Annotated in this window: 58 protein-coding genes, 2 tRNA genes and 2 pseudogenes (1 of these 62 only partly in view); 29 read left to right on the top strand and 33 right to left on the bottom strand. The window is 58.9% G+C overall.

The window, feature by feature from the left end; genetic code table 11:
• A protein-coding gene (locus BOP96_RS19515; RefSeq protein ID WP_073453731.1) for an Arm DNA-binding domain-containing protein crosses the window boundary here: on the top strand, positions 1 to 516 show its end. Its footprint begins 702 nt before the window's first position; 516 of the gene's 1,218 nt are visible here — the last part of the coding sequence; its start codon lies off the left edge, out of view; it ends in the stop codon at positions 514 to 516.
• 41 nt (positions 517 to 557) lie between these two features.
• On the opposite strand, the gene BOP96_RS19510 is transcribed toward BOP96_RS19515, so the two are convergent.
• The 6 genes from BOP96_RS19510 to dapA form a co-directional block, all read right to left on the bottom strand.
• Positions 558 to 1,094, bottom strand: coding sequence for a YfbU family protein (locus BOP96_RS19510; RefSeq protein WP_175562998.1), 537 nt, complete (start codon positions 1,092 to 1,094; stop codon positions 558 to 560).
• Between the two features lie 266 nt (positions 1,095 to 1,360).
• Positions 1,361 to 1,450 (bottom strand) — tRNA-Ser (locus tag BOP96_RS19505).
• Between the two features lie 83 nt (positions 1,451 to 1,533).
• Positions 1,534 to 2,247, bottom strand: coding sequence for a phosphoribosylaminoimidazolesuccinocarboxamide synthase (gene purC / locus BOP96_RS19500; protein WP_073453728.1), 714 nt, complete (start codon positions 2,245 to 2,247; stop codon positions 1,534 to 1,536).
• A gap of 27 nt (positions 2,248 to 2,274) precedes the next feature.
• The gene (locus BOP96_RS19495; RefSeq protein WP_014717370.1) at positions 2,275 to 3,033 is read right to left on the bottom strand and encodes an MBL fold metallo-hydrolase; all 759 of its coding nucleotides are present in this window, start codon (positions 3,031 to 3,033) and stop codon (positions 2,275 to 2,277) included.
• Between the two features lie 4 nt (positions 3,034 to 3,037).
• Positions 3,038 to 4,153 (bottom strand): outer membrane protein assembly factor BamC, encoded by a 1,116-nt coding sequence (gene bamC, locus BOP96_RS19490; RefSeq protein WP_014717369.1) that lies wholly within the window; start codon positions 4,151 to 4,153, stop codon positions 3,038 to 3,040.
• Positions 4,154 to 4,170: 17 nt separating this feature from the next.
• Complete coding sequence (dapA, locus tag BOP96_RS19485) at positions 4,171 to 5,049, bottom strand: 4-hydroxy-tetrahydrodipicolinate synthase (RefSeq protein WP_073453726.1); 879 nt, start codon at positions 5,047 to 5,049, stop codon at positions 4,171 to 4,173.
• 262 nt (positions 5,050 to 5,311) lie between these two features.
• Between dapA and BOP96_RS19480 the strand changes: the two genes are divergently transcribed.
• On the top strand, positions 5,312 to 5,872 hold the full coding sequence (locus BOP96_RS19480) for a glycine cleavage system protein R (RefSeq protein ID WP_003189463.1): 561 nt from the start codon (positions 5,312 to 5,314) through the stop codon (positions 5,870 to 5,872).
• 14 nt (positions 5,873 to 5,886) lie between these two features.
• The gene (locus BOP96_RS19475; protein ID WP_014717367.1) at positions 5,887 to 6,360 is read left to right on the top strand and encodes a peroxiredoxin; all 474 of its coding nucleotides are present in this window, start codon (positions 5,887 to 5,889) and stop codon (positions 6,358 to 6,360) included.
• Between the two features lie 19 nt (positions 6,361 to 6,379).
• On the opposite strand, the gene BOP96_RS19470 is transcribed toward BOP96_RS19475, so the two are convergent.
• Positions 6,380 to 6,619 (bottom strand): sulfurtransferase TusA family protein, encoded by a 240-nt coding sequence (locus tag BOP96_RS19470; RefSeq protein WP_014717366.1) that lies wholly within the window; start codon positions 6,617 to 6,619, stop codon positions 6,380 to 6,382.
• Positions 6,620 to 6,714: 95 nt separating this feature from the next.
• Here BOP96_RS19470 and BOP96_RS19465 point away from each other — a divergent pair, with 95 nt between their 5' ends.
• Positions 6,715 to 8,148 carry a M48 family metalloprotease gene (locus BOP96_RS19465; protein ID WP_003189458.1) on the top strand — a complete coding sequence of 478 codons (1,434 nt, stop codon included), beginning with the start codon at positions 6,715 to 6,717 and terminating at the stop codon, positions 8,146 to 8,148.
• Positions 8,149 to 8,216: 68 nt separating this feature from the next.
• Here BOP96_RS19465 and BOP96_RS19460 read toward each other — a convergent pair whose 3' ends face one another.
• From BOP96_RS19460 to rpoE, 4 genes are all read right to left on the bottom strand, one after another.
• Positions 8,217 to 9,653 (bottom strand): DegQ family serine endoprotease, encoded by a 1,437-nt coding sequence (locus BOP96_RS19460; RefSeq protein WP_014717365.1) that lies wholly within the window; start codon positions 9,651 to 9,653, stop codon positions 8,217 to 8,219.
• A 233-nt stretch (positions 9,654 to 9,886) separates the two neighbouring features.
• Positions 9,887 to 10,846, bottom strand: a complete 960-nt coding sequence (locus BOP96_RS19455) for a MucB/RseB C-terminal domain-containing protein (RefSeq protein WP_014717364.1) — start codon at positions 10,844 to 10,846, stop codon at positions 9,887 to 9,889.
• A 16-nt stretch (positions 10,847 to 10,862) separates the two neighbouring features.
• Complete coding sequence (locus BOP96_RS19450) at positions 10,863 to 11,450, bottom strand: sigma-E factor negative regulatory protein (protein WP_003189451.1); 588 nt, start codon at positions 11,448 to 11,450, stop codon at positions 10,863 to 10,865.
• 32 nt (positions 11,451 to 11,482) lie between these two features.
• Positions 11,483 to 12,064, bottom strand: coding sequence for an RNA polymerase sigma factor RpoE (gene rpoE / locus BOP96_RS19445; RefSeq protein WP_003172477.1), 582 nt, complete (start codon positions 12,062 to 12,064; stop codon positions 11,483 to 11,485).
• A 460-nt stretch (positions 12,065 to 12,524) separates the two neighbouring features.
• Here rpoE and nadB point away from each other — a divergent pair, with 460 nt between their 5' ends.
• On the top strand, positions 12,525 to 14,132 hold the full coding sequence (gene nadB / locus BOP96_RS19440) for an L-aspartate oxidase (RefSeq protein WP_020301035.1): 1,608 nt from the start codon (positions 12,525 to 12,527) through the stop codon (positions 14,130 to 14,132).
• 614 nt (positions 14,133 to 14,746) lie between these two features.
• Here nadB and BOP96_RS19435 read toward each other — a convergent pair.
• The 6 genes from BOP96_RS19435 to BOP96_RS19410 form a co-directional block, all read right to left on the bottom strand.
• Entirely contained in the window at positions 14,747 to 15,802 is a 1,056-nt protein-coding gene (locus BOP96_RS19435; RefSeq protein WP_020301034.1) for a hypothetical protein, read from the bottom strand.
• A gap of 105 nt (positions 15,803 to 15,907) precedes the next feature.
• On the bottom strand, positions 15,908 to 16,324 hold the full coding sequence (locus tag BOP96_RS19430) for a hypothetical protein (protein WP_020301033.1): 417 nt from the start codon (positions 16,322 to 16,324) through the stop codon (positions 15,908 to 15,910).
• A gap of 187 nt (positions 16,325 to 16,511) precedes the next feature.
• On the bottom strand, positions 16,512 to 16,811 hold the full coding sequence (locus BOP96_RS19425; protein ID WP_020301032.1) for a hypothetical protein: 300 nt from the start codon (positions 16,809 to 16,811) through the stop codon (positions 16,512 to 16,514).
• Complete coding sequence (locus BOP96_RS19420) at positions 16,808 to 17,557, bottom strand: hypothetical protein (protein WP_020301031.1); 750 nt, start codon at positions 17,555 to 17,557, stop codon at positions 16,808 to 16,810. The genes BOP96_RS19425 and BOP96_RS19420 overlap by 4 nt, the downstream gene beginning before the upstream one ends.
• Positions 17,558 to 18,430: 873 nt before the next feature.
• Positions 18,431 to 18,880 carry a hypothetical protein gene (locus BOP96_RS19415; protein ID WP_131672185.1) on the bottom strand — a complete coding sequence of 150 codons (450 nt, stop codon included), beginning with the start codon at positions 18,878 to 18,880 and terminating at the stop codon, positions 18,431 to 18,433.
• A gap of 194 nt (positions 18,881 to 19,074) precedes the next feature.
• Positions 19,075 to 20,514: a tyrosine-type recombinase/integrase gene (locus BOP96_RS19410; protein ID WP_020301029.1), complete on the bottom strand. Its 1,440-nt coding sequence runs from the start codon at positions 20,512 to 20,514 to the stop codon at positions 19,075 to 19,077.
• A gap of 43 nt (positions 20,515 to 20,557) precedes the next feature.
• On the opposite strand from BOP96_RS19410, the pseudogene BOP96_RS19405 reads away from it, so the two are divergent.
• Positions 20,558 to 20,749, top strand: a pseudogene (locus BOP96_RS19405) (L-aspartate oxidase); the annotation flags it as partial.
• Here BOP96_RS19405 and BOP96_RS19400 read toward each other — a convergent pair.
• Entirely contained in the window at positions 20,718 to 21,164 is a 447-nt protein-coding gene (locus tag BOP96_RS19400; protein ID WP_003189446.1) for a protein YgfX, read from the bottom strand. The pseudogene BOP96_RS19405 and the gene BOP96_RS19400 overlap by 32 nt on opposite strands.
• A complete protein-coding gene (locus BOP96_RS19395; protein ID WP_014717362.1) occupies positions 21,148 to 21,402 on the bottom strand; it encodes an FAD assembly factor SdhE in 255 nt (84 codons plus the stop codon). Before BOP96_RS19395 ends, BOP96_RS19400 begins: the two co-directional genes overlap by 17 nt.
• A 139-nt stretch (positions 21,403 to 21,541) precedes the next feature.
• Here BOP96_RS19395 and ygfZ point away from each other — a divergent pair, with 139 nt between their 5' ends.
• Together ygfZ and BOP96_RS19385 are read left to right on the top strand one after the other, a co-directional pair.
• Complete coding sequence (ygfZ, locus tag BOP96_RS19390; RefSeq protein ID WP_014717361.1) at positions 21,542 to 22,483, top strand: CAF17-like 4Fe-4S cluster assembly/insertion protein YgfZ; 942 nt, start codon at positions 21,542 to 21,544, stop codon at positions 22,481 to 22,483.
• 36 nt (positions 22,484 to 22,519) lie between these two features.
• The gene (locus tag BOP96_RS19385) at positions 22,520 to 23,341 is read left to right on the top strand and encodes an HDOD domain-containing protein (protein ID WP_014717360.1); all 822 of its coding nucleotides are present in this window, start codon (positions 22,520 to 22,522) and stop codon (positions 23,339 to 23,341) included.
• On the opposite strand, the gene BOP96_RS19380 is transcribed toward BOP96_RS19385, so the two are convergent.
• Both BOP96_RS19380 and BOP96_RS19375 read right to left on the bottom strand, forming a co-directional pair.
• On the bottom strand, positions 23,342 to 24,727 hold the full coding sequence (locus BOP96_RS19380; RefSeq protein WP_014717359.1) for a sensor histidine kinase: 1,386 nt from the start codon (positions 24,725 to 24,727) through the stop codon (positions 23,342 to 23,344).
• Positions 24,720 to 25,391, bottom strand: a complete 672-nt coding sequence (locus tag BOP96_RS19375) for a response regulator (protein WP_014717358.1) — start codon at positions 25,389 to 25,391, stop codon at positions 24,720 to 24,722. The genes BOP96_RS19380 and BOP96_RS19375 overlap by 8 nt, the downstream gene beginning before the upstream one ends.
• 235 nt (positions 25,392 to 25,626) lie before the next feature.
• On the opposite strand from BOP96_RS19375, the gene BOP96_RS19370 reads away from it, so the two are divergent.
• From BOP96_RS19370 to BOP96_RS19350, 5 genes are all read left to right on the top strand, one after another.
• Positions 25,627 to 26,919, top strand: a complete 1,293-nt coding sequence (locus BOP96_RS19370; RefSeq protein ID WP_014717357.1) for an OprD family porin — start codon at positions 25,627 to 25,629, stop codon at positions 26,917 to 26,919.
• A 32-nt stretch (positions 26,920 to 26,951) separates the two neighbouring features.
• On the top strand, positions 26,952 to 27,935 hold the full coding sequence (locus BOP96_RS19365) for a Bug family tripartite tricarboxylate transporter substrate binding protein (RefSeq protein ID WP_014717356.1): 984 nt from the start codon (positions 26,952 to 26,954) through the stop codon (positions 27,933 to 27,935).
• 72 nt (positions 27,936 to 28,007) lie between these two features.
• Positions 28,008 to 28,466 carry a tripartite tricarboxylate transporter TctB family protein gene (locus tag BOP96_RS19360; RefSeq protein WP_003189430.1) on the top strand — a complete coding sequence of 153 codons (459 nt, stop codon included), beginning with the start codon at positions 28,008 to 28,010 and terminating at the stop codon, positions 28,464 to 28,466.
• A gap of 1 nt (position 28,467) precedes the next feature.
• A complete protein-coding gene (locus BOP96_RS19355) occupies positions 28,468 to 29,982 on the top strand; it encodes a tripartite tricarboxylate transporter permease (RefSeq protein ID WP_014717355.1) in 1,515 nt (504 codons plus the stop codon).
• Positions 29,975 to 31,012 carry an AbrB family transcriptional regulator gene (locus tag BOP96_RS19350; protein ID WP_019818491.1) on the top strand — a complete coding sequence of 346 codons (1,038 nt, stop codon included), beginning with the start codon at positions 29,975 to 29,977 and terminating at the stop codon, positions 31,010 to 31,012. Before BOP96_RS19355 ends, BOP96_RS19350 begins: the two co-directional genes overlap by 8 nt.
• A 29-nt stretch (positions 31,013 to 31,041) precedes the next feature.
• Here BOP96_RS19350 and ung read toward each other — a convergent pair whose 3' ends face one another.
• Positions 31,042 to 31,734: a uracil-DNA glycosylase gene (ung, locus tag BOP96_RS19345; protein ID WP_020301023.1), complete on the bottom strand. Its 693-nt coding sequence runs from the start codon at positions 31,732 to 31,734 to the stop codon at positions 31,042 to 31,044.
• 136 nt (positions 31,735 to 31,870) lie between these two features.
• On the opposite strand from ung, the gene BOP96_RS19340 reads away from it, so the two are divergent.
• A complete protein-coding gene (locus BOP96_RS19340; RefSeq protein WP_073453724.1) occupies positions 31,871 to 32,983 on the top strand; it encodes an enoyl-CoA hydratase/isomerase family protein in 1,113 nt (370 codons plus the stop codon).
• Here the strand turns inward: BOP96_RS19340 and BOP96_RS19335 are convergent.
• Together BOP96_RS19335 and BOP96_RS19330 are read right to left on the bottom strand one after the other, a co-directional pair.
• A complete protein-coding gene (locus tag BOP96_RS19335) occupies positions 32,969 to 33,424 on the bottom strand; it encodes a DUF3757 domain-containing protein (RefSeq protein WP_069868315.1) in 456 nt (151 codons plus the stop codon). The genes BOP96_RS19340 and BOP96_RS19335 overlap by 15 nt on opposite strands.
• 157 nt (positions 33,425 to 33,581) lie before the next feature.
• Complete coding sequence (locus BOP96_RS19330) at positions 33,582 to 33,941, bottom strand: hypothetical protein (protein ID WP_073453723.1); 360 nt, start codon at positions 33,939 to 33,941, stop codon at positions 33,582 to 33,584.
• 244 nt (positions 33,942 to 34,185) lie between these two features.
• Between BOP96_RS19330 and BOP96_RS19325 the strand changes: the two genes are divergently transcribed.
• The 6 genes from BOP96_RS19325 to BOP96_RS19300 all read left to right on the top strand — a co-directional run bounded on the left by BOP96_RS19325 (position 34,186) and on the right by BOP96_RS19300 (position 37,711).
• On the top strand, positions 34,186 to 34,398 hold the full coding sequence (locus tag BOP96_RS19325) for a cysteine-rich CWC family protein (RefSeq protein WP_019818502.1): 213 nt from the start codon (positions 34,186 to 34,188) through the stop codon (positions 34,396 to 34,398).
• Positions 34,388 to 35,080 (top strand): pseudouridine synthase, encoded by a 693-nt coding sequence (locus BOP96_RS19320; protein WP_014717350.1) that lies wholly within the window; start codon positions 34,388 to 34,390, stop codon positions 35,078 to 35,080. Before BOP96_RS19325 ends, BOP96_RS19320 begins: the two co-directional genes overlap by 11 nt.
• 304 nt (positions 35,081 to 35,384) lie before the next feature.
• Positions 35,385 to 36,269, top strand: a complete 885-nt coding sequence (locus BOP96_RS19315) for an alpha/beta fold hydrolase (RefSeq protein WP_019818504.1) — start codon at positions 35,385 to 35,387, stop codon at positions 36,267 to 36,269.
• 113 nt (positions 36,270 to 36,382) lie between these two features.
• A tRNA-Gly gene (locus BOP96_RS19310) sits at positions 36,383 to 36,456 on the top strand.
• Positions 36,457 to 36,772: 316 nt separating this feature from the next.
• Positions 36,773 to 37,111: a hypothetical protein gene (locus BOP96_RS19305; RefSeq protein WP_014717348.1), complete on the top strand. Its 339-nt coding sequence runs from the start codon at positions 36,773 to 36,775 to the stop codon at positions 37,109 to 37,111.
• 99 nt (positions 37,112 to 37,210) lie between these two features.
• Positions 37,211 to 37,711 carry a methylated-DNA--[protein]-cysteine S-methyltransferase gene (locus BOP96_RS19300; RefSeq protein ID WP_014717347.1) on the top strand — a complete coding sequence of 167 codons (501 nt, stop codon included), beginning with the start codon at positions 37,211 to 37,213 and terminating at the stop codon, positions 37,709 to 37,711.
• Here BOP96_RS19300 and BOP96_RS19295 read toward each other — a convergent pair whose 3' ends face one another.
• The 5 genes from BOP96_RS19295 to BOP96_RS19275 all read right to left on the bottom strand — a co-directional run bounded on the left by BOP96_RS19295 (position 37,712) and on the right by BOP96_RS19275 (position 41,338).
• Positions 37,712 to 38,494, bottom strand: coding sequence for a GNAT family N-acetyltransferase (locus tag BOP96_RS19295; protein ID WP_014717346.1), 783 nt, complete (start codon positions 38,492 to 38,494; stop codon positions 37,712 to 37,714).
• Positions 38,495 to 38,652: 158 nt separating this feature from the next.
• The gene (locus BOP96_RS19290; protein WP_073453721.1) at positions 38,653 to 39,180 is read right to left on the bottom strand and encodes a DUF4142 domain-containing protein; all 528 of its coding nucleotides are present in this window, start codon (positions 39,178 to 39,180) and stop codon (positions 38,653 to 38,655) included.
• A 119-nt stretch (positions 39,181 to 39,299) separates the two neighbouring features.
• On the bottom strand, positions 39,300 to 39,941 hold the full coding sequence (locus tag BOP96_RS19285) for a LysE family translocator (RefSeq protein WP_019818506.1): 642 nt from the start codon (positions 39,939 to 39,941) through the stop codon (positions 39,300 to 39,302).
• A gap of 47 nt (positions 39,942 to 39,988) precedes the next feature.
• On the bottom strand, positions 39,989 to 40,405 hold the full coding sequence (fos, locus tag BOP96_RS19280; RefSeq protein WP_019818507.1) for a fosfomycin resistance glutathione transferase: 417 nt from the start codon (positions 40,403 to 40,405) through the stop codon (positions 39,989 to 39,991).
• A gap of 15 nt (positions 40,406 to 40,420) precedes the next feature.
• Positions 40,421 to 41,338, bottom strand: coding sequence for a LysR family transcriptional regulator (locus BOP96_RS19275; RefSeq protein WP_374227211.1), 918 nt, complete (start codon positions 41,336 to 41,338; stop codon positions 40,421 to 40,423).
• Positions 41,339 to 41,415: 77 nt separating this feature from the next.
• Between BOP96_RS19275 and BOP96_RS19270 the strand changes: the two genes are divergently transcribed.
• Positions 41,416 to 41,892 (top strand): DMT family transporter, encoded by a 477-nt coding sequence (locus BOP96_RS19270; protein ID WP_014717341.1) that lies wholly within the window; start codon positions 41,416 to 41,418, stop codon positions 41,890 to 41,892.
• Here the strand turns inward: BOP96_RS19270 and BOP96_RS19265 are convergent.
• A complete protein-coding gene (locus tag BOP96_RS19265) occupies positions 41,864 to 42,538 on the bottom strand; it encodes an NAD(P)H-binding protein (protein WP_073453720.1) in 675 nt (224 codons plus the stop codon). The two genes, BOP96_RS19270 and BOP96_RS19265, sit on opposite strands and share 29 nt — an antisense overlap.
• A 327-nt stretch (positions 42,539 to 42,865) precedes the next feature.
• Between BOP96_RS19265 and BOP96_RS19260 the strand changes: the two are divergent.
• Both BOP96_RS19260 and BOP96_RS19255 read left to right on the top strand, forming a co-directional pair.
• Positions 42,866 to 43,778, top strand: a pseudogene (locus BOP96_RS19260) (aminotransferase class I/II-fold pyridoxal phosphate-dependent enzyme).
• A 104-nt stretch (positions 43,779 to 43,882) separates the two neighbouring features.
• Entirely contained in the window at positions 43,883 to 45,067 is a 1,185-nt protein-coding gene (locus tag BOP96_RS19255) for an MFS transporter (RefSeq protein ID WP_073453718.1), read from the top strand.
• Here the strand turns inward: BOP96_RS19255 and yiaY are convergent.
• A complete protein-coding gene (gene yiaY / locus BOP96_RS19250; RefSeq protein ID WP_073453716.1) occupies positions 45,034 to 46,182 on the bottom strand; it encodes an L-threonine dehydrogenase in 1,149 nt (382 codons plus the stop codon). The two genes, BOP96_RS19255 and yiaY, sit on opposite strands and share 34 nt — an antisense overlap.
• A gap of 123 nt (positions 46,183 to 46,305) precedes the next feature.
• On the opposite strand from yiaY, the gene BOP96_RS19245 reads away from it, so the two are divergent.
• Positions 46,306 to 47,322, top strand: a complete 1,017-nt coding sequence (locus BOP96_RS19245) for a DUF4917 family protein (protein WP_014717337.1) — start codon at positions 46,306 to 46,308, stop codon at positions 47,320 to 47,322.
• A 122-nt stretch (positions 47,323 to 47,444) separates the two neighbouring features.
• Here the strand turns inward: BOP96_RS19245 and BOP96_RS19240 are convergent, their stop codons facing one another.
• On the bottom strand, positions 47,445 to 47,972 hold the full coding sequence (locus BOP96_RS19240) for a helix-turn-helix domain-containing protein (protein ID WP_014717336.1): 528 nt from the start codon (positions 47,970 to 47,972) through the stop codon (positions 47,445 to 47,447).
• 160 nt (positions 47,973 to 48,132) lie between these two features.
• Between BOP96_RS19240 and BOP96_RS19235 the strand changes: the two genes are divergently transcribed.
• Positions 48,133 to 48,915 carry an aldolase gene (locus BOP96_RS19235; protein ID WP_014717335.1) on the top strand — a complete coding sequence of 261 codons (783 nt, stop codon included), beginning with the start codon at positions 48,133 to 48,135 and terminating at the stop codon, positions 48,913 to 48,915.
• 29 nt (positions 48,916 to 48,944) lie between these two features.
• Complete coding sequence (locus BOP96_RS19230) at positions 48,945 to 49,823, top strand: dihydrodipicolinate synthase family protein (protein ID WP_032903203.1); 879 nt, start codon at positions 48,945 to 48,947, stop codon at positions 49,821 to 49,823.
• 48 nt (positions 49,824 to 49,871) lie between these two features.
• Here the strand turns inward: BOP96_RS19230 and BOP96_RS19225 are convergent, their stop codons facing one another.
• Positions 49,872 to 50,204: a YegP family protein gene (locus tag BOP96_RS19225; protein ID WP_014717333.1), complete on the bottom strand. Its 333-nt coding sequence runs from the start codon at positions 50,202 to 50,204 to the stop codon at positions 49,872 to 49,874.
• A gap of 168 nt (positions 50,205 to 50,372) precedes the next feature.
• Between BOP96_RS19225 and BOP96_RS19220 the strand changes: the two genes are divergently transcribed.
• From BOP96_RS19220 to BOP96_RS19210, 3 genes are all read left to right on the top strand, one after another.
• Entirely contained in the window at positions 50,373 to 50,912 is a 540-nt protein-coding gene (locus BOP96_RS19220; RefSeq protein ID WP_019817813.1) for an RNA polymerase sigma factor, read from the top strand.
• Complete coding sequence (locus tag BOP96_RS19215; protein ID WP_073453714.1) at positions 50,909 to 51,877, top strand: FecR family protein; 969 nt, start codon at positions 50,909 to 50,911, stop codon at positions 51,875 to 51,877. The genes BOP96_RS19220 and BOP96_RS19215 overlap by 4 nt, the downstream gene beginning before the upstream one ends.
• A gap of 126 nt (positions 51,878 to 52,003) precedes the next feature.
• Positions 52,004 to 54,565 (top strand): TonB-dependent receptor, encoded by a 2,562-nt coding sequence (locus BOP96_RS19210; protein WP_038449398.1) that lies wholly within the window; start codon positions 52,004 to 52,006, stop codon positions 54,563 to 54,565.
• The last annotated feature ends 212 nt before the right edge of the window (positions 54,566 to 54,777 follow it).

The following is a 54,777-nucleotide window of genomic DNA, read 5'->3' as shown; positions in this document are numbered from 1 at the left end:
GCTGAAGATGTTGACCTGGATGCCGGCCTGGTGCACGTACGACGTGCATTGGTCGTGGGCGAGTTCAAAGTCCCCAAAGAGCGCTCCAGGGTTCGAGTCATCGAGCTTATAGATCCGGCCCTAGCACTGATGCGGGAGATAGTTGCCGCCGCCAAGGACGCGGTAGCCGAGGAAATCACCGTTATCCAGCGCGACAACATCACGTCCAAGAAGATGAAGGTCAGGTTCCTTTTCCGCAGCTCGACCAGTGGTTTACTCTGGAACGGCAAAACGCTGAGCAACTGGTTCACTGCCCATCTGAAAAAAGCAGAGGTTCGCCACCGAGGTGCCAACCAATGCCGCCACACGTTTGCCAGCCAAATGCTGTCGAGCTATGTTCCGGTCGAATGGGTGGCGAGGCAACTAGGGCACGCCGATACAACTATGGTGCGAAAGCATTACGGGAGGTGGATTCCAAAGGACACCAAGAGCATGGCTGGAATTGTGTCAAAGATGCTTGGATTTCGTGAAAACTAACGACATGCCCACGTAAAAGGTGGGCATGACGCTTTTCGTTTTCAGCGGTTACTTGGATGAACTGCAGCCTGTAATACGGCAACAATCTCATGCGGCCCCATTAGACGGTTTATGAGTTGCGCTCGTATTGGTTTAAACACTTCATACATCCGCGCATACATTTCGACTACTGGGCTGTGCGAGTTCAAAGTGGCGACATCTTTCATAGATTCGAAGCGATCCAGATCATTCACTAGGTAACGAACAGCCCGTCTGTATTCAAGTTCGTTATTGCCGTCATACCCCCGGAATTCAACCAGGGAAGACGCGTGAGGCACCTCACCTTCGACTGTTGCCTGGTCAGCGGGAGAAAGTCTCTCGAAGCTATCTCGTAGAAACGAATACATGTCCAGGGTATCAACGACTGCCGTAACATGAGGCGGGTTATGGCTTTGCTCGTCTTTAATATCGTATGCCCAATCGAGAACCCATAAGTCATTCGATGCAATGGCACTGCTTACGAGATCTGGATCAAAGCCGTCGATCCCGAGCTTCTTGTAGATCGCGCAAAGCATCTGCACTGTGAGCTGTTCAATCACTGTAGGTTGCATTTCCTTGCCTCTGAGAGTGGATGCGCTGGATCCAGCTCATTCGATCAATGAAAAGGGATCCGAAACAAGCATAGTGACAAACGGCCACCAATGCCGCCCCATATGCAGACGCAACCTCTAGGAGACGTAAAATGCGGGCCCTGAGCGGTATAACAGCTCCGTTTCTTGCCCTAAAAATGCCCTAACCCAAACGCCGTAAACGAAAAAGCCCCCGTGATCATAAATGATTACGGGGGCTTCATCTTGTTCAATAATGGCGGAGAGATAGGGATTCGAACCCTAGGTACCGGTGAAGGTACAACGGATTTCGAATCCGTCCCATTCGGCCACTCTGGCATCTCTCCAACGGCGCGCATCATAACAGTGTGTTTCGCGGAAGCAAACCCCAAAGGTGATTTTTTTCCGTTCTATCAGATGCTTGCGTCGATTACAGCGGTACGCCGAGACGATTGGCGACTTCTTCGTAAGCTTCGATCACGTCACCGAGGCCCTGGCGGAAGCGGTCTTTGTCCATCTTCTTCTTGGTGTCCTTGTCCCACAGGCGGCAGCCGTCCGGGCTGAATTCGTCGCCCAGGACGATGGAGCCGTCGTGGAATACGCCGAATTCGAGCTTGAAGTCCACCAGCAACAGGCCGGCGTCGTCGAACAGCTTGGTCAGCACGTCGTTGACCTTGAGGGACAACTCCTTCATGCGCGCCAGTTGCCCAGCTGTACCCCAGCCGAACGCCACGACGTGGGATTCGTTGATGAACGGGTCGCCCTTGGCGTCGTCCTTCAGGAACAGTTCGAACGTGTAAGGGTTGAGCTTGAGGCCCTCTTCCACGCCCAAGCGCTTGACCAGGCTGCCGGCGGCGTAGTTGCGCACGACGCATTCCACCGGGATCATGTCGAGCTTCTTGACCAGGCACTCGTTGTCGCCCAGCAGTTTGTCGAATTGGGTCGGGATACCGGCCGCTTCGAGCTTCTGCATGATGAAGGCGTTGAACTTGTTGTTCACCATGCCTTTGCGATCCAGTTGTTCGATGCGCTTGCCGTCGAACGCCGAGGTGTCGTTGCGAAACAGCAGGATCAGGCGGTTGGCGTCGTCGGTCTTGTACACCGACTTGGCTTTGCCGCGGTAGAGTTCTTCACGTTTTTCCATGATGGGCTCCGCTTTGAGTAAGGTGGGCTAGGCGATGTGTCGCCAGTCGAGCCCTGAATCTTGATCGGCCAGTTGCAGCCAGTCCGGGTCGCACCCTAGGGTGTCGACAAAACATTGCCGGGCAAGCGTCGGCAGGTTGTTCTTGCTGCTGAGGTGAGCCAGGACCAGATGTTGCAGGTCTTGCCAGCCCAACTCGTACACCAGGTATGCGGCCTGGTGGTTGTTCAAATGTCCCAGCTCGCCGCCCACCCGTTGCTTGAGAAAGTAAGGGTAATGACCGCGTGCCAGCAGGTCTCGGCAGTGGTTGGACTCGATCATCAAGGCATCGAGGTCCCGGTAACCCTCCAGCACCTTGGCGCAATAAGAACCCAGGTCGGTGAGCACACCGAAGCGCCGCTCACCGTCACTGAATACGTATTGCGTCGGCTCCTGGGCATCGTGGGCAACCGCGACGACATTGATGCTCAGGGCACCGATTTGCAGTTGCTCGCCACCAGCCAGAAAACCTGCCGGCTCGATGGGTTTGCGCATCCCGCGCAACGTGCCACGGCTCATGTACACCGGCAGATTGTAGCGCCGAGACAGTAAACCCACGCCATGCACGTGGTCGGCATGTTCGTGGGTCACTAGAATCGCGCTCAACTGCGCCGGGTGAACACCGAGGCGCAGCAGGCGTCGCTCGGTTTCTCTTAACGAGAAACCACAATCGACCAGCACATACGTGTCATCGTGGGCGACCAGCGTACCGTTCCCTTGGCTACCGCTGCCGAGAACGGCAAAACGCATCGGATCAGCCCAGGTTGTCTTGAATCACGCCCAACACTTTGCGCGCTGTTTCAGCTGGCGCGACGGTGTTGATGTTCTTCTCGACGGTGACTTGCACGCTTTCGCCCACCTTGCTCAAACGAACCTGGTAACGCTCGGCACGGGTTTCGATCTCTTCCTTGGTCGGCGCGCTGCCGAACAATTTGCCGAAGAAACCTGGCTCGTCGTCCTTCTTCTCAGCCTTTTCAGCCACGTTGATGTAGTACAGGCCCAGGCTGCGGTTGATGTCTTCAACGCGCCAAGGGCCCTGCTCCAACGCGCGGCCAACACTGGCCCAGGCACGGTCGAGGTCTTCACCCAGGTTCAGCACGACGTTGCCACTGCCGTCTTCGGTGAGGCTGACGCGGCTAGGGGTGTCGTAATCACGGGCGGCGAGCAAGGATACGGAACCGCCCTTCTCGGAAATACGGCTCATGCTGGCGAGCATTTCGTCGACCAGCGCGGCGTCAACACCCGTGTTGACCGAACGTGGAGTGAAATCGACGTTGGCTGTGCTGCCTGCAGGACGCTCGGCGCTGACCACATAGACTTCGCTGGTGTTGCGCTGCACGCCTGGCTCGATGCGCACACGCACACGAGCTTCGCTGTCGGCGGCAACACCGCCCGCCAGCAGGCGCTGGGCCATGTTGGCGGACAGCTCGCGACCTTGCTGCCACGCGGTGGTGAACTCACCGGTCTGCGGGCGTTGCTGGTCGATGCTAAAACCGTTGTCCTGGAAGAACTGCACCGCCACCGGCCAGACCTCGGCAGGCGGACGCTGAGCCACGATCCAACGATTGTCGCCGCTTTTTTGCAGGCTGTAGTCGCTGGCATCGGCCACGGACATAATCGGCTGTGGGCGTGGCACTACGTACTCACCCTTGACCGTGTCGTCGGCAACGTTGCGTGGAATCGGCAGCAGCGGGTCAAGGCGCTTGGCGACATTGACATCAGGCGGCAGTTGCATCGGTTTGGTTGCTTGCGCTTCCAGGTAATCGCTGCCGCGGTCACGGAAGTAGCCTTCCGGGCCCCATACCCAACCGCAGCCACTGGTGCTGGAGATAATCAAGGCAAGTGCGGAAAGTCCGGCCAATCGCTTCATGCGTAGTGCTTCCTCAATTAAACCAGGACGCCGGACTGGCGCAGGGCCTGTCGCAGCGGTTCGTGACAGGCTTCGCTGAGGCGGGTGAGCGGCAGACGGATACCGTCCGGCATCAGGCCCATCTCAAACAGCGCCCACTTCACGGGAATAGGATTGGATTCGATAAACAGTGTCTTGTTGAGCGGCATCAGCTTCTCGTGGATCGCACGCGCGGTGGCTGCATCGCCCGCGATGGCGGCGGCACACATATCGCTCATGGCGCGCGGGGCCACGTTGGCGGTCACGGAGATGTTGCCCTTGCCACCCAGCAGGATCAGCTCGACAGCGGTGGCGTCGTCACCGGAATACACCAGGAAGTCGCTGCTCACGCCGGCCAGGATGTCCTTGGCGCGCTGCAGGTCGCCGGTGGCTTCCTTGATGCCGATGATGTTCGGCACGGTGGACAGGCGGATCACGGTCTCGGCCTTCATGTCGCACGCGGTGCGACCCGGTACGTTGTAGAGGATCTGCGGGATCTGCACGGCTTCGGCGATGGCTTTGAAGTGCTGGTACAAGCCTTCCTGGGTCGGCTTGTTGTAGTACGGAGTCACCAGCAGGCAAGCGTCGGCGCCGGCCTTCTTGGCGTTCTTGGTCAGCTCGATCGCTTCACGCGTCGAGTTGGCGCCCGTACCGGCAATCACGGCAATGCGGCCCGCTACGCGCTTGACCACGAATTCGATCACCTGGATGTGTTCTTCCACATCAAGGGTGGCCGATTCACCTGTGGTGCCGACCGCCACAATGGCGTTGGTGCCCTCTTGCAGGTGGAAGTCCACCAGTTTGCGCAGGCTGTCCCAGTCGAGACGACCTTGTGCATCCATGGGTGTGACCAGTGCCACCATACTGCCCGCAATCATGCAACCGCTCCTGCCGGAAAAAGAGAGCCGTAATGGTACTGGCGCCAAGATGCTTGTACAAGCGAAGTACCGCGTGAGGATGCGTTCTGGCGCAACTAAACGACGGGCAATGCCATCATTAGGCCAAAGCACCGCCCGAAGCGGGCTGATCACGCAATGAAAACGCCACCTCCTAGCCCTTGGCGACGCTTTTCGCTACCCTTGATCCTTTGATCGATACCGCCCACACGGTATCGACCGCTCATCGCTTTAGGAAGGCTGCATGTCCACCCCCACAGTTCGCGAACAATTCCTTGTTATCAGTGCCCTCGGCGCCAACCCCATGGAGCTGACCAACGTCCTGTGCCGCGCCAGCCATGAGAACCGCTGCGCCGTCGTGACCTCCCGCCTCACCCGCCATGGCGAGTGCAGTGCGCTGGTCCTGCAGATTTCTGGCTCCTGGGATGCCTTGGCGCGTCTGGAAACCGGCCTGCCAGGCCTGGCCAAGAAGCATGATTTCACCGTCAACGTGGTACGCAGCGCTGCCCTGGAAAACCGTCCCCAGGCCCTGCCTTACGTAGCCTATGTCAGCTCGGCCTACCGTTCGGACATCGTCAACGAGTTGTGCCAGTTCTTTATCGACCACAACGTCGAGCTGGAAAACCTGACCTGTGACACCTACCAGGCGCCACAAACCGGCGGCACCATGCTCAATGCCACCTTTACCGTGACCTTGCCGGCCGGTGTACAGATCAGTTGGTTGCGCGACCAGTTCCTGGATTTCGCCGATGCCCTGAACCTCGACGCCTTGATTGAGCCATGGCGCCCACAGAACCCAATGTAAGGAAGTACTTCTCTATGCCGGTAGCCATCGACACACCCGTGGCCGATTTCGAGGCCCAGGCCACCAGCGGCCAGACCTTCAGCCTTGCAGCCTTCAAGGGTAAGCAAGTGGTGATCTACTTTTACCCGAAGGACAGCACCCCTGGCTGCACCACCGAAGGCCAGGGTTTTCGTGACCAGTACGCCGCGTTCAAGGCCGCCAACACCGAAGTGTTCGGCGTGTCGCGTGACAGCGTGAAGTCCCACGAGAACTTCAAGGGCAAACAGGAATTTCCGTTCGAGCTGATCAGCGATAAGGACGAAGCGGTCTGCCAGCTGTTTGATGTAATCAAGTTGAAGAAGCTGTATGGCAAGGAATACCTGGGCGTGGATCGCAGCACCTTCCTGATCGACAGCCAAGGCGTCCTGCGTCAGGAATGGCGCGGCGTGAAAGTGCCGGGCCATGTTGATGCGGTTCTGGCGGCAGCGCAGGCGCTGAACAAGGCTTGATCTTGCCTCGATAAGGCCTTCAGGCCTTGCGCAACCAATAACGGTACACACCCTCGGCGGCGTCTTCATGCTCCAGGGTGTGGCCGGCCAGCTTGGCAAAGGTGCGAAAATCACGCTGGGAGCCGGCGTCGGTGGCAGTCACCTTGAGCACGGCACCACTGGCCATTTTATTGAGCTCCAGCTTGGCCTTGAGCAATGGTAAAGGGCAGTTCAGACCGCTGGCGTCGAGTTCGGCGTCACAGGCTACAGCGTCGGTCATGGTGTTACTCCAGGCAAACATTCAGGCTGCTTAGAATATCTGGTCCCAAGCTCAGTGTCCGGCTACAGTAAGCTCTTTGTCGAAAGGCTTTGTGCATGACTTTTTTGCGCCCTACCCTGCTGACGCTGGCCTGCCTGCTGGCCTCCCCGGCCTTCGCTGACGACCTGCCGTCACTTGGTGATGCCAGTTCTGCCATTGTCTCGCCGCAACAGGAATACCAACTGGGCCGCGCCTGGCTGGCCTACCTGCGCGGCCAGGTTTCGCAACTCAACGACCCGCAACTCAAGGATTACGTTGAAACCAGCGTGTACAAGCTGGTGGAGACCAGCCAGGTCAATGACCGGCGCCTGGAATTCATCCTGATCAACAGCCCACAGCTCAACGCCTTTGCGGCTCCCGGTGGGATCGTCGGGGTCAACGGCGGCCTGTTTCTCAATGCACAGACCGAAGGTGAATACGCGTCGGTACTGGCCCACGAACTGGCACACTTGTCCCAGCGCCACTTCGCCCGAGGCGTGGAAGCGCAATCACGCATGCAACTGCCGATGATGGCCGCCCTGCTTGGGGGCATTATCGCCGCTGCTGCGGGTGCCGGTGATGCCGGTATCGCCGCGATTGCCGGCTCACAAGCCGCCGCGATCCAGGAACAGCGCCGCTTCTCTCGCCAGAACGAGCAAGAGGCCGACCGCATCGGTATTCTCAACCTGGAGAAAGCCGGCTACGACCCGCGCTCCATGCCCACCATGTTCGAACGGCTGATGCGCCAATACCGCTTCGACGCCAAGCCGCCGGAATTCCTGCTGACTCACCCGGTAACCGAATCGCGTATCGCCGACACCCGCAACCGCGCCGAACAAGCCAAACCTGGCGGCAAGGAAGACAGCCTGCGCTATCAATTGATTCGCGCACGGGTGCAGCTCAAATACGAAGACACGCCAGGTCTGGCCGCCAAGCGCTTCCAGGCACAGCTGGATGAAAACCCTAAAAATGATGTAGCGCGTTATGGCCTGGCCATCGCCCAGATCAAGGGTACTCAACTCAAGGAAGCGCGGGAAAGCCTGGCGCCGTTGCTGGCCAAGGCGCCTAACGACATCACCTACAACCTGGCCCAAATCGAACTGGACATCACCAGCAACCGCATGCCGGATGCGCAGCAACGTACCGACCGCATGCTCACCCAGTACCCCAGCAACTATCCATTGAACCAGGTGCGGGTAGATCTGTTGCTTAAACAGAACCGTACCGCCGATGCAGAAAAGGCGCTGGACGGGCTACTCAAGTCGCGGCCGGACGATCCGGACGTGTGGTATCAGGTTGCTGAAACCCGCGGTTTGTCCGGCAACATTATTGGCCTGCATCAGGCTCGCGCTGAATATTTCGCATTGGTGGGGGATTTCCAACAAGCCATCCAGCAGTTGGACTTTGCCAAGCGGCGTGCTGGCAATAACTTCCCGCTGTCCTCGCGCATCGACGCCCGTCAGCGTGAGCTGATCGAACAGGAGCGCCTGGTGAAAGGCATGATGAGCTGAACCCGCCGCCCACAAAAAAGCCCCGCTGCCGTTAACCGGCAGCGGGGCTTTTTTATAGGTCTAGCGGATTACTCAGCCAGCTTGAAGGTGATGAAGCTGGCACGGCCTTGACGCAGGACGCGCATCGACACCGAGCGATTCTTCGGCAACGCCTTGGCGATGTCGGCGAACTCCTTGGTGGTATCGATTGCCTGGTTGTTCAAGTGGGTGATCACGTCACCCGGTTGCAGGCCGATCAAGGCGGCTGGGCCGTCCTGAACTTCCTTGATCACGACACCGCTTTGCAGGTCGAAGGTTTTCTTCTGTTCGGCGGTCAGTTCAACCACGGCGATACCCAGGCGGTTGCTGCTGCGTTCGGCACCTGGCTTGGCGTTGCCCAGGGCGTCCAGGGTCGCGCCTTCTTCCGGAATTGCCCCGACGGTCAGTTCGACGTTCTGGCGCTTGCCGTCACGAATCACTTCCAGCTTGGCTTTGCCGCCGGCCTTGAGCGCGCCGACCAAATGAGGCAAGTCTGCCGACATGATGATCGGCTGGCCGTTCATGCTCAGGATTACATCGCCCACTTTCAGGCCGCCTTTGGCCGCAGGGCCATTGTCCTGAATCTGCGCAACCAGGGCACCGGCCGGCTTGTCGAGACCGAAGGACTCAGCCAGGTCCTTGTTCACTTCCTGGATTACCACGCCCAACCAGCCGCGGCTGACCTTGCCGCCGCTTTTGAGCTGATTGGAGACATCCATGGCCACATCGATCGGGATCGCGAAGGACACGCCCATGAAGCCACCGGAGCGGGTGTAGATCTGCGAGTTGATCCCCACCACTTCGCCGGCCAGGTTGAACAGCGGGCCACCGGAGTTACCCGGGTTGATCGGCACGTCGGTCTGGATGAACGGTACGTAGTTTTCGTTTGGCAGGCTGCGACCGATGGCACTGACGATGCCTTGGGTAACGGTGTGGTCAAAGCCGAACGGTGAACCGATCGCGACCACCCATTGACCGGCTTTCAGGTCTTGAGACTTGCCCAGCTTAAGCACCGGCAAATCCTTGCCATCGATTTTGAGCAAAGCCACGTCGGAACGTGGATCGGTGCCAATCAGCTTGGCCTTGAGTTCACTGCGGTCGGCCAGGCGCACGAGAATCTCGTCGGCATCGGCAATCACATGGTTGTTAGTGAGGATGTAGCCGTCAGGCGAAATGATGAAGCCGGAGCCCAGGGACTGGGCTTCGCGCTGACCACCGCCACCACGGGGAGAGCGAGGTTGGGGCATCCCGCGTTCGAAGAACTCGCGCAACATGGGCGGCAAGCCTTCCAGGTCGGGCATCTGCTGGTTCGAGACTTTGCGATCCGGCAGCTTCTGCGTGGTACTGATGTTCACCACGGCAGGCGAGGCCTGCTCCACCAGCTGGGTGAAATCAGGCAGCTCGACCGCTTGCGCAGGTAAGGCCTGACCCAGCACCAGCACTGTGGCGACTATGGATAAGTAAGACTTCAAACGTGGTATCGACATACAGCTCCCGTTACGACGAGCAGGGTTAAGCGACAGGGTTCAATAAACGCCGGATACTGCGAGTGGCATTTTTGTTCCGCGAACAAACAAGGCCAGAGCCATCAAACCCTGACCTATAAAAAACATGGGAAGTTTTTGCAAGTGAAAATGCTGTCCAGAGATTTCATACGCCCAGCACCCAACGAAATTCGGGCCCAGATTGATAGACCAGGATGAACATAAGATTAACAATCTCAGGGCTTGGCGGCGGCTTTTTCACCACGCACCGACAACGCGATACGTTCAGCTGTGCCGATGGGAATTTCGCCCACCACCGTAACCATCATTTCGCCATCCACCGTATTCAATCGCCGGGATACTGCCACGGTCGGCCCAAGCTGAGCGCGGGTTTCATTTACATCAGCGCCATTGGCTGACTCAAGAAACACCGAAAAACGCGCGAGCCCATCGTCATACATCAGGCTGTCGACGGTAGATTTCGTTTGGGGATCTTTGCGCGTAGCGCTGCTGATCTGTTGGAAACCAGGCGGTAGCCAGTCCAGATGCCACTTTTGCGTGGCAGACATGTCAGGAGATTTAGCGGCGGACATTGTTACCGGCGAACAGTCGCTGCCGGGCTGCAAGCTCTGCTCAGAAGGAGTGGCCGAAGTATCCAGGCGGGTGAACTGAAAACGCTCCAGCAACTGCCCTTGGTCATTTAGCAGCAAGGACTTGAGCGGCAGCGCAGTTTCACGGTCCAAGTGTAATTCAAACCCATAACGGTAGGGGTCACGCGGGCTGATCGACACAATCACCGCATTACGACCGGCCACACGGGATTTGCCAATGACGGCCAGATCATAGAATGAAGTGAGTTTTTTTGGATCAAGAATACGCGAGGGTGCCTCAGGCGAATGACCGAGACCGGCAACCAACGTGCCACTGACACATTGTGCCCGACCATCAACCCTGACCGCTTCTTGGGCGGAGCCGTCAAGTTGCAACAATCGTTCACGGACATGACCATCCTGGACGCGGTGCCAGATGTCATGGGTTGAAAAACTGCCGTTACGTTCGTAGACAAACGTACCTTCGAAGCTTTGCTGCTGCTCTGCACGCCCAAGTCGAGTCAGCCAGTCTTGGGCTTCATCGGCATGGGCGGATAGTGCAAACCAACTACTGAGCAAAAGCGCAAGGAGCGGTATGGCGCGCATAGGGCTCCTTAGCGAATCAGCGGTTTTCCTGGCTTGCTGCGCGAGCGTATGGCAGAGCGCTTTCAGTGCCTTTGGCGGCCGATTCCTGCGCATGTTGACGCAGGTAGCCTGGAAGGCGTTGATCTTGCCAGCCGGATTGCCCCTGAAGTACACCATTGGCCATAGGGCCGGTGGTATCGGTGCTTTCCTTGTAGCCAGCCAGCACGGCCGGGCCTTTGACTTGCGGACCGGCCATGACCGGCTGCTGAGTCTGCTGGGCCAGCTCGTTGCCTGCGATCTCGTCCTGGTTGTACAGGCGAACGCCTGCCAACACAGCAACGGTCACCGAGGCGGCCACTGCCAGACGACCCAGGCTACGCCATGGACCACGCGAGGCTTTTGCCGGAACGGCTTCATCCGCCAGTGCAGCAGAAACGGCCGCAGCAATATCCAGACGAGGGATTAGGAGATCCTTGTGCATCACCGCCCGAGCGACTTGGTAACGAGACCAGGTATCACGGGTTTCGGCGTCATCAAATGCGTTGAGCACTCGACGAAGTTCCAGTTCATCCGCTTCGTTATCCATCACTGCGGACAGCGATTCCTGCAGGGCATCACGACTCATGGCGGTTCCTCTCTTGGCTGTCGCCGCTGTCTTTAGTTTTCCTGCAACAACGGTTGCAAGGCTTTGTCGATGGCTTCTCGGGCCCGGAAAATCCGTGACCTCACAGTCCCCACCGGACATTGCATGACGCTCGCAATGTCTTCGTAACTCAGACCATCGAATTCACGTAAAGTTAACGCCGTACGCAAATCTTCTGGCAGTTGCTGAATAGTGCGATGAACGGTGCCTTCGATCTCGTCGCGCAGCAATGCACGCTCCGGCGACTCGAGATCTTTGAGGCCGTGATCACCATCGTAAAATTCTGCATCTTCTGAACTGACATCACTGTCTGGTGGGCGGCGACCGCGTGACACCAGATAGTTTTTCGCCGTGTTAATGGCGATGCGGTACAGCCACGTATAAAACGCACTGTCACCGCGGAAATTTCCAAGTGCACGGTAAGCCTTGATAAAGGCTTCCTGTGCAACGTCCTGCGCTTCATGGGTGTCGTGCACAAACCGCACGATCAACCCGAGAATTTTGTGCTGGTATTTCAGCACTAGCAGATCAAATGCTCGCTTATCACCGCGCTGTACGCGCTCGACCAGCTGCTGATCCTCTTCCTGGGTTAGCATGAACACTCCTCGTTGTACTTGAAGGAGGCTTGCATAACTAAACGATCAGGCTTGCAAACATAGACTCGGGCTTTTCGCAAAAGTTCTCCCCCTTCAAGCAAGTTTCCGGCATGCACTGATTTGGCACACACGAAAAACGCAGCACGGTCGGTGCCGGCTGCGCGAATAATCTTGTCGCCGGTTTCGTGACGCGTCCAATGCTCCCGACGGGCCAATAAACTCAACGTTTTCCCAGCTTTCGGGCAACCTGCTATTGAGTCGGGGCTTATGCAAAAAGTTCCCGTCCCGCCAACCGGCCGTTTCCCAACGCTGCGCAGCATAATCTCACAATGCCACGAAGGCGTGGCTATTGTGCCGCTCCACCCCTCTATATACTAGTGGCCCGTGTGACCCTTTGATTCGCCGATCCAGGCGTCCTGTTTGCGCCCCCCTTTGGATCGCTTTTTGCGGAATCCGTCAAATGAGCCAACAGTTTCAACACGATGTCCTCGTCATCGGCAGCGGCGCCGCCGGCTTGAGCCTGGCCCTGACCCTGCCCAGCCATTTGCGTATAGCGGTTTTGAGCAAAGGCGACCTGGCCAACGGCTCGACCTTCTGGGCCCAGGGCGGCGTGGCTGCGGTGCTGGACGACACAGACACCGTGCAATCCCACGTCGAAGACACCCTTAACGCCGGCGGTGGCCTGTGCAACGAAGACGCCGTGCGCTTCACCGTCGAGCACAGCCGGGAAGCCATCCAATGGTTGATCGACCAAGGTGTGCCCTTCACCCGCGATGAACATGCCGGCAGCGACGACGGTGGCTTTGAGTTCCACCTGACCCGCGAAGGCGGCCACAGCCATCGCCGAATCATTCACGCTGCCGATGCCACCGGGGCCGCGATTTTCAAGACCCTGCTCGATCAGGCCCGCCAACGCCCCAACATCCAATTGCTGGAGCAGCGCGTCGCCGTCGACCTGATCACCGAAAAACGCCTGGGCCTGCCGGGCGAACGCTGCCTGGGCGCCTACGTACTGAACCGCACCAGCGGTGAAGTCGATACCTATGGCGCACGCTTCACCATTCTCGCCTCGGGCGGCGCCGCCAAGGTCTACCTCTATACCAGCAACCCCGACGGTGCGTGCGGCGACGGCATTGCGATGGCCTGGCGCTCGGGCTGCCGGGTCGCCAACCTGGAGTTCAACCAATTCCACCCCACGTGCCTGTATCACCCGCAGGCCAAGAGCTTTTTGATCACCGAAGCCCTGCGCGGCGAAGGCGCACATTTGAAGCTGCCCAATGGCGAACGCTTCATGCAGCGCTTCGACCCACGCGCCGAGCTGGCACCACGCGATATCGTCGCCCGCGCCATCGACCACGAAATGAAGCGCCTGGGTATCGACTGCGTGTATCTGGACATCAGCCACAAGCCCGAAGCCTTCATCAAGACCCACTTCCCGACCGTCTACGAACGCTGCCTGACCTTCAATATCGACATCACCAAGGGCCCGATCCCCGTGGTGCCGGCCGCGCACTACACCTGCGGTGGCGTGATGGTCGATCAGCATGGCCGCACCGACGTGCCGGGCCTGTATGCCATCGGCGAAACCAGCTTCACTGGCCTGCACGGCGCCAACCGCATGGCCAGCAATTCATTGCTCGAATGCTTCGTGTATGCCCGCTCGGCGGCAGCGGACATTCTTGAGCAACTGCCGCGCATCCCGGTACCAGCCGCCCTGCCCCGCTGGGATGCGAGCCAGGTCACTGATTCGGACGAAGACGTGATCATCGCTCACAACTGGGACGAGCTGCGACGCTTCATGTGGGACTATGTGGGCATCGTGCGCACCAACAAGCGCCTGCAAAGGGCGCAACATCGGGTGCGCTTGCTGCTGGATGAGATCGACGAGTTCTACAGCAACTATCGCGTAAGCAGAGACCTGATTGAATTGAGGAACCTTGCTCAAGTAGCGGAACTGATGATCAGGTCTGCCATGAAACGTAAGGAATCTCGGGGTCTGCACTACACGTTGGACTATCCAGAGCTGCTGCCAGAGGCGAAGGATACGATCCTTACACCCGACAAATGAGGCACGTTAGGAGCCATAGCGTAGCACCATGGGGCCCCAGTTTGTAACAGCTTTGGCGCACATTTGTCCCAACGCTGAGGTCCTTATCACCTGCCCGCAAGGGTCCTTATCGTGCGCCTGAGCGAGCATGCGAGGGCCTATGGGGGTAAGCGCGCAGGTTAGTAGTTACAGGTGGTCACTCAGATTTTTGTGCCAGATCCTCATGAGGTGCCCTTGAGGCACCCATACAGCCAGAAGGCCACATGAACACCAACGCAGGCCCGTAGGCCGCGCTAAACGTGTCCATGAAGTTGTCCTAAGAGTTAAGGGATCGGTGAACCGTCAGGTTTGTGAGACCGTATTGAGTGGCAATCTCAAGGATGCCCTCATAGGATTTAGGCCAGCCTCCACCACTTGAGTCGTTGGTGGCCCCTGACTGGAGCAGGGCAAAGCAAACGGCTGCATATGGGGTCAGGTGATCGACTTGTATCTTCGTAACCACCCGTTTGTCCTTGTAGGTATAACAGAGAGTAAAACTCATGGCTGGCCTTGCCGTAACATGGTCGATGCCCAAGCATAGCAACTAAACAGCTCGCCCATGAGGCCCATTACGGACCTCATGGATACAGCGGGTGTTACGGCTTGACGACCACACGGGTGATCAGCGGAAAGTCTACGGTCTCGACCTGAAGTTTCTCAGTAGGGTCCGCTGGGTTTGCCAGCTTCAGCTTGACCTTGGCCTGAGCCATTACGTCAGCGATACCGGTGATTTCGATGTCCCAGCCCTGTACCGAGGCGTTACGGCTGGCGAGGATTGACCACACATCACCGTCGTTACCTTCACGGAACGACAGGGAGGCGAAGCCTTTAGGGAGCATGAAGACGCCACGGTTGCCATCCGAATAGAACTGGGTACGGCAGCCCAACAGGTCCTCAATATCATCTACGCCTGCACGCTGGGCAGCACGCTCAAGGATTGCCTGTTCGGTCATGTGCATCAGCAGCACGAAGTCACTCAGGGAGTTGCCCACTGAGTGGTTGATGCTCAGTGTTAGTTGGTCAATCCAATCCTCAGCACGATCACGTGGTCCAGTGCCAGCAATGGTGACTTCCTTGACCTCGACACTTGGGGACTTCAGGAGAATGTCCACGATGGTAGAGCCGCACGCTTTCTCAAAGTCCTGCATGGCCTTATCCAGCATTTGGCCGATGGAGTTGCTGGTGAAACCTGCCACCACATGAGCATCTAACAGAGTCATACGGTGCGAGAAGAACGCGGCGGTATCAGTGGGCTCCGTAAAGATCACGTCACCGGCAACAGCTTCACCCTTTGTAATGGTCGAGGTGTCGTAGATCGACTTACGTGGGTCGAACTCGACGTTGCGGTCGACCATGTTGACCAGTTGCACAGGGGTCGGCTCAGTGCCCTTAGGTCGAAACTCACACGGGATAGCATCAACGGCGTTCTGGTGCCATTCGCCACCATTAAAGAAGTCGTCAAGGACCGCAACGATACCTTCAGCGGCGACGCTGCCGTCACTGCATGGGGCGCTTGTGGATGCCTGGGTGTTGAACTGAAGGTTACCACCATTGCCCCACACGGCCTGCTCATAGGCAGTCGGTGCGCTGTAACGGTCAGTGTTCTCGCGGTGGTCGGCGGATTTGAAAGCGTTCTGTTTACGAGTAGGCATGATTGAGTATCTCCTGAAAGTTTACTTGAAGGGGTTCAACGGGACGCCAACAAGAGCCAGCGCCACCGGAGGCAAGACGGTGTGAGTCAGTAGGTTGCCCGTGAGTCATTCCCACGAGGACCATGAGGACCGGCCATTAGCGGCACGGATAGCAGCACCACGTGCACGGTATTCAGCCTCGCGGGCCTCACGCTTGGCACGGCGACGGGCGACCTCAAGGGCCGTAGGGGTCGCATAGGAAGCAACGCGCTCAGCATGGGCACGAGACTCAGCTAACTGGCGCTCACGCTCGGCTGCTGAATGGGCCTCACGAGCACGAACTGCTCGGACCACAGCGGGGAACGCATCAGCGATCAGACCAGCGTCAAGGTATTGCTTAACGATGGCCTCACGGGCCGAATCATTCTTACCTGCACCAGCGATCAGCCCAGACAGCATCACGCCTTCAGCGAAGGTACGGGTCACGCTCTGGCCTTGGACTTCAACAGTTTCGGGCGTTACGTTTTGAATGTTCAATTGCATGGTAGGTGTCTCCTAAATTCGAGACATTGATTCATGGCCCTGCCGCATAGAGGCAACGTGACCAGATGGCAAGGAGTAGCCGCACGGACCTCTCAAGGACATGATCAATATCTTCTGGGTTTGGGTTGGTGCGATCACGGGTCTGTAACTTGGCGGGGTGTGATCTTGGTGCCGATGGCGGACGGCGTTACAGTAGATGGATGATGCGTTGAGCTTTCCCTAAAGGGACCTTTAAGCGTGCACGGAGTACCGCGTCGATGTGGAGCGATGGTGACCCGATGATCGACTTAACGAAGGCGCTCAGACCGGGGTGATTGGCTTCGAGGTGGGCCAGTAGGGAATCCAAATGGACCCCGCATGATGACTCGCAATAGAAGCTGTTACGGGCACGTCGATCACGCCAGATGCCACGGAGGGTCAGCAACTTCACGCGGGACGCGGGGGTGACGCACAGGGCATTGAGCTGGTCGAGGAATGAACTGCTCATAGCTGTGCCTCCTTGCATGCACGGCCCCAGCGATCCACACGGGATGCCTGAGCGGCCTTCTTAGCTTTGGCCTGAGCGGCCTTGGCTTCAGCTACGCCGACGTTGATGGTCTCAGTATTTGCACGCAACCAGTCAAGGCCACGGGGTTTGACCCTCCAGCCTTCACGGTTGCCGAAGTCCGATGAGATCGCCACAAAGGCGCCTGATGAGAAACCTTGCTGCTTTGGTCGGATCTGACCAGTACGGCTACCAAAATCGTCACAGACGTGAACGAACATCGTCCCCTTTGCGAGAAATTCAAGAGCAAGTCGAGGCTGTTGAATACCAGCCACACGGCAAGCCTCGGTCCATGTCAGACCCGCGCCGCGAGCCTTCATGTCGAGAGTCGTAGCCTTGGGCATGTTTGCGTCCAGAAGGGCATCTTTATGGCGCAGCTCACGGACGGCACTGTTACGCATGGCGATGAACGCACGAATGACCATCAGGTAAAAGTCGGTTGAAACCCACATGGCGTATGCAATTGCGCCCTCTTCTGTTGCAAGGGTCCCGTTACCGTGGGAGACATGCAAATTTGCATCTTTGATCAGGGCAGCTTGAACAGCATTACGCCACTGACCCGGTTCCCGAACATTCAGAGTCTTGGCGATCTCGTTGAGATTCCACATTCCATCTTCGTTCGGCTTGAAGGTCTGCCCCTCAATCACGATAGGCAGCAGGTCAGTTTGGTTATTGGTGTTGGCCAGCATAGTAGTGGACTCCTTTTGAATGCTCCCTGAGTTCGCTCCCACAGGCCGACCGTCAAGGCCCCACTACGGGCATCGACCATGGCTCAAGAAGCATTCAGAAAGACTTGACGTTGATAAAAGCCCAGCGACGGGCGTAGAGGAATTCAGAACGACCGATTAGCTTAGCGGTCTGTCCCTGTTCTTGTGAGGGTTTTTAATCTGGTCATACTGGAGTACCAACGAGCCGCTACGGTCACACTTCTACAACCACGACATCGAAGGTAGACCCAAGATCTTAATGATCGACCTTAAGGTAACTCTAAGAGCATTCTCTTTAAGGTTTTATTATTTATAGAACTAAACCAATAAAACTTAATCTTAGAGTCATCTTGTAGAGATCTTTAAGTTAAAAGGCCCCTTTATACTGTGCGATCAGAGATAGGAGGCCCAAACCTATCAAGGGTCTATTCACACGAAGCGCGCAGACAGAATCGCTACAGCGGACCTGATGCTGGTCCCGCAGATCCCGTTAGGGCTGCGCTTGGTGGTCATGACGTCTTGGATATTGGGCTACCTGAAAGAGGTAGCGGTGGTCACTGGACGTACACGCCTTGCCCGCAGAGGGCCACCTTGAGGTGACCTTGCGGCATCTTGAAAGGAAAGCAACGCTGATTTAGCCTGTCCCTCTTTGGGTGAGGGTTTTTAAATCTTCGTCGAACGTGCTGCCAACTTGTTAGTTAAGCCACACGCTACAACTGGCTACGCTGTCTCCGACCACTCCGCCCTGTAAGACGCAGTTCGCTGATCGACGGACTCACCTGCTGCTTCACCCAGCCCCAAATTGCTTCGGACCGTGGTACCGATAAGGAATAGCGCTCAGAGCACAAACTAAATCTAAGCCATCCCGCTATACCGTTTGTAAACTTTTAGCGGACACTGAATTTTTTTGCTCAGCCACTCGAATAGCTCGTTACCTCCAGAAAGCATACCTTCCTCGAACTCATCAAAGCCGAAGAGCTTCGCCGCTTCCGAATCTGACTTAAGTGCCATGCGCACTACGTGATATTGCGCCACCGCCGCGCTTGCATCTTCTTCACCATAGAACACGCAAAAAATAAGCTCCAGCGCATTAAGCTCGAATGGACAGCCTCGACTTTGACTGGCTGCATCATAAAAACCACTTATATAGCCCATCAGCCAAAGATCAATAATCGGTTTTCCGTCGTTGGTCCAGTGAACTAATGGAGGATTTCCTCTATCTTCACCACCGCAGAGTAACTGGTACTGCGCCTTGAGCGCCGAGCACACATCAGCTACAAGGTCTGTCACCGCTGGACTACTCACAGGGTAAACCTTCGGCGCTGGCTCGCTCCGCCTCTTAAAAAAACTCATTAGGCCCATTTGCAATGGATTCCTTTCAACCCGTAATGGCTGAAGGCTACCACATACCCAGCGAATCTCCTGAAGCCCGCACACCATAAGCACCATTGAGGCGCTCGCATTGCCTCCGTACAGATCGAACGCCAGCGACCCTCGAATCAGCCTTCTGATAATGCCTCAATCAGAGCTTCGGCCATTCGCTTTACCTCAACCGCACTCCCAGCCCCGTACAGGTCATAACTGATCGACCCCGAGGCGTGCCCCAAGATGGACTCAGCGGTCCCCACAGGCACCTCAGCGGCCTTCAGGGCACCGGCCAGAGAGTGACGCAACGAGTGGAAGGTCTGGGTCCGATCAGCTTTCAAGCTCAAGACATCCCGTAGCGCCCCATTAAGCACGTTCGAGAACTGACCAGCTCCCAAGGTGAACAGCCGAGAGTCGGCCTTCCTGACAAACTCAAGGAACGCCTGAAGATCAAAACCATAAGCGCCATCAGTCAGAGGCACAACACGGAGAGCATTCTTGGTCTTGACCGTCTTGCCATCGTTCCTATTAATGTCGATGACCCACACGCCGCTGACCTGTTTAACGTCAGCCTTGGTCAACTGCCTAAGCTCCTCAATACGGGTCCCAGTGATCACCCCAAGGGACAACGCCCAGCGCTGCCATGCGTCCACAGGAAGGGACTTAGCGTGAGCCATTAGGGCCTTTACCTGATCCTGAGAGAACGCCTCACGGGAACTGTCAGCGCCTTTCGTTGGCTTCAGACCCTTATCAAAACTCTTGTCGAGGTAACCGTTATTCACAGCCCAATCCATGACCGTCGATAGCCGGGTCAGCAGCTTCTTAACCGTCGAAGGCTTACGGTCCTCAAGGAGCTTGTTCCGAAGGTTCTTCATGTCCTCCCGTGTGTGGGTCTTCATGTCCAAGTCGCCAAGGATCGTGCCGATAGCCTCACACGATGACTTCACGTCCCGCATGGTGCTGACCTGAATGCTGTCTTTGCGTTCCGCCATGTAGAGCGCGGAGAGGTCCTTGAATGTCAGACCTGAAAGAGCACTTACAGATAAGGGCAGGGAGAGGGCCACAGACGTGCCACAAGATTCGCCATTGAGGTCCTTCACGATCTCGACCAGTTTCCCCGACCGGCCCCGCATACGCTCCTGCGAAGCCTCAAGGATCTCAAGGGCCTTACTCACTGCCCGTTGCTGATTGATGCTCAGGGGCAACTTTGCGGATGCCTTACGCAACGCCAAGTGATGCTCATCGTTGATCATCTCGTAAGCGACCAGTGAGCTGTCACCGTGTGCCATCGTCAGGTTGTACTCAGCGAACTCAATCAAGCGCTCACGGAGTTCGTCCCATGACGCCTCAGGGTTGTCCAAGTGGTAAGCCTTGAGAGTCGAAAGAATGTCGTCGGAGATGGTCATTGCGGTGGCCTTGTCGGTAGTCCTAAGTGACAGCGTGAAGAAGCCCTTAACGGTTCCTTGAGGGCGAAGGCGAAGGTAATAGCGACCAGACCGGCGATAGTGGTACGGCTTGGCGAGCGCAGTTTGTAACAGGTTTGTCCCACTTGGGGAGTGGTGGTTGACGGTCATCGGCTGAAACCCCTGTATCCATTGGGTTTAGCCTCACAGGGTCGAGTTCTACAGCAACTATAAGGTCAGCCGCGACCTGATCGAATTGCGCAACCTGGCCCAAGTGGCCGAGCTGATGATCCGGTCGGCCATGGAGCGCAAGGAAAGCCGCGGCTTGCATTACACCCTCGACTATCCACAGATGCTGCCCGAAGCCCGGGACACTATCCTGGTGCCAACCACCTACGCCGGCTGAACTTCAGGCGTACCCGCAGGCGCCGGTGCACATCGGCGGCCTGTGCATCCCTTGGCACGCAGATGGACCGCACTCGCCGTTCACCCTGCGCCCGGTAACGCAACACCACGATCAGCGGCAACGCCAGGCTGTCGGGCCGCAGTTGCACAGGGTGCCACCCGCGTGCGGCGCTCCATAATTGCCAGCCATCGTCGTCACGGCGCAGGCCACGAATCGACGAACGGTGAGTGAGCAGAATTTGCCGCGGTAACACCCAGGCACAATGAGCCAGGCATAACAGGATGCCCAGGCTTGAGTAAGGCAGGTTTAGAACCAGCAGGCTGCCCAGCGCGATCAGTTGGGCAAGCACATAGGCCGCCAGCAACAGCCGCGAGGCCTGCCAGCGGCATTCGAAACGATTACTTGGGCTGGACACGGTCCAGGATCATCCGAACCATGCGCTGCAGCTCCGGGTCTTCGGATTCGGCGCGCTCCATGAACCAGCCAAACATGTCCTGGTCTTCGCACGTAAGCAACCTGACGTAGAGGTCGCGGTCCACCTGATTGAGCGTCGCGTACACCTCTTTGGTGAAAGGCACCAGCAACACATCCAGCTCCAGCATGCCGCGACGGCTGTGCCAGTAGAGGCGATTGATTTCTACATCTTCGACCATGGAGCCCTCCTAAAATAGAGCGCAAGTATACAGCCCAGGCGACACCGGAACAGTCGGCTTTGGTCGACCGCGACGAAACTATGCATTTGCCGGACGCCCCTCTATGATGCACCCATGACTTTTTGACCTGCGATGACCCATGGCTGACTCCGCTTTTTTCTGCTCCCTGTCCCACGAAGGCGTTCTCGCCGTCCGCGGCTCTGATGCTGCCAAGTTCCTGCAGGGCCAACTGACCTGCAACCTCAATTACCTGAGTGAAACCCAGGCCAGCCTGGGCGCGCGCTGCACGCAAAAAGGCCGGATGCAGTCGAGCTTCCGCATCCTGCTGCAGGGTGATGGCGTACTCCTGGCCATGGCCACCGAGTTGCTTGAACCGCAGCTGGCAGATTTGAAAAAGTACGCGGTGTTCTCCAAATCCAAGCTCACCGACGAAAGCGCTGCCTGGGCGCGCTTCGGCCTGGCGAACGCAGACGCGGCCCTGAGCGCCCTGGGTCTCGCGCTGCCGGTCGAGACCGATAGCGTGGCGCGCAACGAAGCATTGATCGCCGTCCGCGTTTCCCCGGGCCGTGCCGAACTCTGGGTACCTGCCGAACACGCCGACGCCGTGCGCAGCCAATTGGCCGCGCAGTTGCAACAAGCTCAATTGAATGCCTGGCTGCTTGGTCAGATCCGTGCCGGTATCGGCCAGGTGATGCCCCAGACGCGCGAGTTGTTCATCCCGCAGATGCTCAACCTGCAGGCCGTGGGTGGCGTCAGCTTCAAGAAAGGCTGCTACACCGGCCAGGAAATCGTCGCGCGCATGCAGTACCTGGGCAAACTCAAGCGGCGCCTGTATCGCCTGAGCCTGGAGGCCGACGAACTTCCCGAGCCAGGCACGCCGCTGTTTTCCCCCAGCCATAACAGCGCAATCGGCGAAGTGGTCATCGCGGCAAAAGCTGACCAGTCGATTGAACTTCTCGCTGTGCTGCAAGCCGAAGCTGCCGACAGTGGCGACGTGCGCTTGGGCACCTTGGAGGGCCCGGGCTTGCACCTGCTTGACCTGCCCTACCAACTGGACCGTGATCGCGAGATCCAGCGTTAATCGCCGTACTTTTTTGCAGCACCCTAGAGAGCATGAATGAACAAGCTGGCGGAAAAAGTCCAACAAGCGTTGGTAACGGCCATCGACAACGATGACCTGGTTCTGCCGACATTGCCGGAGGTGGCCCTGAAAATTCGCCAGGCCGCCGAAGACCCGGACATCAGCATCAGCCACCTGAGCAAAGTGATCAGTCGTGACACGGCCCTGTCGGCGCGCCTGATCAAAGTGGTCAACAGCCCGTTGCTACGGGCCAGCCAGGAAGTCACCGACCTGCACACCGCCATCACCCGGCTTGGTACCAACTACAGCAGCAACCTGGCCATCGGCCTGGTGATGGAGCAGATCTTTCACGCCCGCTCCGAGGTGGTCGAACAGAAAATGCGCGACGTGTGGCGCCGCAGCCTGGAGGTGGCGGGCGTGAGCTACGCCTTGTGCCGTCGCCACAGCCACCTCAAGCCAGACCAGGCGGCCCTGGGTGGCCTGGTGCATCAGATCGGCGTGCTGCCGATCCTCACGTATGCCGAGGATCACTATGAGCTGCTGGCCGACCCCGTCAGCCTCAACCACGTCATCGACAGCATCCACCCGGTGCTGGGCGACAAGCTGCTGCGGGTCTGGGACTTTCCCGAGATGCTGGTGAACGTGCCAGGCCAATACCTGGACCTGACGCGCGACTCTGCAAGCCTGGACTACGTCGACCTGGTGCAGGTCGCCGCGCTGTACTGCCACCGCGGCACCGACCATCCCCTGGGGACCGCGCCGATTGCCACATTGCCGGCCATCACGAAGTTACGCATAGACCTGCACAGCGACGCCCTGCGCAGCGAACTGGACGAAGCGCGCTCGATGTTTTACTGATCAACCCGCGATAAAACTCACGCGCACCTTAAGCCCCGCCAGCTCGCCATCATGCAGGCTGATCTGCGCCAGGTGCGCACGGCAAATCTCCCCGACAATCGCCAGCCCCAAGCCCGACCCCATGCCCTGCTGGCTGCGTCGATAAAAGCGCTCGAATACCCGGTCCCGCTCATCCAGCGGGATGCCGGGGCCGTCATCCTCCACCTCCAGCACCGCCGGGGCCGTCACGCGCAGAATCACATTGCCGCCGGGCGGGGTATGGGCCAAGGCGTTATCCACCAGGTTACTCAGCAGCTCATTCAACAGCGTCGGTTCGCCGCGCAGCCATACCGGCTCGTCGGCCTCCAGCGCCAGGGCCACGCCCCGCGCGTGGGCCAGCGGCGCCATGGCCATACCGAGCTCACGGGCCAATTGGCTCAAATCGAGCAGTTGCGCACCGCCTTCGGCAATGGCGCGGGCACCGTTTTCGATGCGGGCCAGGGACAACAATTGATTGGCCAGGTGCGTCAGCCGGTCGGTGCCCTGGGCGGCCGTTTCCAGGGTGTTGCGCCAGGTGGCGGGTTCTTCGGCACGCAAGCCCAGTTCCAGCCTGGCCTTGAGCGCCGCCAGGGGGGTGCGCAGCTCGTGGGCAGCGTCGGCAATAAACTGCGCCTGGCGCTCGAACTGCCCGCGCAGACGTTCGGTGAAATGGTTGAGTGAGCGTACCAGTGGGCCGAACTCGTCCTGAACTTCCACCAAGGGCAGGGGCCGCAGATCATCAGGCTGGCGCTCTTCCACCGCTGTACGCAGGCGTTCCAGCGGGCGCAGCGCGGCGCTCACCGCGAACCACACCAGCAATAACGCACCGATGGCGAGCATGCCCAGGCGCAACAAGGTGTCGGCCATCAGGCTGCGGGCCATGGCCACCCGGGCTTCGTCGGTCTCCGCAACACGAATTTCGGCCATGCCGTTCATGTTCGGTTCCGAGACGGCCTTGAGCAGGCTCACCACGCGCACAGGCTGGCCCAAATACATGGCGTTGTAGAACCGCGCCAAGGCCGGGTAATCGTCGGTGCGGGGCGTGCCGGGCGGCGGGCCGGGCAGGTTTTCGTAACCGGAAATCAGTTTCTGATCAATATCATTGACCTGGTAATAAATGCGCCCGGCACTGTCGTAGGCAAAAGTGTCCAGGGCCACATAGGGCACATTGGCGCTGAGGGTGCCGTCCACCTGGGTCAAACCGGCGGCAATGGTGCGTGCCGAGGCCAGCAGCGTGCGGTCATAAGCGGTGTCGGCGGCTTCGCGACCGTTCCAATAAGCGCTCATGCCGCTGGCGAGCATCAACAACACCAGCAATAACGCAAGGTTGCACAGCAAGCGCCAGCGCAGGCTGCTGGGCTTATGCATCACGGGCTTCCAGCAAATAGCCAAGGCCGCGGAAGGTGACGATGGCGATGGGTTGGCCATCGAGCTTCTTGCGCAGGCGATGCACGTAGATTTCGATGGCGTCGGGGCTGGCCTCCTCGTCCAGGCCGAATACCTGGGAAGCCAATTGCTCCTTGCTCATCACCCGCCCCGGCCGGGCGATCAAGGCTTCGAGCACCGCTTGTTCTCGGGAGGTCAAGGTCATCAGCTCGCCTGCGACCGTGAAGCGCCGAGTGTCGAGGTCGTACACCAGCACACCGCAGGTTTGCTGACGCTCGCCGCCCAACACGCTGCGCCGCAACAGTGCCTTGACCCGTGCTTCGAGCTCCGTGAGTTCAAACGGTTTAGCCAGGTAGTCATCGGCGCCCAGGTTCAGGCCGTGCACGCGGTCTTTTACATCACTGCGAGCAGTCAGCATCAGCACCGGCAGGTTTTTTCCACGTGCCCGCAAACGCGCGAGCACCTCGAAACCATCCAGGCGCGGCAGCCCAACGTCCAGGATCACCGCGGCGTATTCCTCGCTGCTCAAGGCCAGGTCCGCCGCCACGCCGTCATGCAACACATCAACGGTCAAACCCATGCTCTTGAGCGCTTGGGCGACACTTTCGGCGAGCTGCAGATGGTCTTCAACCAGGAGGACACGCATGGATTTCTACCTCATTCAGGGGTGGTCGGCGCCACGCTTTGCCCGGCAGTTTACAGCCGCAACCTGGCCTGTGAAGCCCGAAAACATTGAAAGGCGATTGAAAGGTTAGTGAAAGCTTCGCCCTTTAGCATCCAACCACGGTGGTCTATGCCCGCCGAGTTGCCTGACCCGTAGCGCCCGAAAAACGCCTCGAAGCGTTTTCGCCAAAATAAGAACAATAACGGAGTACACCACGATGCTGTCGACCCAGCCACAGGCTTGCCCGCCTGTTCGCTCTTGCCGTCTGACCCACACCGCCCTCGCCAGTGCCGCTGCCCTTGCCGGCTTTGCGCCGCTCAGCCAGGCTGCCTTCTTCGAAGACAGTAGCGCGACCCTGGAAACCCGCAACATGTACTTCAATCGCGACTTTCGCGACGGTACCAGTGCGCAGCAATCCAAGCGCGACGAATGGGCCCAGGGCTTCATGCTCAACCTGCAATCAGGCTACACCGACGGCACCGTCGGCTTTGGCGTGGATGCGCTGGGCATGCTCGGCGTCAAGCTCGACTCCAGCCCCGACCGCACCGGCACCGGCCTGCTGCCGACCCACGATGACGGCCGCGCCGCCAACGAGTACGCCAAGCTGGGCCTGACCGGCAAAGTGAAAATCTCGGCGACTGAGCTGAAAATCGGCTCGCTGATCCCCGAACTGCCGATCCTCAAGCCCAACGACGGGCGCATCCTGCCGCAGACCTTCAACGGTGGCTTGATCACCTCCAAGGAATTCAAGAACCTGGTGTTCACCGGTGGCCGCCTGGACAAAGCCAAGGACCGCGACGACACCAACTACGAAGACATCGCGCTCAATAACAAGAACAGCCGCTTCCTCAGCGGTGCCACCGGCAAGCACTTCAACTTCGGTGGCGTCGACTACAAGTTCGCCGACAAGATCACCGGCAGCTACCACTTCGCCCAACTCGACGACGTGTATCGCCAACACTTCTTCGGCATGGTCGCCTCACGCCCGATGGGCCCTGGCACTTTCGCCGCCGACCTGCGGCTGGCCATCAGCGATGACACCGGCTCGGCCCGCGGCGGCAATATCGACAACAAGTCACTCAACGGCTTGTTCAGCTATGCCCTCAATGGCCATAAGCTCAGCGCCGGCTACCAGCACATGTCCGGCGACAGCGCCTTCCCATATGTGGATGGCAGCGACCCGTACCTGGTCAACTTCGTGCAGATCAACGATTTTGCCGGCGCTGAAGAACGCTCCTGGCAGGCACGTTACGACTACGACTTCGCCAAGCTGGGCATTCCTGGCTTGAGTTTCATGAGCCGTTACCTCTCGGGTGACAACATCAAGCTCAAGAACGGCGAGACCGGCAAGGAGTGGGAACGCAACAGCGAGATCAAGTACGTGGTGCAAAGCGGCACGTTCAAAGATGTGGCCGTGCGCCTGCGTAACGCCACCTATCGTTCCAACTACTCGGCCCGTGATGCGGATGAAATGCGCTTGCTGGTCAGCTATAGCGTCGCACTTTGGTAGTACCCCTCATAACAACAACGATGGAGATCGCCATGACCCCTTCACTGCGTAAATTTGCCCTCGCCGCCGGCTGCATGCTGTTCGCCGGCCAACTGCTGGCCGCCGACGAACCCAAGCGTCCGGAATGCATCGCCCCGGCCTCCCCTGGCGGCGGTTTTGACCTGACCTGCAAACTGGCGCAAAGCGCGCTGGTGAACCAGAAGCTGCTGACCAAGCCGATGCGTGTGACCTACATGCCAGGCGGCGTGGGCGCGGTGGCCTACAACGCGGTCGTCGCCCAGCGCCCTGCAGATGCCGGCACGTTGGTCGCCTGGTCGAGCGGTTCGTTGCTGAACCTGGCCCAGGGCAAGTTCGGCCGTTTTGATGAAAGCGCCGTGCGCTGGTTGGCGGCAGTGGGCACCAGCTATGGCGCCATCGCGGTGAAAAGCGACTCGCCCTACAAGACCCTCGATGACCTGGTTAAAGCCCTGAAGAAAGACCCAGGCAGCGTGGTGATCGGCTCCGGCGGCACCGTCGGCAGCCAGGACTGGATGCAAACCGCGCTGATCGCCAAGGCCGCCGGGATCAACCCGCGCGAACTGCGTTACGTCGCCCTTGAGGGTGGCGGTGAAATCGCTACGGCTCTGCTGGGGGGGCACATCCAGGTGGGCAGTACCGACATCTCCGACTCCATGCCGCATATCCAGAGCGGCGATATGCGCCTGCTGGCGGTGTTCTCCGAGCAACGCCTGGATGAGCCGGAAATGAAGGACATCCCGACCGCCAAAGAGCAAGGCTACGACATCGTCTGGCCGGTGGTGCGTGGCTTCTACCTGGGGCCAAAGGTCAGCGATGCCGACTACGCCTGGTGGAAAGACGCCTTCGACAAACTGCTGGCTTCCGAGGAGTTCGCCAAGCTGCGTGACCAGCGCGAGCTGTTCCCGTTCGCCATGACGGGCCAGGAGCTGGACACCTACGTGAAGAAACAGGTGGCTGACTACAAAGTGCTGGCCAAAGAGTTCGGCCTGATCCAGTAATCGCTCCTCTTTTTGTGTAATGCCCCTGTAGGAGCGAGCTTGCTCGCTCCTACAGGGGCCTTGGAGTTTTCTATGCTCTTACAACGCATTTTCGCTGCCGTGCTGTTACTGGCCTGTATCGGCCTGGCGCTCATGGCCTGGCCGTATCAAGCGGCCTTTTCCTACGAACCTGTAGGGCCCAGGGCCTTTCCCCTGCTGCTGCTCGGGCTGATGGGCCTGGCGCTCATCTACATGATGATTCGCCCGCAGGCGACCAAACACACCGACGATGAACCCGCGCTGGATCAACCCACGTTGATCAAAATCGGCATCTGTGTGGCCCTGCTGCTGGTGTTTGCCGGCACATTCGAATCCTTGGGTTTCATTCTCAGCAGCATGCTGATCGGTATTCCGATGGCACGGCTGTACGGCGGCCGCTGGTTGCCCAGCGTGGTGATCATCACCTTGATGAGCGTCGGTCTTTATCTGCTGTTCGATAAAACCATGGACGTACCGTTGCCCCTCGGCCTGCTCGACGTTCTGGAGAACTGACATGGATACTTTTGGCTATTTGGGCCAGGGTTTCGGCGTTGCGCTGAGCCCCTATAACCTGGTGACCGCGTTGTGCGGCACCCTGATTGGCACCGTGGTCGGCCTGTTGCCGGGCCTGGGCCCGATCAACGGCGTGGCACTGTTGATCCCCATCGCCTTTGCCCTGGGCTTGCCGCCCGAGTCGGCGCTGATCCTGCTGGCAGCCGTGTACCTGGGTTGTGAATACGGCGGCCGCATCAGCTCGATTCTGCTGAACATCCCGGGCGAAGCCTCCACTGTGATGACCACCCTCGACGGCTACCCGATGGCCCGCAAAGGCCTGGCCGGCGTGGCACTGTCGTTGTCGGCCTGGAGTTCGTTCATTGGGGCGTTTATCGCCACCTGCGGCATGGTGCTGTTCGCCCCGCTGCTGGCCAAGTGGGCAATTGCGTTCGGCCCGGCGGAATATTTTGTCTTAATGGTGTTTGCGATTGTCTGCCTGGGCGGCATGGCCGGTGACAAACCACTGAAGACTTTTGTTGCGGCGCTGATCGGCTTGTTCCTTTCCTGCGTGGGCATCGACGCCAACAGCGGTGTGTACCGCTTTACCGGCGACAATATTCACCTGACCGATGGCATCCAGTTCGTGGTGTTGGTACTCGGCCTGTTCTCCATCAGCGAGATTCTCCTGCTGCTGGAAAAAACCCATCGTGGCCAGGAAGCAGTGAAGGCCACCGGGCGCATGATGTTCAACGTCAAGGAAGCCTTATCGGTACTGACCGTGAACCTTCGTTGCGGCGTATCGGGTTTTATCATCGGCGTATTGCCGGGTGCGGGTGCGACCATGGCCTCGGCCGTTGCCTACATGACCGAGAAACGCATCGCAGGCGCCAGCGGCAAGTTCGGCCAAGGCGACATGCGCGGCCTGGCCGCCCCTGAAACCGCCATTGGCGCATCGGTCTGCGGCGCCATGGTGCCGATGCTGACCCTCGGCGTTCCTGGCTCCGGCACCACAGCGGTGATGATCGGCGCCCTGTCGCTGTACAACATCACTCCCGGCCCACTGCTGTTCCAACAGCAACCGGACATTGTCTGGGGCCTGATCGCCTCGTTGTTCATCGCCAACATCATGCTGGTCGTGCTCAACATCCCGATGATCCGCATCTTCACCCGTATCCTCGCCGTGCCGAACTGGGCGCTGGTGCCGGTGATCGCCATCATCACCGCGATTGGCGTGTACGCCGTGCATGCCACCACCTTCGATCTGTTCCTGATGATCGCCATCGGCATCTTCGGCTACATCCTGCGCAAGCTGGACTTCCCGCTGTCGCCGCTGCTGCTGGGCTTTATCCTCGGCGGTTTGATGGAGCAGAACCTACGCCGTGCGCTGTCGATCTCCAACGGTGCGCTGGAAATCCTGTGGTCGAGCCCGATCACCTTTGGCGTCTGGGTGCTGACCGCAATCATGCTGCTTGTACCGCTGCTGCGTATCTGGCGTAAACGCGTGCAACAGCGTCGTGCCCTGGCCGATGTCTGAGGTCACCTTTAAACATTGGTGGGGAACACCGCTGGTCGGCCTGGCCGGCGGTTACCTGGCCAGCCTGGTGGGCTGGCCGTTGCCGTACATGGTCGGCTCGTTGCTGGCGATTATCCTGGTGCGTTGCCTCACGCCCTGGCAGTTGGCGGAGATTCCCGGCGGGCGCAAATGCGGCCAATGGGTGGTGGGCATCGGCATTGGCCTGCACTTCACCCCACTGGTGATCGAGCAGGTGATGAGCCACTTCGGCCTGATCTTCTTCGGTGCACTGGTCACCAGCTTGTCGAGCGTGGTCGGCGTGTGGTTGATGCGCCGCAGCGGGGAAGACCGCGCCACGGCGTTTTTCTCCAGCATGCCGGGCGGTTCCGGGGAGATGGTCAACCTGGGCGCTCGCAACGGCGCGGTGCTCAGCCGGGTTGCGGCCGGGCAGAGTTTGCGTGTGCTGGTGGTGGTGTTGTGTGTACCGGCGATCTTCAAGTATTTGCTCGGAGGCGGCGCACCGCAGTTTCACCCGGCGCCGGTGGACTGGGCGTGGCTGGCCCTGCTGTTTCCGGTGGGTGCGCTGGTTGCCTGGGGCTGGCAACGCTTGCGCCAACCCAACCCTTGGCTGTTCGGGCCATTGCTGGTGAGTGCGATTGCCAGTGTGACCTGGGATTTACACATTGGCCTGCCCGACGGCGGCAGCCAGATCGGCCAATGGTTGATCGGCAGCGGGTTGGGCTGCCACTTCAATCGGCAGTTCTTCCGTCGCGCGCCCTCATTCATGGGCCGCACTTTGATTGGCACGGCATTGACCATGCTGCTGGCGACGTTAGCGGCGGTGGGCTTGAGCGCCCTCACTCACCTCGACCTGCGATCACTGACCCTGGGCATGATGCCAGGCGGTATCGCTGAGATGAGCCTGACAGCTGAAACCCTGCAGCTGTCGGTGCCCTTGGTGACGGCGATGCAGGTGATGCGCTTGTTGTTCGTGCTGTTCTTGGCCGAGCCTTTGTTTCGGCACTGGAACCGTCAGCCCGATCCCCTCTAAAACCTTCCACATGTTGAATGTGCCAGGCCTCAGACGGGTGGCAAACGCCACTCGATGGGGGCCTCGCCATTCTGCTCGAGAAACTTGTTGGCCCGGCTGAAATGCCCGCAGCCCAGAAACCCGCGATACGCCGACAACGGCGACGGATGCACCGAGGTCAGCACCAGATGCTTGGTGGCGTCGATGAGCTTCTGCTTGCTTTGAGCATGGGCGCCCCACAGCAGGAACACCAGGTGCGGCTGATGCTCGCTGACTACCTCGATAATCCGATCGGTAAAGAACTGCCAGCCCTTGCCCGCATGGGCGTTGGCGTTGGCGCGCTCCACGGTCATGGTGGTGTTGAGCATCAGCACGCCTTGGTCGGCCCAGCTTTGCAGGTAGCCGTGGTTGGGGATGTCGATGTTCAGGTCGCGCTTGAGCTCTTTATAGATATTGACCAGCGACGGCGGCGCCGGCACGCCCGGTTGCACCGAGAAACACAGGCCATGGGCCTGGCCAGGGCCGTGATAAGGGTCCTGGCCGAGGATCACGACCTTGACCTTGTCCAGCGGTGTTGAATTGAGTGCGTTGAAAATCAACGGGCCGGGCGGGTAGATCTCTTTGCCTGCGGCATGTTCCTGGCGCAGAAACTCGCGCAATTGCGCCATGTAAGGCTTCTCGAACTCTTCACGCAGAGCGTGTTTCCAGCTGGGTTCGAGTTTGATACGGTCGCCATCGGTCATAGTTGAATTGTCTTGTAAAAAAGAATGAGGCGAACCCTAGGAAAGCCGACCCCGCTTGTCAATTGATCTGACACAGCACCGGCACTTTCCCACGAAGGGATCATACTCATCCTTCACCTTCTCGATTGAGGTCACGATGAACCTGCATTTCGAAGAACTGACCGGCAGTGGCGGCGCTCGCATCGGTATCGCCAGCCTGGACGCGCCAAAGTCCCTTAACGCCCTCTCCCTGCCAATGATTCTGGCCCTGGATGAGCGCATGGAGGCCTGGGCCAAAGACCCGCAGATCGTCTGCGTGCTGCTACGCGGTAACGGTCCCAAAGCCTTTTGCGCCGGTGGCGAAGTGCGCAGCCTGGCTCAGGCTTGCCGTGAGCAGCCCGGCGAAGTTCCGGCTCTGGCCGCGCAGTTTTTTGCCGCTGAATATCGTCTTGACTACCGCCTGCACACCTACCCAAAGCCGTTGATCTGCTGGGGCCACGGTTATGTCTTGGGCGGTGGCATGGGCCTGTTGCAAAGCGCCGCCGTGCGTATCGTTACGCCAAGCAGTCGTCTGGCCATGCCCGAGATCAGCATTGGCTTGTACCCGGATGTGGGGGCCAGTTGGTTCTTGTCCCGCTTGCCGGGTAAGCTCGGCCTGTTCCTGGGCCTCACCGGCGCCCATATCAACGGTCGCGACGCGCTGGACTTGGGCCTGGCAGACCGTTTTCTGCGTGATGACCAGCAAGACGAATTGCTCGATGGCCTGCTGCAGCTGAACTGGCAGGAACAGAGCGCGATGCAACTCAACAGCTTGCTCAAGGCCCTGGCGCAGGAGGCGATCAGCGGTCAACCCGACGCGCAATGGCTACCACGCCGCATACAGATCGACGAATGGCTGGATGTAGGAGATGTACGCTGTGCCTGGCGCGCCTTGAACCTGCTGCGCGACCACAGCGACCCGCTATTGAGCCGGGCCGGCAAAACCCTGAGTGAGGGCTGCCCACTGACGGCGCATCTGGTGTGGGAACAGCTCCAGCGCGCCCGCCACCTATCCCTGGCCCAGGTGTTCCAGATGGAATACACCCTGAGCCTCAACTGCTGCCGTCATCCGGAATTTGCCGAAGGGGTGCGGGCGCGCCTGATCGACAAAGACCAGGCGCCTCATTGGCACTGGCCGGATATCAACACACTCCCGGAAGCGGTGGTGCAGGCGCACTTTGACAAGGCCTGGGAAGGTAGAAATCCTCTGGCAGATTTATCTGACTACTGACAGGTCTGTACGTTTGTCGTTGACCTTGAACTTGCAATTGTCCGGTTGGCTGTCCACGCACGTATACACCGGCAACTCGAACGCATCGGGCTGCAGCTTCCAATACAAGGAGCTGGTCAACGACATGTTGATAATCTCATTGCCCCTGCTTGGCCTCAACGCTACTACTACCCCGCTCCAGTTGGTGCGGTAGATGCACTTGTCCATGTAGCCGTTTCCTCTCTCCTCGCCGTCGCCCGGCATGAAGACTGCGCCAATGAACCCGTCGACAACACCACGCGACGCGACCTTCGGACTTTGCCAGCGCAGGCCGTTGTCTTGGGCGCGATAATGGCCATCGGCGTACACGATCTGCGACGGATAAGGACAGCCTTGCTCCGCACTTGCCGATGCAATGAAGCAGTTCATCAGCAGGAGCACGCAAATCAATTGTTTGAACATAGGGATTCCATCTGCTCAGTCTCACCACGCAAAAGCACAAGGCTTCTCGTTAGTGAAGTACAGCTAGCGCCTCAAAGATAGCTGTTAAATCTGACAGTACGGACATACGGTACCTATAAAAAACGGCGCATGATGCGCCGCTTGTTTTTCAAGATATTTAAGGGTGACCGCCGCGACCACCTCCGTGGTCGGAACCGCGTCCACGCCCGCCATTACCCCAGCGGTCGCCCCACCCCTGGTTGGGGTAGGGTCGGTAGCCGGCGCGAGGGTAATAGCGCGGGGCTGGTTGGTAGTAGCGCGGCGCCGAATAGTAGCGAGGCTGTGGCGCATAGTAGCGAGGCGCTGGCGCGTAATAGCTGCGCCCAGAAGGGTAATAACGCGGGCCGCCGTAGTAATAGGCTGGCGCCGGCGCGGTGTAGACCTCGGAGCGATAGTAGGTGGCGCCTCCATCGTAATAGGGCACGCAGGCTGAAAGGGTCAGGCCGAGCAAAGCGATGAGCAGCAGTCGTCGATACATGGCGGCCTCCTGGACCGCGGAAGAGCTCCTCCAGCGACGCTGGCGAGCGGCATTCAGCTTTCACTGAATGACGAAACATCTGACATCAAAAACCGAATCTGGTGCGTTCGCGACACAAGTGGAAACATCTGTTTCAGACGAAGTGAAGGTCTGCCAAAAACCCATGATGATGGAATGCCGCCCAGCCGCGCTGTATCGTGCAACAACTACCGCTGTCCTACCCGATGCCTGCCTGAACCGACCCATGACCACACCGACCCTATGCCCCGCCTGCGGTGCCCGCAACGACTGCTCCCTGGCCGATCCGCGCACGGCCGATCAAGCCTGCTGGTGCTACAGCGTCATCATCGACCCGGCGGTGCTTGAAGCCCTGCCGGATGAGGTGCGCAATAAAGCCTGCCTGTGCCCACGCTGCGCCCAAGTGGACGAACAGTTGCGTAACCGCCATGCGCGTTGATCGCTTCCTAAGCAACCTGCCACAGTTCAATCGTAAACAAGTGCGCTTGTTGCTGGTGGAGCGCCGGGTGACCGTCGAGGGTGTTGCAGTCAGCGATCCGCACCATGACGTACGTGAGTTCAGCCAGGTCTGCGTTGACGGTGAAATTCTGCAAGCGGGCAAGCCGGCACGCTATTTCATGCTGCACAAACCCCAGGGCTGCGTCAGCGCCACGTCGGACCCGCAACACTCCACGGTCCTGGACCTGCTGCACGAACCGGACAAAGCCGACCTGCATATCGCCGGGCGCCTGGATTTCAACACCACCGGCCTGATGCTGATCACCAACGATGGCCAATGGTCACGGCGCCTCACGCAACCACAGACCAAGTTGCCCAAGGTGTACCACGTGCAAACCGAACAGGACATAGGCCCGCAGTATGCGATGACGTTCGCGGCAGGGGTGTATTTCGCCTTTGAAGATCTCACTACCCAACCTGCCAAACTTGAACGGCTGGGCCCAAGAACGGCCCGGTTGAGCATCGTCGAAGGCCGCTATCACCAGGTGAAGCGCATGTTCGGGCATTTTGATAACAAGGTAATCGGCCTGCACCGCGAGCGAATGGGCCCCTTGGTGCTGGATACCTCGCTTGCGCCGGGTCAGTATCGGCCACTGACTGACGACGAGATCCGACTAATCTGACGACCGTTCAGCCGGTGATGGCAAAAAACCAACCGCTTACCTTGCGACCTGCCTTCGGTGCTGCTTGAATCAAGGCTTCAGCCAGATGATGACTGATGAGTCGCCCTATAACCTCCAAGAAACACCTGCCGCGCCCGTGCTTGATCGTCGGGCCCTCCCGGCAAACCGCCCGCCATAACAACACCCGCCGGCCAGCCGTCATCGGACCGACGTGAGCCTTCATTTTCCAGGCGTATGCCTACCTGTCATAAAGCACGTGCAAAGTGATTTGCGCGCACTACCCGCTTGCCAGGAGTCTTACGACATGAGGCCAGAAATCGCTGTGCTGGATATACAGGGTCAGTATCGGGTTTACACGGAGTTCTATCGCGCGGACGCGGCGGCAAAGACCATCGTCCTGGTCAACGGCTCCATGGCGACCACGGCGTCCTTCGCTCAAACAGTCAAAAGCCTGTACCCGCAATTCAATGTGGTGTTGTACGACCAGCCCTACGCTGGCCGTTCCAAAATCCATAACCGTCATGAGCAGATGCTCACCAAGGAAGTCGAAGGCCAGATCCTCCTGGAACTGCTCGACCACTTCGCCGCTGAACATGTGCTGTCCTTCTCCTGGGGCGGCGCCGCCACGTTGGTCGCCCTTGCACACCGGCCCCGTAGGATAGAAAAAGCCGTGATCAGCTCCTTCTCGCCGGTAATCAATGCGCCGATGCGCGACTACCTCGAACGAGGCGTCGACTACCTGGGCAACCTCGACCGCGACCGTGTCGGCCACTTGGTCAACAGCACCATTGGCAAGCACCTGCCTTCGCTGTTCAAACGCTTCAATTACCGCCATGTCAGCAGCCTGGCCGCACACGAATACGGGCAAATGCACTTCCACATCAGCCACGTGCTCAACAGCGACCGGCAGTGCTACTTCAAGGCGGCCAGGCAAATCGACATTCCGGTGCTGTTCTTGAACGGCGAGTGGGACGAATACACCAGCGCAGACGACGCCAAGCTGTTTGGCCAGCATGTGGCCAAGAGCTGCTTCAGCACCATCCAGGCAACGGGGCATTTCCTGGACATGGAACATAAAGCCGCGTGCCGCGATAGCCGTGAGGCCGTGGTGGGCTTCTTGAAAGGGCAGCGGCCCGCCAGCCCGTTGCGGTATAGCCAGGGCCAGGCGCAACATGCGTGGGCGCTTTGAGATCAAGCCTGACACTGTGGCGAGCATGCTCCCTCGCCACACGCAACTCTCACATTTTTCAAAGAAAAACTTCAAATCCAGCCGAACATCTGGTACAAAGTCAGCCGTTCTGAGCGGGTATAGTTTAATGGTAGAACAGTAGCTTCCCAAGCTTCCGACGAGGGTTCGATTCCCTCTACCCGCTCCACTCAGATTTGCGCTGGCGTCAGGAAGGTTCTGACGCAGGATGCACAAAAAACCGGTCCTTGGTGACCGGTTTTTTTATGTCTGAAATTTGTTCTGCAGCGCCCATCTGGTCCTCGGCAGTCGAGCCTGAGGGTGTGAAGCACCTTGTGTTGAATCATCCACAGGAAAAAAAGCTGCTCGGGATTTCTTTTCTGGCATCCGCAGCGCTCCAGGTATTGCAGCAGGAGCGGTAGGTACGCCTAAGCAAAGTCTTACGGCAAGGCCGGCAACACCGCGCGATAATGTAGGCTCATCGGCCCAGAGTTCGGAATATGGCAATGCTGGACACCCAAAAAACCACACCCAACATCATCCTGCGCCAAGTAGTCGGCTGGGTGTTGGTTTTGCCGCTGCTGATCTCGTTTGTACGGCTGCCCTTCCCCTTCCCCCTTAGATTTTTGCTGGAGTTAGGAGTGATTGCCGCGTCAGCGTATGGCGTGAGGTTTGCCTGGCGTCACGCAACCCCACGCGTGGCTGTGTTCGCTTTGTTTGTCACCCTGCTCAACGTCATTTCTATGTTCATGTTAGGTACCGCGTCAGTACTCAAGGCCCTTTACATTATCGCCTGGCTCTACGGGTACCCCTATTATTCGAACTGGGTTTACTGGAATTTCTAATTGGGCGAAGAATTTGACCGCAAGAAACGTAGTTCCCTAACCCCTTGGTGGAACTACAGTGGCGTCGTCCCCCCTCAACGCCCTTCAAGGAAACAGCTCATGACCTACCAGTACAAGCTCATGCCTTCCCCTGTCGGTGAACTCACCCTGGTGGCGCGCGATGGCAAACTCAGCGCCATCCTCTGGGAAGTAGAACGCGCCAATCGCGTACGCCTGGGTGAATTGATTGAGGCCAACGACAGCCCGGTGCTGCGAGAAACCGAACGCCAATTGAAGGAATACTTTGCCGGAACGCGTAACCAGTTCGAACTGGAGCTGGATTTCGCCGGCACTGACTTCCAGAAGCAGGTCTGGCAGGCACTGCTGACCATTCCCTTCGGCGAAACCCGCAGCTACAGCCAGATCGCCGAGCAGATCGGCAACCCCAAAGCCGTGCGCGCAGTCGGGGCCGCGAATGGGCGCAACCCGATCTCGATCATTGCGCCATGCCACCGAGTGGTGGGGGCTTCGGGCGGGCTGACCGGGTTTGCCGGAGGGCTTGAGGCCAAGCAGTATCTACTGACGCTTGAGGATCGCAGCCAGGCAAAAATGGCTTTTTGATTACCGGTCAGCGAGCGCTCCGCGAGTGAAAGCCTGATACTCGAACAAACGTGCAAAGCCCAACTGTTGATACAGCGAGATGGCCTCCGCCGAGGCCTCGAGAAAACATCGGTGAGCCCCCAGGCTCGAGGCGTGAAGCAGGGCAGCTTGAATCAGGCAAGTGGCATAGCCTCTTCCACGAAAGCCCTTGAGCGTGCCGACATCATTCAGACGGGCCTCGCCTTCACACAGTGACAACGTCAACGAACAGCTCACACGCCCCTCGGCGGACAGGGTGAAGTGGTAAAGGGCCTCACCCGCATCAAGCGCCCTCTGGTGCCGTGCCTGATAGTTCACAACGACCTCGGGAAGCATCGAATATGCGCTGCCAACTGGACCCGCCCATTCGTTCAAATCCCGCGTCAGGCAGACCTGTAGAGTCCCCTCGCTCATCCTTGGAATAAAACGCGACAGCTCGAGAACCATCGCGGTTGTCTGTTCAGCAGGCTGGAAACCGATTGCGCAGAGCGCCTCGCGTAGCTCAGCGACCTTTTCCTCATGAACCACAATGCGTATTGCAAGGACGGAACCATGGATCAAGCCCAACGGGGCAGCAAAAGCTTCGCCCAATGGAGCGCTGCCCACGCGAATAAATAACAAGTCATACAGGCCAGAACATACGTCAACGAAATAAGCGTTGATAGCCGCGCTATAACGGCGATGCAGGCCGCAGGTGGCAGAAAAATAGTGATCTTCGGTCAGGTGATAAAGTGTGCGCAGGTCGCAGGTGGCATATGCGGTCATAGGGGTTATCCAGGTAAAAACCCAGTCTTGCGCTCGCCGCCTTGAGATACCGTAGGCTCGCTCCTAAAAGCACGGCAGAAAAACCCACAGTCCTGTTGATATGAAAACGGCGGTTGGATCCTCTCCAACCGCCGTTTTTTTCATTTCCAGTAGTCGCCTCAACCGTCGCCTTGATGGCCCTTACCGTAGGTCGACGCCAGGGCCCTGGCTTTTTGCAAGCGCTCTTCAAGCTTGGGTAGCGTCTCATCCACCAGTGCCTTTATCTCTGGCACATCCGACGCCGCACCTTCTTTCTGGAACAGGGCGATGGCGTCTTCGTTCTCCTTGACCTGCTGCGCGGTATAGGCAGCGTCAAACGAATCGCCGTCCTTGAGTTCAGGCATCAGGGTTTCGGCCTTATCAACGATCTTCTCCCGTGGGGCCACTGGCAAATCAAGCTTCTTGGCGATCGCCGCCAAGTGCTGGTTGGCCAGCGTGCGCTCGTTGATGACCTCAATGGTGTAGTCCTTGATTTCCTGGGACGAGGTCTTGGCGTGGGCCATGCGGCTGGTTTCGATATCGGCCATGCCTTTGGCCGAAGCCTGCTCGATGAATTCTGCAGGCGACTGGGCGAAAGCACTGCTGGCGCCGAGGCCCAGCAGCATCGCGAAACTGGCGGTGCGTAACCGGGTAGCCATGCGGCTCATGATGGGTTCCTCCAGGGCAAAAATAGGCGCGGGAGCATACAACCCGCCCTGAATTCGAATTTTCACAGCGGTAAAGGTTTAGAAAAAACTTACCTGTGCGACGAACGGTCGTCGTCGCCTCAGGCCGCTTTGCTGCCGAACAGGCCCGGCAATGCGTGCGCCAGGGCATTGAGGGCGAAGCCGATAAACATCACGCCGCAGAGCTTGGTGATCAGGATTTCATGGCGTTGATACAGCGTGCGCACCCGTTGGGCACCCACCACGCCGATCAGGATCGCGTAGGCCAGCAAGCCACCGATAAAGCTCAGCAGAATCAACGTCGGCAACATCGACCAAGTCAACAACTCGGCTCGGCTGGACAGTAACGCGGTGAACGTCGCCACGGCGACCGGGTAGGCCTTGGGGTTGGTCAAGCCAAACACAATACCGTGCCAGAACGGATGGCGCGCCGCGCCCTGAGGGGCATCGCTATTGCGCCGCTGGGTGCGGATCGCACGCCAGCCTAGCCAGAATAAATACACCCCGCTGAGTACGCCGAGCACATCAAAGGCACTGCTGCCGACTTCCCGCGCACCGACGATGGCTATCAGCGCCGTGCTGCACCACACCACATCGCCGAGCAAATGACCGCACAAGAATCCTGCCCCGGCACGCCGGCCACGAGCCGCACCGATGCCGAATACGGCCAGGACACCGGGGCCTGGGGTAATGCCGTAGATAAAACCCGAAGCCAGCACGGCGAGCAGCAAGGATGGGGTCATGGATAGACGCTCCGACAGACGCTAAAAGGTGATTGATTCTGCATGTTTCAGCGCGGTGGGTAAAACTTCATTCCAGCATAGGGCTGGGCGCGACAGGCTTGCAGCCGCGAGGCCAGATCGCCGACATGAACCTCCAGCTTATGGCCGTCGGGATCGAGAAAATAAAACGATGCGCCTTCGCTGCGGTTGTCTCGCCATTCCTGTACCCCGGCAGCACGCAGGTGTTCGACCAAGGGAGTGAAATCAGCAGCATCGACAGTGAAGGCATAGTGGGTGTAATCCACCGCCGGAGCAGTCGAGCGCAACGGGTCCAGCGACAGGCACAGCCAAAGCCCAGGCAGTGAGAGGTAGGCACCGTTGTCCCAGGTTGCGTCGAGCTGCAGGCGCAGCAGATCGTGATAGAAACTGACGCTGCGCGGCACATCGGTGACGGCCAGGGTCAGGTGGTTGAAACCGCTGAGCATCTAGGTGTTCTCGCGTTATCGTGGGTCTGCGGACAATACACCCACCACCCTGCCAATCAACCACTGCAACCCCACATCCCCACCCCGCCGCGTATGCCAGGCCAGCTCAAAGGCAAACGACGGAATATGAAACGGCGGAGGCACGGCCAGCAATTGCCGAGCGTCAATATTTATCAAACCCCGGGACGACACCGTCAGAATCAGGTCCGTACCCTGGATCAACTGAGGCGCCACACCCCAGTGCGGCAGGCTTATGGCTACATGGCGGCGTTCACGAATGGCCGTCAGCGCCCGTTCGATTTCCGGCGTGCCGCTGCCGCGCATCTCCAACAGTACATGGGGGCGCGATAGATAGGCCGGCAGGTCCAGCACCCCGGCGGGCGCCAGGCTATCGCGGTCGACCAGGCAGGTGTAATGCTCCTCGAACAGCGGCGTAGTCCGCATTTCGGCGGGCATGTCGGGGAATACGCCCGCAGCCAGGTCGAGATCGCCATTGAGTACACCCTCAACCATGCCTTCGCGGCTAGCCTGGATGACCTGCAAGTCGATACCGGGCGCTTCATGGCGTAGGAGGCGAACCAGGCCGGGCAGGAATATCGCCGCGCTGTAGTCCGACATCGCCACACGAAAGCGGCGCTTGGCAGAAGTGGGGTCAAAACGATTCGGCGCCAGTAAGGCCTGCACCTGGGCCAGGGCTTCGGTCAATGGCGCCGCCAATTCCATGGCTCGGGCGGTTGGCACCAATGTGCCGCCCTGACGCATCAGCAGCGGGTCGCCCAGCATATCGCGCAGCCGCGCCAACGCATGGCTGACCGCCGGCTGGCTCAGGTGCAGGCGCTCGGCGGCGCGGGTGACGTGTTGCTCGCTGAGCAAAGCGTCGAGGATCACCAGCAGGTTCAGGTCGATGCGACGCAGATCATTCATCAGCTGCATGCTCGGCATAATAATTCGGAATTTAAATTTGCGCGACGAATACCCTAGAGTCCAGCAAAACCTTTGGGAGCGTCGAGATGACTGTGTTGCATTGGGTAGGTTTGTTAGCGCTGGCGGTGTTCGCCGGCGCGGTGGTGCCGTTTCAGAGTGCGATCAACGCCAACCTCGGGCGCGGCCTCGGCCATCCCTTGTGGGCCACCCTGGCTTCGTTACTGGTGAGCATCATCGTGCTGCTGCCGGTGATTGTGGCGCTGCGTTTACCCCTGCCGAGCCTGGCCTTTATCAGCAAGGCACCGTTGTGGATGTGGGCCGGCGGTGCCTTTGGCGTGTGTTTTATTTCATTGGCGTTGATGCTGCTGCCCAAGCTCGGCGCATCGGGCTTCATTGCGCTGGCCATGGCCGGGCAGGTTCTCGCGTCATTGCTGCTGGACCATTTCGGCCTGTTCGGCCTGGTGGAACGTCAGTTGACAACCTCCCGGGTGTTGGGCGCGCTACTGCTGATCAGCGGCGTTGCGCTGATTCAGTTCAGCGGCGCTCAGCCGCAAGGCGATTGATCTGCGCCTGCTCCACCACGGGCTGCGGCGCGCCCTGGCTGGCCGCCTGCAACATCGCACGGCCGACGGTCTCGGTGCTCACCACCCAATCCGGTTTCAGTCGCCGCACAAACGAAAGCACCGGCCCGAGCACGCTATAGAAGGATTGGTACAACGGCGTCTTCGAACGCACACCGTGCAACGGCTGGATGATCCCCGGGCGGAACAGATACACCGCCTTGAACGGCAAGCGCAGCAAGGCATTTTCGGTCTTGCCCTTGACCCGCGCCCACATCGACTTGCCGGCTTCGGAACTGTCCGTGCCGGCGCCGGACACATAGATAAAGGTCATCTGCGGATTGAGCCGCGCCAGGGTGCTGGCCGCCACCAGGGTCAGGTCATAGGTGAGGTGGGTGTAGCGCGCCTCCTTCATGCCCGCCGACGAAACGCCGATGCAAAAGAAACAGGCATCAAAACCCTGCAGCAGGTTTTCCAGGGGTTGGAAATCCAGCATGTCGTTGTGCAATACCTGATGCAGCTTGCCGTGCTCCTGAGTCAGGGGCGTGCGGCCGACGGCTACCACTTCCTGCACATCGGCCGCCAGCAGGCACTCGCGCAGCACACCCTGGCCCACCATGCCGGTGGCGCCGAATAACAGAACTCTCATCAAATATTCCTTCATCCCACTGACTTGGCGAGTCGATAGACGAGCCTCTTGAAGGCTACCGGCACATCCGCCCTGCACGCCGGCACCTTACCTAATTTACTGACGCACAACCCCATTAAATCGCATGATATCACCCCCCTTCAGGTCCCTTGGCACACCAGGACATTGTAGGCAGCTATTCGAATGACATTACTGTGCCATCCTAAAAGCAGGAATGTACCTACACGAAATACTCCATCCGGGCTATCGCACATGGGAATCGTCTGACTTATCGAATCAAAATTTTCCCGGTAGTGTTTTCCAGCCCCCCCAAAGGACGCTAGAGAAATGGAAAACTCATCGCACACACACAAATTCTCAAATTACAAAAAACTCATAGCATTGGCCGAAACGGACTGGCACTCGGCAAAGAGCGGGCGAATATGCGAGCTCAATGTCACCGTCAAAAGTAATAATTACCTGACAGATCAATATGGGCGCGACTTCCATCACTTCTGCACAACCTCATATGTTGGGCTCGATCACCACCCGGCCATAATAGAAGGCGCGATGCAGGGAATAAGGGAGGCCAAAACCCTGCGGCGTTGCGGACGTTGACGGTTTACTTTACTTAAAAGCTCGTTATGGGCTATTTCTCTATATGGACGACTCGCATGCGCTGTCGGCATTCGGAGAGGGAGGACGTGGTTACATCCGGCCATTTATGCATGCGCAAGACGATCAGACACTAATAGTCGCGTCCTTAGGAAAGTCTTTCGGTGCTAGCGGCGGGTTGATCATGTTTGGCAGCGAACGACAAAAAAGTCTGATGTACCGTTATGGTGGCCCGAGCAACTGGTCGCAAAGTCTGAACTCAGCGGCTATTGGCGCTGGGCTGGCGTCGCTAAAAATACACCAGACTGAAGAGCTATACGAGCTTCAAGAAAAACTTCAATTTAACATTCAACTATTTGACAAATTAATATATACAGAGCAGCACGGCACCCAGACTGCCATACGCTTAATTAACTGTGGAGAAGCTGAAAAAGCGAATGAGCTCGCCACCCGACTTTCGGACATTGGCTTTTTTACATCTGCTGTATTTTTTCCGGCAGTTCCAAAAGGAAAATCAGCCGTACGCATAACGCTCCGAGCAGATATGTCCCCTACAACGATAGAGTCGTTTTGCGCACAGCTAACCCAACTAACCACGGCCTCAAAAACCAGCACCAGCTTGCACTCCCAGTCAGAAGCTACCTAATGGGGACGTTCATTAATGGCCACTATTACTGAAACGGATTAAAAACTGTGTAAACGATGCCGAACTAGCAGTTTCTTCCTTACTTAGGATATAGGACGATTTTTATTGAAAGCAATATCGCTCTCCTCCTCGCCTGTAGTGCTGCCTTCCTCGCTCAAGCTGGTATCAGCAGCTATCTGCCCGCAGTCCCAGCAATCGCGCAAGCTTTAGCCGTCGAAAAGCATGTTGCTCTGGCTCTAGCGGTGTATCTGGTGGGCATGGCCTTGCCAATGCTGCTGTGGGGTAGTCTGGCTGAGCGACTTGGCAGAAAACCGGTGTTACTTGCAGCCTTGGCGGTGTATGCCCTGGCGAGTGCGACGATCCCATCAGCGTTCAATGTTGAGTCATTTCTAGCCTTACGCCTGCTTCAAGGCTTGGGGGCTGGTGGGATGTCCGTCATGGCACGGGTATTAGTGCGCGACAACTTCAGCGGTGCACAGTTGGCCAAAGGACTATCGTGGCTGGGGATGACCTTCGTGGTCGCCTTGGGTATTGGCCAATTCGTGGGTTCGTTATTGCAAATGGCGTTTGGCTGGAAGGCAATTTTCTATACGTTGGCAATCGGGGCTGTCGCTTTGATAGGGGTGTTGCAGCGGGTGGTATTTGCGACGCAAGCAAAAGCTGGCTCCCCGGTCCGCGCTTGGCGTGTTTACAACGCGATTGCGCGACATCCTCCCTTTCTGCACGCCGCACTGGCCGGCGGTTTGGGCTATGGGGTGATCATTGCATTCAATACCTGCGCACCGTTGATTTTTCAGGGAGGTTTTCAGTGGAGCGCAATGGAATACGGCTGGCTGGGTTGGCCGATCAGTGGGGCTTACCTGGCAGGTGCGTTAATGGTCAATCGCTTCGTTGCACGCACAGGTCGCTTGAGAATGATGCGTGCAGGCGTTGCATTGGTACTGCTCGGTACGGCGACCATGTTGCTAGGCAGCGTGCTTGCCAGTGGGCTCGCGGTGCTGCTGTGGTTGCCCTATTGCGTGGCGGTGCTGGGGCAGTCGATCAGTTACCCTATCAGTTTATCTCTCGCCAATGATGAGGCCCCCATCAGCGGCCCCTACGCCATGGCCCTCGGCGGTTTTGTGCATCAGTTGATGGCAGCCATGATCGGCGGTGCGGCAAGCCTACTGGTGAGCCAGCAGGCGTGGCCGCTGGCGGTGTTGTGTGTGGCGTTGGCGGGCGGCACATGCGTATGCCTTGCCCGCTGCAGCTCGGATCAAAACGCGCTACGAAAGATCTCCTCAATCTGACGCTGGTCCGCCCGCCGTGGGTTGGTCAGCCCGCAGGCATCTTTCAACGCATTGCTGGCCAGCAATGGAATGTCCTGCAACTTAGCGCCAAGCTCACGCAAGCCCGCAGGGATTTCCACGTCCTGGGACAACCGACGAATCGCCGCGATGGCAGCCTGGGCGCCCTCCTCGGCGGTGATGCCCTTGATATCCGCACCAAGGGCGCGGCCCACGTCGCTCAGGCGTTTGGCGCAGACGCTGGCGTTGAAGCTTTGTACATGGGGCAATAGCACGGCGTTGCACATGCCGTGGGGCAGGTCGTACAAGCCGCCCAATTGGTGAGCCATGGCATGCACGAAACCCAGGGACGCATTGTTGAAGGCCATGCCGGCGAGAAACTGCGCATAGGCCATGTTTTCCCGTGCGGCCTTGTCAGTGCCGTCGCGGACCGCCAGGCGCAGGTTGGCGCTGATCAACTCGATGGCCTTGATCGCGCAGGCGTCGGTGATCGGTGTCGCGGCGGTGGACACATAGGCTTCGATGGCGTGGGTCAGCGCATCCATGCCCGTGGCGGCAGTGAGGCCCTGGGGCATGCCGACCATCAGCGCCGGGTCGTTGACCGACAGCAACGGCGTGACATTGCGATCAACGATGGCCATTTTTACGTGGCGGCTTTCGTCAGTGATGATGCAAAAACGCGTCATCTCGCTGGCCGTGCCAGCGGTGGTATTGATGGCCACCAGCGGCAGTTGCGGCTTGCTCGATCGGTCGACGCCTTCATAGTCGCCGATGCGCCCGCCGTTGGTGGCGCACAGGGCAATGCCCTTGGCGCAGTCATGGGGCGAACCGCCACCCAGGGACACGACGAAATCGCAGGCGCTCTGTTGCAGCAACGCCAGGCCTTTTTCGACGTTTTCCACGCTGGGGTTGGGCTTGGCGCCGTCGTAGATCACCGAGTCGATATCCTGCATCGCCAGCTTCTCGGCGATCATGCCGGCCACACCGGCTTTGGCCAGGCCCACGTCGGTCACAATCAACGCCTTGTCAAAGCCGTAGTTGCGGATGGCGGTCATCGCTTCGTCGAGGCAATCGATACCCATGATGTTGACGGCGGGGATGAAGAACGTGCTGCTCATGATCAATCCTCAAAGGCTTTATGCCGACAGAATCAACCTGTACCGCGTGGCGCATCTTGATCAGGATCAATGCCGGCTCGTGATAAAGTCACCCCCCAGCCGATTTCGAGTAGACCCGCCGCAATGAAGGATTTCCAGGATATTGACGCCCACCTTGAAGACTGGAGTGCCCTGCGCGCTGCCGTCGACTTCAGCGGGATACTGATCGGTAACGGCGCCAGCCGTACGATTTGGGAAGACTTTGCCTACGACTCGCTGTTCGAAAACGCCCGTACCGTCGAAGAAAAACCCCTGAGCGCCTCCGAACTCAGCGTGTTCGACGCCTTGCAGACCCGCAGTTTCGAGCAAGCGCTGGGCGCCTTGAAAACCACCAGCCGGGTCAACAAGGCCCTGGCGGTCAGCTCGGCGGCGCCGCGTAACCGTTACTACGCGATCAAGGAAGCGCTGATCAACACCATTCATACCGTGCACATTCCCTGGCGCCTGGTGCAGCCGTCGACGCTGACGACGATCAACGCGGAGCTGACCACCTACGCCACCGTCTTCACCAGTAACTACGACTTGCTCAACTATTGGGCGACCCTGCACGCACCGGGCATTGACGACCTGTTTCGCAGCGCCGACTCAAGCTTCGACCTGCGCAATACGCACACCGACGCCACCCGCATCCTGTACCTGCACGGCGGCCTGCACCTGGTGCGCAACCTCGACGGCACGGCGCGCAAATTGCCGTCCACCGACAGCACCCTGCTCAGCAGTTTTGCCATCAACAACACGATCAAGACCCTCGACGATGTGCCGCTGTTTGTCAGTGAAGGCAAGGTGGAGGAGAAACTCAAAAGTATCCGCAGTTCGGATTATCTGTCGTTCTGTTATGAACAGCTGTTGAGCCATGAAGGCGCGCTGTGCATCTTCGGCCATGACTTGGGGCCGCAGGATAAACACCTGGTGGATGCTATCGGCCAGGCCAGCATCAACACCCTGGCGATCTCGGTGTCGGGGCGCAGCGATGGGTTTATTCGCCAGCAGAAGCGGCGGTATCTGGAGTTGTTCGAGGGCTCTGCTGTGGAACTGAGGTTCTTTACAGCGCGTACGCACCCACTGGGTAATCCGGCATTGTCCGTCCCTGTGGAACGCTGAGCAAAATGTGGGAGCTGGCTTGCCTGCGATGGCGGTGGGTCAGCGACAGATCGGGCACCGATAAACCGCTATCGCAGGCAAGCCAGCTCCCACATTGACTGCATTTCAAGTCGGGATCAGCCTCATTCCTCAGCGCTGTGCACCACCACTAGCAACTGCGCCTGCACCTCTCCCACCGAGCGAATCCGGTGGGGTTTCTGCGCGTTGAAATGCAGCGCATCGCCGCGCGCCAACAGCACGCGCTCACTCATGAAATCCACCTCAACCTGGCCTTCATGCACGAATAAAAACTCCTCTCCCAAGTGCTCCTTGAAGGTCTTGTCGGTGAACTCCGCCGGCGGATAAATGATGAACGGCAGCAGGCTGCGCTCGCTGACTTGGTGGGCAAGCACCGCATAACCCGGCGAGGTGTCGGGCCGCTCATGGCTGCGCACCAGGCTGTAGCTGTCGAGGCTGACGTTGTCTTCGCTGAACAGCTCTTCGACCTTCACGTTCAGAGCCTTGGCCAGTTTCAATGCCGCGGCGATGGAGGGCGTATTGAGCCCGCGCTCGACTTTCGACAGGTAACTCTTGGTCATCCCGGATTTTTCGGCCAGGGCCTCCAGGGTTACGCCAAGTTTTTTTCTTAATATTTTCAAGCGGATAGACATTTGCTGCGGTTAATCCATGCAGAAAGCGATGAGACAGGCTTGCCAATGACACAAAGTGTCATATAGCATCTTTAGTGTCATTTGCACTCACCCAACGACCTTGCGAGCAGCGGGCGACCAGCAAATCCGACGTCCATTGAACCATCCAAAGGACACCGATATGGCCAAGACATTAGCACTCCCAAAAGACCAACTGGTCAAGCAAGCACTGAGCCAGATGCAAAACAGCCTGGCAGATAATACGTGGACCGACCGGCAAAAGCTGGCGCTGACCTGCCGAATCCTGTTCGAGTACGGCCACGACTCCGGCCTGGCCGGGCAGATCACCGCACGTGGGCCGACGCCCGGCACCTACTACACCCAGCAACTGGGCCTGGGTTTTGACGAAATTACCGCCAGCAACCTGCTGCTGGTCAACGAAGACCTTGAAGTACTGGAAGGCCATGGCATTCCCAACCCCGCCAACCGTTTTCACACCTGGGTGTACCGCGGCCGCCCGGATGTAAACTGCATCATCCACACGCACCCTACGCACATTGCCGCGCTGTCGATGCTGGAAGTGCCGTTGCAGGTGTCGCACATGGACCTTTGCCCGCTGTACGAAGATTGCGCGTTCCTGGAGGCCTGGCCCGGCGTGCCGGTGGGCAACGAAGAAGGGGAAATCATCACCACGGCCCTGGGCGACAAGCGCGCCATCCTGCTCTCGCACCACGGGCAGTTGTCCACCGGGGCCAACATCGAAGAAGCCTGCGTGATTGCGCAACTGATCGAACGGGCTGCCAAGTTGCAGTTGCTGGCGATGTCTGCGGGCAGCGTCAAACCGATCCTGCCGGAGCTGGGGCGCGAGGCCCATGACTGGATCTCCAAGCCCAAACGCCACGGCGCCGCGTTCAACTACTACGCCCGGCAAAACCTGCGCAAGCACGCCGACTGCCTGAACTGATTGCCCCTTTTTCGACCGGAGTTTTTCCCATGTCCAACCCAACCATTCACGGCATCATCGGCTACACCATCACCCCCTTCAGTGCCGACGGCCAACGCGTTGACCTCGACGCCCTCGGGCACTCCATCGACCGCTTGATCAACAGCGGCGTCCACGCCATTGCGCCCTTGGGCAGCACGGGCGAAGGCGCTTACCTGAGCGATGCCGAGTGGGATGAAGTCAGCGCCTACAGCATCAAGAAAGTCGCCAAGCGCGTGCCGACCATTGTCAGCGTGTCCGACCTGACCACCGCCAAGGCCGTACGCCGCGCCCGCTACGCCGAAGAGCACGGCGCCGATGTGGTCATGGTGCTGCCGGCCTCGTACTGGAAACTCAGTGACGCGGAAATCCTCGCTCACTACGCCGCCATCGGCGACAGCATCGGCGTGCCGATCATGCTCTACAACAACCCGGCCACCAGCGGCACCGACATGTCGGTGGAGCTGATCCTGCGCATCCTCAAGCAGGTCGAGAACGTGACGATGGTCAAGGAGAGCACTGGCGACATCCAGCGCATGCACCAGTTGCAACTGCAAAGTGACGTGCCGTTCTACAACGGCTGCAACCCGCTGGCGCTGGAAGCCTTCGCGGCTGGCGCCAAAGGCTGGTGCACCGCGGCGCCGAACCTGATCCCGCAACTGAACCTGAGCTTGTATCAGGCCGTACTGGCCGATGATTTGAACAAGGCGCGGGAGCTGTTCTACCGACAGTTGCCCTTGCTGCAATTCATCCTCAAAGGCGGGCTGCCGGCGACGATCAAGGCCGGGTTGCGCTTGACCGGGTTGGAGGTGGGTCATCCGCGCTTGCCGGTGTTCCCGTTGGGTGAGGCAGGGATCGGACAGCTCAAAGCGTTGCTGTCATCGGTATAAAAAACGCCCGGCTCTCGCGAGCCGGGCGTAGGCCTTCTTGCACAACCGTCAGGTCTTGTCCTTGATAGTGACACTGGAACCATTGGTCTTGACGCTGGCAATGCCATTGTCTCGTGCGGCTGTAGAGGTGTACTGCTCACTGCTGCCGATCACTTGATGATTGGCAGCCTTGAGGTTGAAGAACGGCTGGCCGTTGCTGGCCACTTTTTTCTCATAACGTTCATCATGTGGGCTGTTTGCCTGCACTGAAGCAATGCCGGCTTCAGTAGCACCGCGGGTGGTGTAAAGCTCGCTGGTCAATATGGTTTCTGCGTTCGCCGCCTTAAGCACGAAACGAAACTGCCCGTTACTGCTTTTACTCAACTCATACCATCCAGCCATGACTTTCTCCTTTGAGTGGGATATCGCTCCCAAACTTGTAGGATTAAAGGCCATGCCCCAATTTTTTCCAGCCAAACACGGGAGATCTATTTAGCTGGAGACAAATGACAATAATTCTCGATATCATTCGCGACTTTTCCACATCGTGCTTCGTCAAGAAGGGTATCCATGTCTCGTCCCCAGCCCGACCCGTCGTCGGCCGATGCCTGTCGCGGGTTTTATGCAGACATTCTGTATTTCCTGCGCAAACGCACGGACAACGCCAGCGATGCGGCAGACATGGCCCAGGATGTGTTTACCCAATGGCTGGGCTACCGCGACCGGGCCAAGGTCGAGCAGCCACGGGCGTTTCTGTTCCAGATGGCACGCAACCTGCTGCGCGATCACTGGCGTAAACAGAAGGTACGGCAAATCGTCCACCCTGATCACGCCGAAATGGATGCCGAGCCGGTCACCGACGAGCACAACGACCCTATGGCCGCCGCCCTTCGCCTGCAACGCCTGGAACAGTTGAAAGAAGTCCTCGCCGAACTCTCGCCCCGCCGGCGAGAAGCCCTTATGCTGCACCGCTTCGAAGGCTTGAGCCAGGCGCAGATCGCAACGCGCATGGGCATCTCCACCAGCATGGTGGAAAAGCACATCGCCTTTGCCCTGCTGCACTGCAAGCGACGCCTTCAACCCGACACCGGCACGGAGCAGCCAGAATGAACCGCCCGAGCGACACAAACGCGCTGGACAGCCAAGCGAGCGATTCCATCGATGCCCAGGCCGCCAGTTGGTTTGCACGCAACCGCAACGAAGTAAGCCGCGCCGACCGTAAAGCCTTTGCCGCCTGGCAGGCGGTGCCCGACCATGGGCGCGCCTATGCCGAATTCGAACAGTTATGGGCCGACCTCACCCAGTTGCAACAACTGAACAAACCGCTGGCACTGCCCAAGCGCAAGCCCGCCTTGTGGCGCCCTGCCCTGGCGGTGGCCGCTGCCTTGGTGTGCGCCGTGTTGGCGACCTCTATCGGCGCACCGCGCGAGCTGTATCACAGCCAGGTTGCCACCCAGGCCAAGGGCATGCGCACGTTGAATCTGCCGGATGGCAGTACCTTGTATGTGAATGCCAACACCCATATCCGCGTGGACTTCAGCGCCCATCTACGGGTGCTGCACCTGGACAAAGGTCAGCTGTACCTCGAAGTGGCCGCCGACAAGGAACGCCCCCTCTACGTGCAAGCCGGCGAGTCGAGCGTACGGGTGGTGGGCACGGCTTTCGATGTGCGCCGAGGGCAGCAGCAATTGGTGGTCAGCGTTGCCCATGGCCAGGTCGCTTTCGCGCCCAATGGCAAAAGCCCCGTCACCCTGCTCGGCGCCCAGCAACGGGCCTCATACAACTACGCCAAAGGCATCGTGCAACCGCAAAGCCTCAGCGCCGAAGAGGTCGCCGATTGGCGCAGCGGGCACTTGTCGTTTCGCAATCGCGAGCTGGCCAGCCTGATCGACGAACTGAGCCTGTACCGTCCACAGGCGTCGTTGCAGGTGAGCAAGGCCGTGGCGCAACTCAAGGTTTCGGGCAACCTGGATGTGAATGACCCGGACGCCCTGCTCAATGCCTTGCCCGCGCTGTTGCCGGTGAAAACCGTACTCTCGGCGGACGGCATTATGAGAATCGAGCCAAGCAAATAGGCGGCAACACCACACATGAGAATATTTTGCATTCGCATGTGTGGTTTTTTTTGCCTGCCCCGTCTTCCTCCTGTCCGTGTTTGATACGCACACCTTTTTGGCTATTTAGCCGCTCCGGGGGATTTCATGTTTCGCGCGCCTTGTCACGCTTCGCACCTGTTTCTTCGACCGACACTCATGGCTATGTGCCTGGCCTTGAGCCTCAGCGCCGAAGCCGAGTCATTCAAGCTGCACCTGCCTGCCCAGTCGCTGGCCACGTCCCTGAGCCAGGTGGCCCAGCAGGCGAAAATCCAGCTGCTGTTCGATGAAACCCTGCTCAAGAATGTGCAGGCCCCGGCGCTTAACGGTGACTACACCCCGGAAGTGGCCATCCGCTCCCTGCTCAAAAACGGTGAACTCATCCTGCTCAAGGTCGGCAGTACCTACGTGGTGCGCCCCGATGAGGGTAAAACCACCACCACCGGTGGCGCAATCCAGTTGGACACCTTGAGCGTGATCGGCACCGGCAACGAGGTGAACGCCAGCACCGTCAACCGCTCCACCCTGACCCAGGCCGACATCGACCGTTACCAGTCCAATAACATTCCCAGCCTGTTGCAGACCTTGCCCGGTGTCAGCCAGGGCGGCTCGCTGAAACCCGGCGGCCAGACCATCAACATCCGCGGTTTCGGCGATGCCGAAGACGTGCCGCTGACCGTTGACGGTGCCACCAAGACGGGCTTTGAGCGTTACCAGCAAGGTACAGTGTTTATCGAGCCCGAGCTGATCAAGCGCATCGAAGTGGAAAAAGGTCCCAACTCGCCGTTCACCGGTAATGGCGGCTTCGGCGGCACGGTCAACATGGTCACCAAGGACGCCCCGGACCTGCTCAAGGACGGCCGCAACAGCGGTGCGATGCTCAAATATGGCTACTCCAGCAACGACCATGAACAGGTCTACAGCAGTGCCGTGTATGGCCGTACCGACGACGGCCGTTTCGATGCGCTGGCCTACCTGACCCAACGCGACGGCGGCGATATGAAGGTGGCCGCCAAATTGCCCAACGACAACAATGAGTACCCGATCAACCCCCAGCGCTTGCCCAACAGCGCCCAGGATGTGGACGGCAAGCTGTTCAAGGTCAACGCGCATTTTACCGATGAGCACAGTGTCGGGCTGTCATACTCGCGTTCCCACAGCAACCGCTGGACCCCGTTTTCCGCCGCCAGTTACCCCACGCCGCCAACCCAGTTCAACATCGATCGCTACGGCTACGAAGGCGCGTTGAAGCGTTTCCTCGCCCACCGTGACACGGTCGACACCACCTGGTCGGGCAAGTATGAATACCAGCCGCTGGACAACCCGCTGGTGGACTTGACCGTCAAGTACTCACAGTCCAACACCGAGCAGACCGATGAGCGTGACGCCACGGCGTTTTTCCAGTTGGCCACCGGCGGGCGCAAGATGGACACCGCCTACACCGACAAGCTCCTGGACATCCGCAACGTCAGCCTGTTTGACACCGGCCCCTTGCAGCATGCCGTGACGGTTGGCGGGCAAATCCGCAAGCACACCCGCGAAACCGAAATGTGGATGCCCGGCGCCACCTACAACACGCCGCGCTACAACTACGGGCACTTCCAGCCAGGCTTCATGCCCCACGGCAAAGTTGATACCAACAGCTTCTTTATCCAGGACGCGGTGACGTTGGGCGACGTGACGATCACGCCGTCGCTGCGCTATGACCATGTGCGCAACCGCGGCGAAGGCAACGATGCGCCCTACTACAACAACCCCAGCCCGGCAGTGGGTCACGACTACAGCGACCGCACCTACACAGGTTGGTCGCCACGCCTGGCGCTGTTCTGGACCGTGACGCCGAACGTGGGGCTGTTCGCCAACTGGAGCCAGACCTGGCGCGCCCCGGTGATCGACGAACAATACGAAGTGCAGGGCGTGGGCAGTCGCACCGCCACCAGCGTCGACCTGGACCCGGAGCGCATCACCTCGATCACCCTGGGCAACATCACCAGCTTCGACAACCTGATCGCCCAGGACGATAACCTGCAACTGCGCACCACCCTGTTTCACAACAAGGTCGAAGACGAGATCTTCAAGGCCACCGGCGTGGGCTGCCAGAACCAGGCAGTCAATGGCGGCAGCATCGCTTCAGCTTGCCCGCCTGGGCCGATGTCCAACTACCGCAATATCGGCAGCCTGACCATCAAGGGCGTTGAGCTCGAATCGATTTACAACTCCACCTACCTGTTTGGCTCGGTGTCGTTCGCCTATGCCAAGGGCCAGCACCAAGGCGCCTACACCAACCCTTGGGGCCCGGACGTGGCAGCGCGGGACATCCCGCCGACCAAATGGGTGCTGGTACTGGGTACCCACATCCCGGCCTGGGATGCCCAGGTGGGCTGGATGGGCCAGTTCATCGGCGCCACCGACCGCCTGCCCAGCGACAAATACTCGGGCGGCCCGGGCTCCAGCGTCGGCGATCTGTTCTACGACCAGTACGGCAACAAGCGCTACAACACCCAGGGCCTGTTCGCCAAATGGACACCGCAGCAGGCGTACCTCAAAGGCACCGAGGTGAACTTCACGGTGGACAACCTGTTCAACAAAAACTTCCGCCCGGCCTTGAGTGGCGACCGGGCGTACACGAAAGGGCGTGATGCGAAGATCAGCGTGACGCGTTTCTTCTAAGCACGCACGTATTCCAACTGTGGGAGCTGGCTTGCCTGCGATAGCCAAAAGTATCTACACAACGCTGTAACGGTCGACGATAACCACGATGCGAAGCGAGCCGCTCTTGATCTTGATCTGCTTTTGATCTCAAGCGCCCCGTCAAACCACGCTGGCCGGAATTCGACAGGGATTTGGGGGGTAAACCGGCAGGGATGCCGGTTTAGCCGCCC

It is taken from the genome of Pseudomonas sp. FSL W5-0203 (assembly GCF_001896155.1).
Taxonomy (GTDB): domain Bacteria; phylum Pseudomonadota; class Gammaproteobacteria; order Pseudomonadales; family Pseudomonadaceae; genus Aquipseudomonas; species Aquipseudomonas paracarnis.
Note: the sequence above shows the minus strand (reverse complement) of the source record. Positions and strands in the feature narration are given on the sequence as shown.

Excerpts from the sequence above, each read along its gene's own strand:
- BOP96_RS19335 (WP_069868315.1), bottom strand. The coding sequence starts at position 33,424 with ATGTTCAAACAATTGATTTGCGTGCTCCTGCTGATGAACTGCTTCATT.
- BOP96_RS19235 (WP_014717335.1), top strand. The coding sequence starts at position 48,133 with ATGGCCAAGACATTAGCACTCCCAAAAGACCAACTGGTCAAGCAAGCA.
- BOP96_RS19340 (WP_073453724.1), top strand. The coding sequence starts at position 31,871 with ATGAACCTGCATTTCGAAGAACTGACCGGCAGTGGCGGCGCTCGCATC.
- BOP96_RS19410 (WP_020301029.1), bottom strand. The coding sequence starts at position 20,514 with ATGACCGTCAACCACCACTCCCCAAGTGGGACAAACCTGTTACAAACT.
- BOP96_RS19495 (WP_014717370.1), bottom strand. The coding sequence starts at position 3,033 with ATGCGTTTTGCCGTTCTCGGCAGCGGTAGCCAAGGGAACGGTACGCTG.
- BOP96_RS19305 (WP_014717348.1), top strand. The coding sequence starts at position 36,773 with ATGCTGGACACCCAAAAAACCACACCCAACATCATCCTGCGCCAAGTA.
- BOP96_RS19320 (WP_014717350.1), top strand. The coding sequence starts at position 34,388 with ATGCGCGTTGATCGCTTCCTAAGCAACCTGCCACAGTTCAATCGTAAA.
- BOP96_RS19420 (WP_020301031.1), bottom strand. The coding sequence starts at position 17,557 with ATGCTGGCCAACACCAATAACCAAACTGACCTGCTGCCTATCGTGATT.
- BOP96_RS19285 (WP_019818506.1), bottom strand. The coding sequence starts at position 39,941 with ATGACCCCATCCTTGCTGCTCGCCGTGCTGGCTTCGGGTTTTATCTAC.
- BOP96_RS19465 (WP_003189458.1), top strand. The coding sequence starts at position 6,715 with ATGACTTTTTTGCGCCCTACCCTGCTGACGCTGGCCTGCCTGCTGGCC.
- BOP96_RS19380 (WP_014717359.1), bottom strand. The coding sequence starts at position 24,727 with ATGCATAAGCCCAGCAGCCTGCGCTGGCGCTTGCTGTGCAACCTTGCG.
- BOP96_RS19225 (WP_014717333.1), bottom strand. The coding sequence starts at position 50,204 with ATGGCTGGATGGTATGAGTTGAGTAAAAGCAGTAACGGGCAGTTTCGT.
- BOP96_RS19460 (WP_014717365.1), bottom strand. The coding sequence starts at position 9,653 with ATGTCGATACCACGTTTGAAGTCTTACTTATCCATAGTCGCCACAGTG.
- BOP96_RS19480 (WP_003189463.1), top strand. The coding sequence starts at position 5,312 with ATGTCCACCCCCACAGTTCGCGAACAATTCCTTGTTATCAGTGCCCTC.
- BOP96_RS19245 (WP_014717337.1), top strand. The coding sequence starts at position 46,306 with ATGAAGGATTTCCAGGATATTGACGCCCACCTTGAAGACTGGAGTGCC.
- BOP96_RS19330 (WP_073453723.1), bottom strand. The coding sequence starts at position 33,941 with ATGTATCGACGACTGCTGCTCATCGCTTTGCTCGGCCTGACCCTTTCA.
- BOP96_RS19375 (WP_014717358.1), bottom strand. The coding sequence starts at position 25,391 with ATGCGTGTCCTCCTGGTTGAAGACCATCTGCAGCTCGCCGAAAGTGTC.
- BOP96_RS19385 (WP_014717360.1), top strand. The coding sequence starts at position 22,520 with ATGAACAAGCTGGCGGAAAAAGTCCAACAAGCGTTGGTAACGGCCATC.
- BOP96_RS19215 (WP_073453714.1), top strand. The coding sequence starts at position 50,909 with ATGAACCGCCCGAGCGACACAAACGCGCTGGACAGCCAAGCGAGCGAT.
- BOP96_RS19315 (WP_019818504.1), top strand. The coding sequence starts at position 35,385 with ATGAGGCCAGAAATCGCTGTGCTGGATATACAGGGTCAGTATCGGGTT.
- BOP96_RS19240 (WP_014717336.1), bottom strand. The coding sequence starts at position 47,972 with ATGTCTATCCGCTTGAAAATATTAAGAAAAAAACTTGGCGTAACCCTG.
- BOP96_RS19395 (WP_014717362.1), bottom strand. The coding sequence starts at position 21,402 with ATGGTCGAAGATGTAGAAATCAATCGCCTCTACTGGCACAGCCGTCGC.
- BOP96_RS19290 (WP_073453721.1), bottom strand. The coding sequence starts at position 39,180 with ATGAGCCGCATGGCTACCCGGTTACGCACCGCCAGTTTCGCGATGCTG.
- BOP96_RS19470 (WP_014717366.1), bottom strand. The coding sequence starts at position 6,619 with ATGACCGACGCTGTAGCCTGTGACGCCGAACTCGACGCCAGCGGTCTG.
- BOP96_RS19355 (WP_014717355.1), top strand. The coding sequence starts at position 28,468 with ATGGATACTTTTGGCTATTTGGGCCAGGGTTTCGGCGTTGCGCTGAGC.
- BOP96_RS19265 (WP_073453720.1), bottom strand. The coding sequence starts at position 42,538 with ATGAGAGTTCTGTTATTCGGCGCCACCGGCATGGTGGGCCAGGGTGTG.
- BOP96_RS19365 (WP_014717356.1), top strand. The coding sequence starts at position 26,952 with ATGACCCCTTCACTGCGTAAATTTGCCCTCGCCGCCGGCTGCATGCTG.
- BOP96_RS19360 (WP_003189430.1), top strand. The coding sequence starts at position 28,008 with ATGCTCTTACAACGCATTTTCGCTGCCGTGCTGTTACTGGCCTGTATC.
- BOP96_RS19425 (WP_020301032.1), bottom strand. The coding sequence starts at position 16,811 with ATGAGCAGTTCATTCCTCGACCAGCTCAATGCCCTGTGCGTCACCCCC.
- purC (WP_073453728.1), bottom strand. The coding sequence starts at position 2,247 with ATGGAAAAACGTGAAGAACTCTACCGCGGCAAAGCCAAGTCGGTGTAC.
- BOP96_RS19295 (WP_014717346.1), bottom strand. The coding sequence starts at position 38,494 with ATGACCGCATATGCCACCTGCGACCTGCGCACACTTTATCACCTGACC.
- BOP96_RS19455 (WP_014717364.1), bottom strand. The coding sequence starts at position 10,846 with ATGCGCGCCATACCGCTCCTTGCGCTTTTGCTCAGTAGTTGGTTTGCA.
- BOP96_RS19475 (WP_014717367.1), top strand. The coding sequence starts at position 5,887 with ATGCCGGTAGCCATCGACACACCCGTGGCCGATTTCGAGGCCCAGGCC.
- ung (WP_020301023.1), bottom strand. The coding sequence starts at position 31,734 with ATGACCGATGGCGACCGTATCAAACTCGAACCCAGCTGGAAACACGCT.
- BOP96_RS19430 (WP_020301033.1), bottom strand. The coding sequence starts at position 16,324 with ATGCAATTGAACATTCAAAACGTAACGCCCGAAACTGTTGAAGTCCAA.
- fos (WP_019818507.1), bottom strand. The coding sequence starts at position 40,405 with ATGCTCAGCGGTTTCAACCACCTGACCCTGGCCGTCACCGATGTGCCG.
- nadB (WP_020301035.1), top strand. The coding sequence starts at position 12,525 with ATGAGCCAACAGTTTCAACACGATGTCCTCGTCATCGGCAGCGGCGCC.
- yiaY (WP_073453716.1), bottom strand. The coding sequence starts at position 46,182 with ATGAGCAGCACGTTCTTCATCCCCGCCGTCAACATCATGGGTATCGAT.
- dapA (WP_073453726.1), bottom strand. The coding sequence starts at position 5,049 with ATGATTGCGGGCAGTATGGTGGCACTGGTCACACCCATGGATGCACAA.
- BOP96_RS19350 (WP_019818491.1), top strand. The coding sequence starts at position 29,975 with ATGTCTGAGGTCACCTTTAAACATTGGTGGGGAACACCGCTGGTCGGC.
- BOP96_RS19450 (WP_003189451.1), bottom strand. The coding sequence starts at position 11,450 with ATGAGTCGTGATGCCCTGCAGGAATCGCTGTCCGCAGTGATGGATAAC.
- BOP96_RS19435 (WP_020301034.1), bottom strand. The coding sequence starts at position 15,802 with ATGCCTACTCGTAAACAGAACGCTTTCAAATCCGCCGACCACCGCGAG.
- ygfZ (WP_014717361.1), top strand. The coding sequence starts at position 21,542 with ATGGCTGACTCCGCTTTTTTCTGCTCCCTGTCCCACGAAGGCGTTCTC.
- BOP96_RS19220 (WP_019817813.1), top strand. The coding sequence starts at position 50,373 with ATGTCTCGTCCCCAGCCCGACCCGTCGTCGGCCGATGCCTGTCGCGGG.
- BOP96_RS19275 (WP_374227211.1), bottom strand. The coding sequence starts at position 41,338 with ATGCAGCTGATGAATGATCTGCGTCGCATCGACCTGAACCTGCTGGTG.
- bamC (WP_014717369.1), bottom strand. The coding sequence starts at position 4,153 with ATGAAGCGATTGGCCGGACTTTCCGCACTTGCCTTGATTATCTCCAGC.
- BOP96_RS19300 (WP_014717347.1), top strand. The coding sequence starts at position 37,211 with ATGACCTACCAGTACAAGCTCATGCCTTCCCCTGTCGGTGAACTCACC.
- BOP96_RS19210 (WP_038449398.1), top strand. The coding sequence starts at position 52,004 with ATGTTTCGCGCGCCTTGTCACGCTTCGCACCTGTTTCTTCGACCGACA.
- BOP96_RS19370 (WP_014717357.1), top strand. The coding sequence starts at position 25,627 with ATGCTGTCGACCCAGCCACAGGCTTGCCCGCCTGTTCGCTCTTGCCGT.
- BOP96_RS19325 (WP_019818502.1), top strand. The coding sequence starts at position 34,186 with ATGACCACACCGACCCTATGCCCCGCCTGCGGTGCCCGCAACGACTGC.
- BOP96_RS19270 (WP_014717341.1), top strand. The coding sequence starts at position 41,416 with ATGACTGTGTTGCATTGGGTAGGTTTGTTAGCGCTGGCGGTGTTCGCC.
- rpoE (WP_003172477.1), bottom strand. The coding sequence starts at position 12,064 with ATGCTAACCCAGGAAGAGGATCAGCAGCTGGTCGAGCGCGTACAGCGC.
- BOP96_RS19230 (WP_032903203.1), top strand. The coding sequence starts at position 48,945 with ATGTCCAACCCAACCATTCACGGCATCATCGGCTACACCATCACCCCC.